The sequence below is a fragment of the Nocardia takedensis NBRC 100417 genome (assembly GCF_000308695.1).
GTDB classification, from domain to species: Bacteria; Actinomycetota; Actinomycetes; order Mycobacteriales; family Mycobacteriaceae; genus Nocardia; species Nocardia takedensis.
The window spans coordinates 1-55,790 of the sequence record NZ_BAGG01000066.1; the positions used below are offsets into that span (position 1 = coordinate 1).

Annotated in this window: 56 protein-coding genes and 1 riboswitch (1 of these 57 running past the window's edge); of the genes, 32 read left to right on the forward strand and 24 right to left on the reverse strand. The window is 69.7% G+C overall.

Annotated elements, in window-relative coordinates; translation table 11 throughout:
* Positions 1-115 precede the first annotated feature (115 nt).
* The 4 genes from ON30_RS14150 to ON30_RS14165 all read left to right on the forward strand — a co-directional run bounded on the left by ON30_RS14150 (position 116) and on the right by ON30_RS14165 (position 4,082).
* Entirely contained in the window at positions 116-514 is a 399-nt protein-coding gene (locus ON30_RS14150; RefSeq protein ID WP_040707418.1) for an MFS transporter, read from the forward strand.
* 13 nt (positions 515-527) lie between these two features.
* Positions 528-2,084 (forward strand): ArnT family glycosyltransferase, encoded by a 1,557-nt coding sequence (locus tag ON30_RS14155; protein ID WP_040707420.1) that lies wholly within the window; start codon positions 528-530, stop codon positions 2,082-2,084.
* A 67-nt stretch (positions 2,085-2,151) separates the two neighbouring features.
* The gene (locus ON30_RS14160; protein WP_051029326.1) at positions 2,152-3,069 is read left to right on the forward strand and encodes a glucosyl-3-phosphoglycerate synthase; all 918 of its coding nucleotides are present in this window, start codon (positions 2,152-2,154) and stop codon (positions 3,067-3,069) included.
* Entirely contained in the window at positions 3,066-4,082 is a 1,017-nt protein-coding gene (locus ON30_RS14165) for an alpha/beta hydrolase (protein WP_040707421.1), read from the forward strand. The genes ON30_RS14160 and ON30_RS14165 overlap by 4 nt, the downstream gene beginning before the upstream one ends.
* A gap of 448 nt (positions 4,083-4,530) precedes the next feature.
* Here the strand turns inward: ON30_RS14165 and ON30_RS14170 are convergent, their stop codons facing one another.
* A complete protein-coding gene (locus ON30_RS14170) occupies positions 4,531-5,742 on the reverse strand; it encodes a PucR family transcriptional regulator (protein WP_157183726.1) in 1,212 nt (403 codons plus the stop codon).
* A gap of 383 nt (positions 5,743-6,125) precedes the next feature.
* Between ON30_RS14170 and ON30_RS14175 the strand changes: the two genes are divergently transcribed.
* Entirely contained in the window at positions 6,126-8,192 is a 2,067-nt protein-coding gene (locus tag ON30_RS14175) for an AMP-binding protein (protein ID WP_040707522.1), read from the forward strand.
* Positions 8,193-8,227: 35 nt separating this feature from the next.
* Here ON30_RS14175 and ON30_RS14180 read toward each other — a convergent pair whose 3' ends face one another.
* A complete protein-coding gene (locus ON30_RS14180) occupies positions 8,228-9,745 on the reverse strand; it encodes a flavin-containing monooxygenase (protein WP_040707423.1) in 1,518 nt (505 codons plus the stop codon).
* A 54-nt stretch (positions 9,746-9,799) separates the two neighbouring features.
* Entirely contained in the window at positions 9,800-10,723 is a 924-nt protein-coding gene (locus tag ON30_RS14185) for a PucR family transcriptional regulator (RefSeq protein ID WP_157183727.1), read from the reverse strand.
* Between the two features lie 158 nt (positions 10,724-10,881).
* Here ON30_RS14185 and ON30_RS14190 point away from each other — a divergent pair, with 158 nt between their 5' ends.
* The 5 genes from ON30_RS14190 (at position 10,882) to tatA (ending at position 17,371) form a co-directional block, all read left to right on the forward strand.
* On the forward strand, positions 10,882-11,547 hold the full coding sequence (locus tag ON30_RS14190) for a TetR/AcrR family transcriptional regulator (RefSeq protein ID WP_040707425.1): 666 nt from the start codon (positions 10,882-10,884) through the stop codon (positions 11,545-11,547).
* A gap of 133 nt (positions 11,548-11,680) precedes the next feature.
* On the forward strand, positions 11,681-13,483 hold the full coding sequence (locus ON30_RS14195) for an AMP-binding protein (protein ID WP_169334914.1): 1,803 nt from the start codon (positions 11,681-11,683) through the stop codon (positions 13,481-13,483).
* Between the two features lie 167 nt (positions 13,484-13,650).
* A complete protein-coding gene (locus tag ON30_RS14200; RefSeq protein ID WP_051029330.1) occupies positions 13,651-14,490 on the forward strand; it encodes a lytic transglycosylase domain-containing protein in 840 nt (279 codons plus the stop codon).
* A gap of 745 nt (positions 14,491-15,235) precedes the next feature.
* On the forward strand, positions 15,236-17,029 hold the full coding sequence (locus tag ON30_RS14205; RefSeq protein WP_040707429.1) for a hydroxysqualene dehydroxylase: 1,794 nt from the start codon (positions 15,236-15,238) through the stop codon (positions 17,027-17,029).
* Between the two features lie 69 nt (positions 17,030-17,098).
* Complete coding sequence (gene tatA / locus ON30_RS14210) at positions 17,099-17,371, forward strand: Sec-independent protein translocase subunit TatA (RefSeq protein WP_051029332.1); 273 nt, start codon at positions 17,099-17,101, stop codon at positions 17,369-17,371.
* Positions 17,372-17,428: 57 nt separating this feature from the next.
* Here the strand turns inward: tatA and ON30_RS14215 are convergent, their stop codons facing one another.
* Positions 17,429-18,043, reverse strand: coding sequence for a TetR/AcrR family transcriptional regulator (locus ON30_RS14215; RefSeq protein ID WP_040707431.1), 615 nt, complete (start codon positions 18,041-18,043; stop codon positions 17,429-17,431).
* Positions 18,044-18,331: 288 nt separating this feature from the next.
* On the opposite strand from ON30_RS14215, the gene ON30_RS14220 reads away from it, so the two are divergent.
* Positions 18,332-18,979, forward strand: coding sequence for a TetR/AcrR family transcriptional regulator (locus tag ON30_RS14220; RefSeq protein WP_051029333.1), 648 nt, complete (start codon positions 18,332-18,334; stop codon positions 18,977-18,979).
* A gap of 113 nt (positions 18,980-19,092) precedes the next feature.
* On the opposite strand, the gene ON30_RS14225 is transcribed toward ON30_RS14220, so the two are convergent.
* The 4 genes from ON30_RS14225 to ON30_RS14240 form a co-directional block, all read right to left on the reverse strand.
* The gene (locus tag ON30_RS14225) at positions 19,093-19,569 is read right to left on the reverse strand and encodes a hypothetical protein (RefSeq protein WP_051029334.1); all 477 of its coding nucleotides are present in this window, start codon (positions 19,567-19,569) and stop codon (positions 19,093-19,095) included.
* Positions 19,570-19,723: 154 nt separating this feature from the next.
* A complete protein-coding gene (locus ON30_RS14230) occupies positions 19,724-20,569 on the reverse strand; it encodes an alpha/beta fold hydrolase (RefSeq protein WP_040707433.1) in 846 nt (281 codons plus the stop codon).
* A gap of 4 nt (positions 20,570-20,573) precedes the next feature.
* Complete coding sequence (locus ON30_RS14235) at positions 20,574-21,074, reverse strand: SRPBCC family protein (protein ID WP_040707533.1); 501 nt, start codon at positions 21,072-21,074, stop codon at positions 20,574-20,576.
* Between the two features lie 32 nt (positions 21,075-21,106).
* On the reverse strand, positions 21,107-22,234 hold the full coding sequence (locus tag ON30_RS14240; protein ID WP_040707435.1) for an NDMA-dependent alcohol dehydrogenase: 1,128 nt from the start codon (positions 22,232-22,234) through the stop codon (positions 21,107-21,109).
* 112 nt (positions 22,235-22,346) lie between these two features.
* On the opposite strand from ON30_RS14240, the gene ON30_RS14245 reads away from it, so the two are divergent.
* Positions 22,347-22,940: a TetR/AcrR family transcriptional regulator gene (locus ON30_RS14245; RefSeq protein WP_040707437.1), complete on the forward strand. Its 594-nt coding sequence runs from the start codon at positions 22,347-22,349 to the stop codon at positions 22,938-22,940.
* A gap of 21 nt (positions 22,941-22,961) precedes the next feature.
* On the opposite strand, the gene ON30_RS14250 is transcribed toward ON30_RS14245, so the two are convergent.
* A complete protein-coding gene (locus tag ON30_RS14250) occupies positions 22,962-23,597 on the reverse strand; it encodes a TetR/AcrR family transcriptional regulator (protein ID WP_040707438.1) in 636 nt (211 codons plus the stop codon).
* 168 nt (positions 23,598-23,765) lie between these two features.
* Here ON30_RS14250 and ON30_RS14255 point away from each other — a divergent pair, with 168 nt between their 5' ends.
* Together ON30_RS14255 and ON30_RS14260 are read left to right on the forward strand one after the other, a co-directional pair.
* Complete coding sequence (locus tag ON30_RS14255; RefSeq protein WP_245554043.1) at positions 23,766-25,154, forward strand: NAD(P)/FAD-dependent oxidoreductase; 1,389 nt, start codon at positions 23,766-23,768, stop codon at positions 25,152-25,154.
* Positions 25,155-25,184: 30 nt separating this feature from the next.
* Positions 25,185-26,948 (forward strand): hydroxysqualene dehydroxylase, encoded by a 1,764-nt coding sequence (locus tag ON30_RS14260; protein ID WP_040707440.1) that lies wholly within the window; start codon positions 25,185-25,187, stop codon positions 26,946-26,948.
* Positions 26,949-27,014: 66 nt separating this feature from the next.
* Here ON30_RS14260 and ON30_RS14265 read toward each other — a convergent pair whose 3' ends face one another.
* The 3 genes from ON30_RS14265 to ON30_RS14275 form a co-directional block, all read right to left on the reverse strand.
* A complete protein-coding gene (locus tag ON30_RS14265) occupies positions 27,015-27,884 on the reverse strand; it encodes an SAM-dependent methyltransferase (protein WP_051029336.1) in 870 nt (289 codons plus the stop codon).
* Between the two features lie 69 nt (positions 27,885-27,953).
* The gene (locus ON30_RS14270) at positions 27,954-28,706 is read right to left on the reverse strand and encodes an SGNH/GDSL hydrolase family protein (RefSeq protein WP_040707442.1); all 753 of its coding nucleotides are present in this window, start codon (positions 28,704-28,706) and stop codon (positions 27,954-27,956) included.
* 141 nt (positions 28,707-28,847) lie between these two features.
* Entirely contained in the window at positions 28,848-30,173 is a 1,326-nt protein-coding gene (locus ON30_RS14275) for a bifunctional o-acetylhomoserine/o-acetylserine sulfhydrylase (protein ID WP_051029337.1), read from the reverse strand.
* Positions 30,174-30,454: 281 nt separating this feature from the next.
* Here ON30_RS14275 and ON30_RS14280 point away from each other — a divergent pair, with 281 nt between their 5' ends.
* From ON30_RS14280 to ON30_RS14295, 4 genes are all read left to right on the forward strand, one after another.
* On the forward strand, positions 30,455-31,153 hold the full coding sequence (locus ON30_RS14280) for a response regulator (RefSeq protein WP_083911394.1): 699 nt from the start codon (positions 30,455-30,457) through the stop codon (positions 31,151-31,153).
* 110 nt (positions 31,154-31,263) lie between these two features.
* A complete protein-coding gene (locus tag ON30_RS14285) occupies positions 31,264-32,250 on the forward strand; it encodes a HAMP domain-containing sensor histidine kinase (protein WP_040707541.1) in 987 nt (328 codons plus the stop codon).
* A gap of 345 nt (positions 32,251-32,595) precedes the next feature.
* Positions 32,596-34,431 (forward strand): DUF4153 domain-containing protein, encoded by a 1,836-nt coding sequence (locus ON30_RS41075; RefSeq protein ID WP_245554044.1) that lies wholly within the window; start codon positions 32,596-32,598, stop codon positions 34,429-34,431.
* A 94-nt stretch (positions 34,432-34,525) separates the two neighbouring features.
* The gene (locus ON30_RS14295; RefSeq protein ID WP_040707444.1) at positions 34,526-34,792 is read left to right on the forward strand and encodes a fumarylacetoacetate hydrolase family protein; all 267 of its coding nucleotides are present in this window, start codon (positions 34,526-34,528) and stop codon (positions 34,790-34,792) included.
* Between the two features lie 42 nt (positions 34,793-34,834).
* Here the strand turns inward: ON30_RS14295 and ON30_RS14300 are convergent, their stop codons facing one another.
* Both ON30_RS14300 and ON30_RS14305 read right to left on the reverse strand, forming a co-directional pair.
* Positions 34,835-35,599: an enoyl-CoA hydratase gene (locus tag ON30_RS14300; RefSeq protein WP_040707446.1), complete on the reverse strand. Its 765-nt coding sequence runs from the start codon at positions 35,597-35,599 to the stop codon at positions 34,835-34,837.
* A gap of 16 nt (positions 35,600-35,615) precedes the next feature.
* Positions 35,616-36,092 (reverse strand): MarR family winged helix-turn-helix transcriptional regulator, encoded by a 477-nt coding sequence (locus tag ON30_RS14305; RefSeq protein WP_040707448.1) that lies wholly within the window; start codon positions 36,090-36,092, stop codon positions 35,616-35,618.
* Between the two features lie 122 nt (positions 36,093-36,214).
* Here ON30_RS14305 and ON30_RS14310 point away from each other — a divergent pair, with 122 nt between their 5' ends.
* A complete protein-coding gene (locus ON30_RS14310; protein ID WP_040707545.1) occupies positions 36,215-36,973 on the forward strand; it encodes a dioxygenase family protein in 759 nt (252 codons plus the stop codon).
* Between the two features lie 31 nt (positions 36,974-37,004).
* Positions 37,005-37,538 (forward strand): DoxX family protein, encoded by a 534-nt coding sequence (locus ON30_RS14315; RefSeq protein ID WP_040707450.1) that lies wholly within the window; start codon positions 37,005-37,007, stop codon positions 37,536-37,538.
* A gap of 1 nt (position 37,539) precedes the next feature.
* Here ON30_RS14315 and ON30_RS14320 read toward each other — a convergent pair whose 3' ends face one another.
* Positions 37,540-37,740, reverse strand: coding sequence for a hypothetical protein (locus tag ON30_RS14320; protein ID WP_040707451.1), 201 nt, complete (start codon positions 37,738-37,740; stop codon positions 37,540-37,542).
* Between ON30_RS14320 and ON30_RS14325 the strand changes: the two genes are divergently transcribed.
* Positions 37,739-39,112, forward strand: coding sequence for an FAD-dependent oxidoreductase (locus ON30_RS14325; protein WP_040707453.1), 1,374 nt, complete (start codon positions 37,739-37,741; stop codon positions 39,110-39,112). The two genes, ON30_RS14320 and ON30_RS14325, sit on opposite strands and share 2 nt — an antisense overlap.
* Positions 39,113-39,169: 57 nt before the next feature.
* Positions 39,170-40,384, forward strand: a complete 1,215-nt coding sequence (locus ON30_RS14330) for an AI-2E family transporter (RefSeq protein ID WP_083911398.1) — start codon at positions 39,170-39,172, stop codon at positions 40,382-40,384.
* Here ON30_RS14330 and ON30_RS14335 read toward each other — a convergent pair.
* The gene (locus ON30_RS14335) at positions 40,374-41,738 is read right to left on the reverse strand and encodes a purine-cytosine permease family protein (protein ID WP_040707455.1); all 1,365 of its coding nucleotides are present in this window, start codon (positions 41,736-41,738) and stop codon (positions 40,374-40,376) included. The two genes, ON30_RS14330 and ON30_RS14335, sit on opposite strands and share 11 nt — an antisense overlap.
* A riboswitch (TPP riboswitch) is annotated at positions 41,734-41,847 on the reverse strand. Its footprint overlaps the gene before it by 5 nt.
* A gap of 170 nt (positions 41,848-42,017) precedes the next feature.
* Here ON30_RS14335 and ON30_RS14340 point away from each other — a divergent pair.
* The 5 genes from ON30_RS14340 (at position 42,018) to ON30_RS14360 (ending at position 45,615) form a co-directional block, all read left to right on the forward strand.
* On the forward strand, positions 42,018-42,851 hold the full coding sequence (locus ON30_RS14340) for a DUF1206 domain-containing protein (protein WP_245554045.1): 834 nt from the start codon (positions 42,018-42,020) through the stop codon (positions 42,849-42,851).
* 217 nt (positions 42,852-43,068) lie between these two features.
* A complete protein-coding gene (locus tag ON30_RS14345; protein WP_040707460.1) occupies positions 43,069-43,413 on the forward strand; it encodes a WXG100 family type VII secretion target in 345 nt (114 codons plus the stop codon).
* Complete coding sequence (locus tag ON30_RS14350; protein WP_040707461.1) at positions 43,403-43,690, forward strand: WXG100 family type VII secretion target; 288 nt, start codon at positions 43,403-43,405, stop codon at positions 43,688-43,690. The genes ON30_RS14345 and ON30_RS14350 overlap by 11 nt, the downstream gene beginning before the upstream one ends.
* 6 nt (positions 43,691-43,696) lie before the next feature.
* Entirely contained in the window at positions 43,697-44,995 is a 1,299-nt protein-coding gene (locus ON30_RS14355; protein WP_040707462.1) for a putative toxin, read from the forward strand.
* On the forward strand, positions 44,992-45,615 hold the full coding sequence (locus ON30_RS14360) for a HEAT repeat domain-containing protein (RefSeq protein ID WP_040707463.1): 624 nt from the start codon (positions 44,992-44,994) through the stop codon (positions 45,613-45,615). The genes ON30_RS14355 and ON30_RS14360 overlap by 4 nt, the downstream gene beginning before the upstream one ends.
* A gap of 16 nt (positions 45,616-45,631) precedes the next feature.
* Here ON30_RS14360 and ON30_RS14365 read toward each other — a convergent pair whose 3' ends face one another.
* The 3 genes from ON30_RS14365 to ON30_RS14375 form a co-directional block, all read right to left on the reverse strand.
* Positions 45,632-46,072 (reverse strand): hypothetical protein, encoded by a 441-nt coding sequence (locus ON30_RS14365; protein WP_157183728.1) that lies wholly within the window; start codon positions 46,070-46,072, stop codon positions 45,632-45,634.
* A 141-nt stretch (positions 46,073-46,213) separates the two neighbouring features.
* Positions 46,214-46,393, reverse strand: coding sequence for a hypothetical protein (locus tag ON30_RS14370; RefSeq protein WP_040707465.1), 180 nt, complete (start codon positions 46,391-46,393; stop codon positions 46,214-46,216).
* Between the two features lie 209 nt (positions 46,394-46,602).
* Entirely contained in the window at positions 46,603-47,541 is a 939-nt protein-coding gene (locus tag ON30_RS14375) for an alpha/beta fold hydrolase (RefSeq protein ID WP_040707466.1), read from the reverse strand.
* 98 nt (positions 47,542-47,639) lie between these two features.
* Between ON30_RS14375 and ON30_RS14380 the strand changes: the two genes are divergently transcribed.
* On the forward strand, positions 47,640-48,605 hold the full coding sequence (locus tag ON30_RS14380) for a helix-turn-helix transcriptional regulator (protein WP_040707467.1): 966 nt from the start codon (positions 47,640-47,642) through the stop codon (positions 48,603-48,605).
* Complete coding sequence (locus ON30_RS14385; RefSeq protein WP_040707469.1) at positions 48,602-49,216, forward strand: YdeI/OmpD-associated family protein; 615 nt, start codon at positions 48,602-48,604, stop codon at positions 49,214-49,216. Before ON30_RS14380 ends, ON30_RS14385 begins: the two co-directional genes overlap by 4 nt.
* Positions 49,217-49,236: 20 nt before the next feature.
* Here the strand turns inward: ON30_RS14385 and ON30_RS14390 are convergent, their stop codons facing one another.
* From ON30_RS14390 to ON30_RS36115, 5 genes are read right to left on the reverse strand one after another with little or no spacing between them, the layout of a single operon-like run.
* Positions 49,237-50,124, reverse strand: coding sequence for a potassium-transporting ATPase subunit C (locus ON30_RS14390; RefSeq protein WP_040707470.1), 888 nt, complete (start codon positions 50,122-50,124; stop codon positions 49,237-49,239).
* 1 nt (position 50,125) lies between these two features.
* Positions 50,126-52,267 carry a potassium-transporting ATPase subunit KdpB gene (gene kdpB / locus ON30_RS14395; protein WP_051029340.1) on the reverse strand — a complete coding sequence of 714 codons (2,142 nt, stop codon included), beginning with the start codon at positions 52,265-52,267 and terminating at the stop codon, positions 50,126-50,128.
* 1 nt (position 52,268) lies between these two features.
* Entirely contained in the window at positions 52,269-53,939 is a 1,671-nt protein-coding gene (gene kdpA / locus ON30_RS14400) for a potassium-transporting ATPase subunit KdpA (RefSeq protein ID WP_040707472.1), read from the reverse strand.
* Positions 53,940-54,026 (reverse strand): potassium-transporting ATPase subunit F, encoded by an 87-nt coding sequence (locus ON30_RS42265; protein WP_051029341.1) that lies wholly within the window; start codon positions 54,024-54,026, stop codon positions 53,940-53,942.
* Positions 54,023-54,121 carry a hypothetical protein gene (locus ON30_RS36115; protein ID WP_051029342.1) on the reverse strand — a complete coding sequence of 33 codons (99 nt, stop codon included), beginning with the start codon at positions 54,119-54,121 and terminating at the stop codon, positions 54,023-54,025. Before ON30_RS36115 ends, ON30_RS42265 begins: the two co-directional genes overlap by 4 nt.
* 188 nt (positions 54,122-54,309) lie before the next feature.
* Here ON30_RS36115 and ON30_RS14410 point away from each other — a divergent pair, with 188 nt between their 5' ends.
* The 3 genes from ON30_RS14410 to ON30_RS14420 form a co-directional block, all read left to right on the forward strand.
* Positions 54,310-54,627 (forward strand): DUF222 domain-containing protein, encoded by a 318-nt coding sequence (locus ON30_RS14410; RefSeq protein WP_245554046.1) that lies wholly within the window; start codon positions 54,310-54,312, stop codon positions 54,625-54,627.
* A gap of 47 nt (positions 54,628-54,674) precedes the next feature.
* Positions 54,675-55,412 carry a leucyl/phenylalanyl-tRNA--protein transferase gene (gene aat, locus ON30_RS14415; protein WP_245554047.1) on the forward strand — a complete coding sequence of 246 codons (738 nt, stop codon included), beginning with the start codon at positions 54,675-54,677 and terminating at the stop codon, positions 55,410-55,412.
* Positions 55,413-55,478: 66 nt separating this feature from the next.
* Positions 55,479-55,790 carry the 5' portion of an SRPBCC family protein gene (locus ON30_RS14420; RefSeq protein ID WP_040707475.1) on the forward strand. 108 nt of this gene lie beyond the right edge of the window, so only the first 312 of its 420 coding nucleotides appear in the window; its start codon is at positions 55,479-55,481; its stop codon lies beyond the right edge, outside the window.

The following is a 55,790-nucleotide window of genomic DNA, read 5'->3' on the forward strand; positions in this document are numbered from 1 at the left end:
GGCCTGATGATCGTGCCGTTCGCGCGTCGGCGCGGCGGCGGGCGCGCTGAGTTCGCCGCTGCTGACCGAACGATGGGGGCCGCGGGGGCTCGCCGTCGGCGCGACGGTCTTCGCGGTGGCGATCGGAGCGGTCGCGCTGCTCATCGACCCCGGCGCGAACCGGGTGGACACCGCCGCGCTCGCGACGCCGGTGGTGCTGGCCGGACTGGGCGCCGGGTGGTTCGCCGCCCCGCTGCCGTCGGTGTTGATCGCCGACATCGCACCGGAGGCGGCAGGGGCGGCCTCCGGCACGGTGCCGACGCTGCAACAGATCGGCAGCGCGCTCGGTCCGGCCGCCTTCGGCGCGGTGCTCTACGCGGGGATCGCCGCGGGCCGCGTCGCGGACCCGGCGACCCGCGCCGCCACCGTGGCGCACACCTATGCCACCGCGTTCACCACCGTGCTGTGGGTCATCGCCTGCCTTGCCGCGGTACTGGCCGCGGTGAGCCTGGCACTGCCCGCGCGCGGGCGCTGAGAACAGGACGGCGATGACGACCGAACAACGCTCCCGACCCGCGCGAGCCCCACGCGCGAGTGCGCCGATTCCCGCCTACGCGTGGCGCGCGGTGGGGCCCGTAGCCTTGGTGGCCGGCCTGTTCGTGCTGGTCCGCGCCCCGCGCTACCCGTACTTCGGCGACGAACTGTATTTCCTGGCCGCCGGGCGCAGGCCCGCGATCACCTACCTCGATCAAGGCCCCTTCGTCCCGCTGCTGGCCCGCCTGTGCGACACCCTCGCCCCGGATTCGCCGCTCGCCCTGCGTCTTCCGGCGGTACTGGCCGGTGTGGCGGCGATCCTGGTGACGGCCGCCCTCGCCCGCGAATTCGGCGGCGGGGGCCGGGCGCAGGCGGTCGCGGCCCTCGCCTACGCCACGAGCCCGTTCTTCGTCTCCCAGACCGCGTCGCTGTCGACCTTCGCCTTCGACGCCACCTGCGCGGCGACCGTGGTGTGGCTGATCGTGCGCTGGACCCGCGCGCGCGAGGATCGCCTGCTCTGGTTCGCGGCGCTGGTCCTGATGCTCGAACTCCAGATCAAGTGGTCCGCACCGCCGTTGCTGTGCGGTCTGGCCCTCGGGGTGGTGGTGTTCGGCCCGCGCGAATTGCCGCGCACACCCGCGCTGTGGGCGTGGACGGGCGCGGTACTGCTGACCGCGCTGCCGGGCTTGACCTGGCAGGCCCGCCGCGGCTGGCCCCAGTGGGCGATGGGCCCGGTGATCTCCGCCGAGCAGCGCGCCGCGACCGGCGGCGGCTTCGGCCTGGCCGTCCAGATCCCGGTGCTGGCCGGTCTGCTCGGCACGTTGCTGGCTCTCTGGGGCTGTTGGGTGCTGGTGCGCGCGAACCACTTCCGTCCTTACCGCTTCCTGCTGGTCGCGCTGGTCGCGCAAGTGGTGTTCGTGTTCGCGACCACCACCCGGCCCTACTTCGTCGCGAACCTGTTCCCGGCATTGTTCGCGGCGGGCGCGGTGGCCGCCGTCGCCGCGACCAGCGGACGGCTGCGCACCCTCGGCGTAAGCGTGGTCGCCCTGGCGAGCGCGGCGATCGCCGTGACGACGGTGCTGATCCTGCCGCGGCCGCTGTCGGAACTGCACACGCCCAGCGCCGACCGGGCCGCGCTCTACGGACGCCTGCGCACCTACGGGACGACCGGCTGGGACCGACTGGTCGAGACCGTCGACGCGGCCCACCGCGGCCTCGCCGAGGCCGACCGCCCCCGCACGGCGATCCTGGCCGACACCTATTGGCAGGCCGCCGCACTCGACCATCTGGCGCGACCCGACTGGCCCGAGGTGTACAGCCCCAACCGCGGATTCGCCGAATTCGGGCCGCCACCCGACCACGCCGAAGTGCTGCTCTACGTCGCCCCGCGCCGGATGGAGCCCACCTTGGGCCGTTTCTTCGGCGAGGTCACCGCCGTCGGCGTGCTCGACGACCCGCTCGGCTTCCCCGGCATCGACCGCGACGTGGTCGTGTTCCGCTGCGAACGCCTCCTGCGCCCGTGGCCGACGACCTGGCCCGAACTGATCCGCTACGAACTCGACGCCGACTGAGTCGCCCCGCGACCGTTCGAGCAGTCCCGCGCCGGGCTTCCGCGCGGGGAAAAGGAAAGGACCGACGATGCCCTACCAGGACCCGCGCGAGCTGGTCGCGGCGAAAGACGGGCGCACGATCTCCGTCGTGCTACCCGCGCTGGACGAACAGGACACGGTGGCCGGGGTGATCGGCTCGATCTCGGCATGGGTCGGCACGCTCGTGGACGAAGTGCTGGTGATCGACTCCGGGTCGCGCGACGCCACCGTGGAACGGGCCCGCGCCGCGGGCGCCACCGTCTACACCCGCGAACAGGCGCTGCCCGCCCTCGGGCCGCGGCCGGGCAAGGGGGAGGTGCTGTGGCGCTCGCTGGCGGTGGCGACCGGCGACATCGTCGTCTTCGTCGACTCGGATCTGGTCGATCCCGATCCCGGACTGGTGCCCGCCTTGGTCGCCCCGCTGTTGAACAGCCCGCGCGTGCGGATGGTCAAGGGCTACTACCGGCGTCCGCTGCCCGCCGAACGGCGCGACACCGGCGGCGGGCGCGTCACCGAACTGGTGGCGCGTCCGCTGTTGACCGCGCTCGCCCCGGCGCTGGCCGAGATCGTGCAGCCCTTGGGCGGGGAGTACGCCGCGACCCGGGAACTGTTGGCCGCCTTGCCGTTCGCGCCCGGCTACGGAGTGGAGATCGGGTTGCTGCTCGACACCTGTGCCCGGCACGGCATCGAGGCCATCGCGCAGGTCGATCTGGGTGTGCGGGTGCACCGAAACCGGCCGACCCACGAACTGGCGGTGATGAGCCGCCAGGTCATCGCGACGATGCTGACCCGCCTGGGCATCGCCGACTCCGGACTCGGGTTGATCCAGTTCCTGCCCGAGGGGGCGAGCTGGCGCCGGGTCCCCAGCACCGTCTCGGTCGCCGACCGGCCGCCGATGAACTCACTGCGCCCCAGGTTGACCGAACCCGTCGCCGCCCGTCCGCTCTCGCGAGGCGGCGTCCGATGACCCGCGGACCGCGCCGAACCCTGCTGCTCGCCGCCGCCTGTGTGCTGCTCGCCGCGCCCACCGCCCACGCGGGCCCGGAACAGACCCTGCCACCTGCCCAGGCCCCCGACGGCTCGACCATCGACAGCGCGGTGCGCACCGACCAGGGCTACCTCGACCTCGAGGTGTACTCGGCGGCCATGGACACCGTGATCCCGGTGAAAGTGCTGCCCGCGCGCGACGATTCGCGTCCCGCGCCCACGCTGTACCTGCTCAACGGCGCGGCGGGCGGGCACGGCGGCTCGAGCTGGTTCGACCGCACCGACGTGCCCGAGTTCTTCGCCGACAAACACGTCAACATCGTCATCCCCATCGGCGGAGCAGGCAGCTACTTCACCGACTGGCTCCGACCCGACCCCGTCCTCGGACGCATGGCCTGGACCACCTTCCTCACCCGCGAACTACCCCCCATCATCGACACCGCACTCCACACCACCAAAGCCAACGCCATCGCCGGCATCTCCATGGCCGCCACCAGCGTCTTCCAACTCGCCATCGCCGCACCCGGCCTCTACCGCGCCATCGGCTCCTACAGCGGCTGCATCCGCACCAGCGACCCCCTCGGCCAAGCCATGGTCGCCGCCGTCGTCGCCCGCTCCCGAGGCGACGCCGCGAACATGTGGGGACCCCCGCAGGACCCCGCCTGGACGGTCAACGACCCCTTCCTCAACGCCGAGAAACTGCGCGGCACAGCGCTCTACATCTCCACCGGCACCGGCCTGCCCGGCCGCTTCGACACCCCCACCAGCCCCGGCATCGACGGCGACCCGAACAAATACCTCGACCGCCTCGCCGTCGGCGGCGGCGTCGAAGCGGTCACCCGCTACTGCGTGCAGACCTTCGGACAGCGTCTGGCGGAGTTGGGAATTCCCGCCACCGTCGTCATCCGCCCCACCGGCACCCACTCCTGGGGCTACTGGCAGGACGAACTCCACGACTCCTGGCCCCTGCTCGCCGCCACCCTCGACCTGTGAGAGTCCCGCCCGTCACCACGTGCGCACGTCCGCCGGACGCGCGATCAAGCCGTAGCGTCGTCGGCCGGCCTCGGATAGGCGGCCCAGGGCGACGCGCCCGTCGGGCATCAGCAGGCGGGGCGGCTGGCGCGCACGGCGTAGCGCCGAGGGATGGGCAATCGACCCGACCGCGCCGGATTTCCATCTCGGCGCGGTCGGATTCGCCCAACCGGTGAAAGTCCGTACCCGCGAAATTCGAGCAGTCGGCCGCCTGGGTCGTCCTGCCCGGTCCGATCACCGACCTCGCGCGGGGTGAAGAAAGCATCCAGGATCAGCGGGCTCTGGGCCGGTTCGCTGTTCATTCCGCCCGCCCGGCACAGTCGATCGGTCGCTTCGGGAAGGTCGACGGGAGTGTCGACAGTAGGGTCAGCGGCAATGGGGGTGTCCGTCGTTCGACGGACCGTGGCGCTCAGCCGGCGGCGGTCCGCTCGGGCAGGGTCTGTTCGCGACGCTGGGAGCGGCGGTAGGCGTGGGCGATCAGGGCGCACTGGAGGTGGAACAGGCCCGATTGTTTGGCGGGGTCGTATCCGGTGAGTTCCTGGATGCGCCGCAGGCGGTAGTCGACGGTGTTGCGGTGCAGTTTCAGCATTCGCGCGGTGTCCTGGCGGCGCAGGTTGTTCTGGATGTAGAGCAGCAGGGTCTGCAACAGGCCGGGGTGGTCCTCGAGCGGGTCGATGGCGGCGGCCAGGCGGTCCATCGCGGGGCCGGGGCGGGTGAGCTGGTATTCCAGTGCCAGGTCGCCGAATTCGTAGAGTCCGGGCCGCATGTGCAGGCGCTGGGCGACGTCGAGCAGTTCGTGTGCGCTGTCGGCGACCTGGCGGATCTGGGTGCGCGCGCCGCAGAGGACCGCGGCGGTGAGCGGGGTCTGCGCGGCGCGGGAGAGGTCTTCGACCAGGCCGGTGAGGGTTTCGCGATCGGCGTCGCAGGCCGGGACCAGTACGGTGCCGCCGTGCACGCCCAGCACGGCCAGCGTGGACAGCGCGTGGTGTTCGGTGAGCGCGCGCTGCACCCGTTCCAGGGTGCCGCGGGCGGTGACTTCGCGGGCCGGATCGGGGCCGTCGACGTGCCGCCGGGGGATCGAGACGGCCAGCACCGCATAGGAATCGGCGAGCGGAGCGCCCTGCGGCACGTCCTGCCCGTCGCCTGCCAGCGCGGAGGCGAGGCGGTGCAGCGGGGTACGAAGGTGTCCGACGCGGCCGTCGACGTCCTGGATGTAGGCGACCGACACCGCGGCGGTCAGTCGCTCGCGGACCTGGAGGAACCGTTTGACGACGGTGGCCATCCGGTGCGGGTCGCGGGTGGCGGTGGAGGTCACGACCCGGTCGAAGGCCTGGTCGCCCGCGCTGCGGACCGCGCGCTGGATGGCCTCGAGCGAAACCCCTTGGCGTGACCAGGCTCTGGTGATGCGGCGCACCTGGTCGAGTTGGGCGGTCATGGTGGCCTCGGGGACCACGGCCCGGTTGACGGTCTCGGTGAGCAGTTCCGCGCACAGGCGCGCGAGCGCCGGGTCGTCGCAGCGCGGCGCGTCGCCGGAGCGCGGGCCGGGTCGGTCGGCGGCGGGGTGGGGTCCGGTCGCGGCGGTGGTGGTCTTCGGGTCGGTGAACTTGGCGATGGCGGACATCGGTGGTGCTCCGTTCGAGTCGCGGATCAGCCAGGGCGGCACTGCGTTCCGGGTTCGATGATGGTTCGCCGCCGCCGGGTGATCCGGCCACGATGATGTGGCTGTAACAATGCATCAATATACGGTGCATCGTCAGTACTGCGCATCAGATTTGGATACATTGTTGCGCACCGCCCCGTATCGAGGCAGTCCGCGCCCGCGAAATCGTGGCCTGTCCGGGACATGCACGGCGCGATCGCGCCGGTGAGCTTGCACTACGGACCGGATCGGGCGGGCTGTGGGCTCTCCAGCGCCCGCGTCGAACTCCGAATCCGCGGCGCGGACCCCGGTAGCGTCTCGCACGGTCGACGGGCAGCGGAGCCGGCCGACGGGGAGTGTGGCTCATGGTTACCGAAATTCTCGACACCACCCACGATGTCGCGGTCGGCCGCCGCGCGGTGTGGCAGGCCCTGAGCGATCCGCACACCTACGTGCGACTGTTCGCGGGCATCGGCGGCTGCGAATACGTCGAACACATCGAGGACTGCCCGGTCCTGATGTTCCGGATCGGTGACGCGGCGCACGGCGTCGCGGACGTGCGGGTGCGGCTCATCATCGGGAAGACCTCCGGCGATCTGGAACTCTACTGCCCGGACCTGGGCAGTCTGGCCGCGATCCGGCTCCGGGACCGCGACGCGGGCACCAGGGTGACCGTCACCGTGTTCGCCCCGGGCCGTGTGCATCCGGTCGTCGCGGCGGGAACCAACGCCGAGGTGATCGCCTGGATCGAGGCCGGTCTGCGCCGGGTGGCCCAACGGTGCCGCGCGGAGCCGACCTCGGTACTCGGCGCGGGCGCCCCGCTGCGGCGACAGGCCGATGTCGTCCGCCGGATGCTCTCGACCGGGATCGTGCGGCCTTCGCGGCCCGACCACGGTCTCAAACAGTTGGCGGCACTGGCGAAATGGGGGCTGAGCCTGGCGGGCGGCTACGCCACCTCCGCGGCCTGCGCACCGGATCGGATCGCGGTGATCGACGCGCGCGGCAGCAGCACGTTCGCCGAGATCCAGCGCCGCACCGACGCGCTGGCCTGCGCCCTGCTGGCGCGCGGACTCGGCGGCGGGCACACCGCCGCGGTGCTGGCGCGCAACCACGCCTCCCTGATCGAGATCATGGCCGCAGCGGGCAAAGCCGGTCTGGACCTGATCCTGCTCAACGCCGGCCTGTCCGGGCGGCAACTCGAGGACATCGCGCAGCGCGAACGACTCTCGGCGCTGATCGCCGACGCCGAATTCGACGACGTGGTGCGCTATCTCCCGCCGGGCACCCGCCGCCTGGCCACCACCGCGCGACCCGCACCGGGGGAGGAGAGCCTCGAGGACCTGATCGCGGACGCGCCGAACGCGGTGCCGCGCAGACGGCGGCCCGGCCGCCTGGTGGTCCTGACCTCGGGCACCAGCGGCAAGCCGAAAGGCGCCCGCCGTCCCGATCCGAAGGGACTGGAACCGGTCGCCGCGGTGCTGTCCCGGATTCCGTTGGCGATGCAGGAGACCATGCTCATCGCCTCGCCGTTGTTCCACACCTGGGGGCTCGGCATGCTGCAACTGAGTACGGCCCTGCGGGCGACGGTGGTGCTCCAGGAGCGCTTCGACGCCGAGAACTGCCTGCACCTGATCGCCGAGCACCGGGTGCGCACGCTGGTGGCGGTGCCGACGATGCTGCGACGCATCCTGGATCTGCCCGAGCGCGTGCGCGCGGCCCACGACCTGTCGAGTCTGCGCGTGGTGGCCTGCGGCGGCGCGCCGCTGTCGGCCTCGACCGTGCTGCGGTTCACCGAGACCTTCGGCGAGATCCTCTACAACGTCTACGGTTCCACCGAGGTCTCCTGGGCGACCGTGGCGACCCCCGAGGATCTGCGCGCCGCGCCCGCGACGGTCGGCCGCCCGCCCGCGGGCACCAGGATCGCGGTGCTGGGCCCGGATCTGCGGCCGGTGCCGGTCGGCGCGACCGGCCGGATCTTCGTGGGCAACCCGATGCTGTTCGACGGCTACGTCAACGCGCGGCCGCCCGTGGAGTCCGACGGCATGCTCGACACCGGCGATCTCGGCTGCCTCGACGTCGCGGGTCGGCTGTTCGTCGACGGCCGCGACGACGAGATGGTCATCTCCGGCGGCGAGAAGTTCTTCCCGCGCCCGGTCGAGGAGGCCCTGGAATATCTCCCGCAGGTGCGCGAGGCCGCCGTGGTCGGTGTCCCCGATCCCGATTTCGGGCAACGTCTGGCCGCTTTCGTGGTGAAAAGTGAAGGCACCGGGTTGGATTCGCAGATGGTGCGCGATTACATCCGGCACCGGCTCGGCCGGGTCGCGGTTCCGCGCGACGTGAACTTCCTGGCGGCGCTGCCGCGCGGGGACACCGGCAAGATCATCAAGCGGTTCCTGACCGCGCCCGATCCGGGAACCGCGCAGACCTCGTGAGTCCCGGGGCGCGCGCGGCGCCCCGGGACGACCGGTCAGTTCTCGACTCGCGTCATCCGCTCGCGCGCGGGCGCGATGCGGTAGAGGGCGGGGTTCAGCGTTCGGGTGCGCCGCCGATAGCTGCGCATCGACTCCGGCCAGTTGTTGGTGTTGGCGGGACCGCGCGAGGTGTCGGCGATGTACCAACTGTGGCAGCCTCCGGTGTTCCACACCGTGTCGGCCAACTGTTCCTGGACGCGTTCGTCGAAGGCGTCGAGCACCTCCGGCCGCAGGTCCAGATAGCCGCCGGTGCGCCGCATGGTGCGCAGCGCGTCGACGATGTAGTTCATCTGGCTCTCCAGCATGTGCACGATCGACCCGGAACCGACATTGGTGTTGGGCCCGTACATGAGGAAGAAGTTCGGGAAGCCGGGCACGCTGAGCCCGAGGTAGGCGCGCGGGCGTTCGTCCCAGGCCGTGACCAGGTCGACTCCGTCGGGGCCGACCACGGTCATCGGCGCGACGAAATCGTGCGAGCGGAACCCGGTGGCCAGCACGATCGTGTCGACCCGGTGCGTCCGTCCGTCCGCGGTGCGCAGGGCCGCGCCCTCGATCCCGGTGATCGGTTCGGTGACCACGCGGGTGTTGTCCCGGTTGAGGGTGTCGTAGTACTCGTTGGAGGTCAGGATGCGGTTGCAGCCGAGTTCGTAGTCGGGGGTCAGCGCCGCGCGCAACGCGGGATCGGCGATCTTGCGCAGGTTCCACCGGCACCACCACCGGATCGGGGCGGCCAGCAGCTTGCGTCCCCGCTCGGACACCAGCATGGGATTGAGGACCATCTCGAACCAGAGGAAGATCATCAGGCGAGGGATTCTGTGCAGCAACGGGATCCGGCGATTGAGCGGGCCGCGCAGCCGGGCGTACTCGGTGTCGGGTTTCGGGCTGATCCAATAGGGCTGGCGCTGGAAGATCGTCAGCGAACCGGCCACCTCGGCCAGGTGCGGCACGAGTTGGATCGCGCTGGCGCCGTTGCCGATGACCGCCACGTCGCGGCCGGACATGTCGTGCTCGTGATCCCAGCGCGCCGAGTGGAACACTGTCCCGGCGAAGTCCGCGAGGCCGGGGATGTTCGGGTAGGACGGCGTCGAGAGCTGCCCGCAGGCCGAGATCAGCACGTCGGCGGTGTAGGTCGCGCCGTCGGCGGCGCTCAGCGTCCACTGCCGCCCGGTGCGGTCGTAGCGCGCGTCGACGATCTCGGTGTCGAAAAGGATGCGTGGCCGCAGGCCAGCGTCGTCGGCGCAGGCACGCAGGTAGCCCAGGATCTCGGGTTGTTCGGCGAAGCGCCGCGACCAGTCGGGTTTGGGCAGGAAAGAATAGGAGTACAGGTGCGAGGGCGCGTCGCACGCCGCCCCCGGGTAGGTGTTGTCGCGCCACACCCCGCCCACGTCGCCGTGCTTCTCGTAGATCCACACGTCGCGAAAACCGGCCTGGCGCAGCCGGATCGCGAGTCCGATGCCGCTGAATCCGCTGCCGACTACGGCGATCGACGGCTGTGCGCCGCTGTTGTCATCCACTTGCACTCCTGTTGTGGCTGTCCCGCACCGCTGCGGGAGGACTGGTCGGCGGCCCTAGGTCGCTGGACGGTCCGCCTCGGTGGCCCGGTAGGTCTGCGCGACCAGCGCCGATTGCAGGTACCACAGCCCGTTGGGCCGGTACGGGTCCAAGCCGGTGAGTTCCTTGACCCGGCGCAACCGGTAGTCGACGGTGTTGCTGTGGATGGTGAGCATCCGCGCGGTGCGCTGGCGGTTGAGGTCGCTGTCGAGATAGCAGCGCAGCGTGTCGACCAGATCCGGGTGCGCGCGCAAAGGCTCCAGCAGCGCCCACAGGTGATCGGTGACGTGGTCGCGCCGGGTGGCCTGGTATTCCAGGGCCAGATCGTCGAGTCGGTAGAGCCGGGGTTCGTAGCGCAGTCGCTGGACGATATCGAGCAGTTCGTGAGCCAGGTCGGTGGCGGGCGGGATGCCGTGAAAGGTGGCCGAGACCGCGGTCGCGGTGACCGGCGTGCCCGCCGCGCGCGTCAGATGGGTCAGCAGGTCCTCCGGAATACGGTCGCCCGCTTCGCCTTCCGGGATCAGCACGGTGCCGCCGCTGCCGCTGAGCAGTGGCAGCGCGCTGTTCTCGCACAGGGCGGCAAAGGTGGCCTCGACCCGTGCGCGGCGCTCCTCGGCCTGGGCGAGCGCGGCCGATTCCGGCAGTGTCCGTGGCGTATTCGCGCCGATGGCGACGGCGAGCACGGAGTAGTACTCGGACAGGGCGATCCCCGCCGAACGGGCGACCGCGGCCGGATTCATCCCGTCGATGAGCATCGCGCTCAGCGTCCGCGCGGCGCCTTCGGGTTCCCCGAGCGCGCCGCGCAGTCGGTGCACGTGAGCGGCGACCTCGGCGGTCGACGGGGTGCGGACCACGGTGCGCGGCGGATGCGGCCGGGGCGCGGGCGTCGGTGGGCGGTGCGCCGAGGCGGCGGCCTCCGTCGAGAACGCTTCACTGCGCAAGGCGAGCCCCTCTCCTGTGCGTGCTGGGTGCGGACAACCCTAGCCGCGATGCAACAGAGCATCAATAGTTGATTCACTGTCGTCACGCGACCAGGTGAAATGCGGAGAATGGGGACGATTTCTTTGACGCAATGAAACAAGCTCGGTATCTTCGGTGCATGGCCAGGGTGCGCGACGAACTCGATGAGAAGATCATGGACGCGGCCCTGGACCGGATCTTGCAGGTCGGCATCCGACGCAGCAGTCTGGACGACATCGCGCGCCGCTGCGGGGTCAACCGCGTCACCATCTACCGCCGCTTCGCCCGCAAGCAGAACCTGGTCGAGGCGGTCCTGGAACGCGAGACCGAGCGTATGCTCGCCGAGGTCACCGCGCTCGCCGCGCGCACCGAGACCGCCGACGCCCAGATCGAGGAGACGGTGCTCTACGTCCTGCGCCGCACCCGCCTGCACGTCCTGGTCGCCCAACTGCTGGCGGTCGCGCCCGAGGAGGTGCTGAGCTTCTTCACCGTGCGCGGTCGCGACGTGGTCACCCTCGGCATCGACTTCACCGGCGAGATCCTGACCACCGCACAGAAACTCGGTCTCATCGCGGGTTACGACGTGCGCCCGGTCGCCGAGATCTTGGCCCGACTGGCCCATTCGGTGATGCTCACCCCGCACGCGGGCATCGACTTCACCGACGAGACCGCGGTACGGACGTTCGTGCGCGAATCCGTCGTTCCGTTGGTCAAATTCGGGCTCGGACCGGCCGACCCGAGCGCCGCGCCCGTGGATCCCGCCCTGCGCGCGGCCCGCCACGCGCCCGCGACCGATTCGGCCTGAGCGGCGCCGGGCCTCGTGCGAATGCCCACGCGGGCCGCCGATCTTCTGTGCATGGTCCAGTCCCGGTTCGCGGCGCGTCCGCGTCCGCCGCGCCCGCGATCCAATGATGTCGACCGGTGCGGAGGTGAATGGCGTGATTTCGGAGGTCATCGAGGTCGCCGAGGAGTATCTGATACCCCGGCACCTGCTCTGGGAGGTCCTGGTCGATCCGGGAATGTATCCGCGGCTGTTCCACGGGGTGGGCGCGTGTGAGCAGGTCGACGTGGTCGACGGGCAACCCCTGCTCGACCTGTCGGTCGGCACCGACGAGAGCGGAATCGGCACGCTGCGTGTGCGATTGACCGTCGGCAGGCGCTACGAGGCGTTCGATCTGCAATGCGCGGAGTCGGGCAGCCTGGTGTCGGTGCGTTTGCGCTCCGATGGTGCGCGGACCGCCGTGATCGTCACCGTGCTCGGCGCGGGCCGGGTGCATCCGTGGATCCGCCGTCGCGGCACCGGTGCGGTGCGGCACTGGCTGCGCGCCTGCCTCGACCAGGTCGCGTCCTTCGCCCGGGGTGAGGCCACCTCGGTCGTCTCCTGCGACCGCCGCCCGCCGCGCCTGCGTCGGATGCTGGCCCGCCACGTCGGTCGAGCGCGCCCGGATATCGTCGTGCGCCAGTGGGCGGGCCTGATCCGCCGCCGCGCGCCGGTCACCGCCCACTATCGCGCCCAGGCCCGGCATTCGCCGAATTACGTCGCGGCGGTGGACGACTGGGGCAGTCTCACCTACGCCGAAATGCACCAGCGCATCCACCTGCTCGCGGGTTCGCTCGGGGCGTGGGGGATCGGACCCGGCAGCGCGGTCGGACTGCTCGCGCGCAACCACCTCGAAGCCGTGCAGGTCATCGGGGCGACGGCGGCGCTCGGCGCGGATCTGGTGCTGCTCGACGCCGGGTACTCGGCCGACCACCTCGCCGAAGTCGTCGCGCGCACCGGAGTCGAGGTCCTGTTCGCCGACGGCGCGCTCGAAATGCAGACCCGCGCGGTCGATCCGGGCGTGCGGCGGGCGAGCACCGACGGGCGCTCGCTGTTCCCGGCCCTGCCGACGGTCGAAGGGCTGGTGCAGTCCGGTCGCTCCGGTCGCCGCCGCCGCTCGCATACCGGCCGGGTCTTCGTGTCGGCCAACGGAACCCAGCGAACGGCATGGCTTCCGCAGCGGCGCGACCTGCGCGGCTTCGCGGATCTGCTGTCCCGGGTGCCGCTGTGCGTGGACGAGGCGATGCTGATCGCGGCCCCGCTCACGCGCGGATGGGGGCTGGCCGCCTTCCAAGCCGCCCTCGCCACCCGCGCGCGCACCGTGCTCACCGAGGATTTCGATCCCGAGGACTGCCTGTGGCTCGTCGCGACCTACCGGATCGGCGTGCTGATCCTGACGCCCCTCATGGTGCGGCGACTGCTGGAACTGCCCATCGAGGCGCTCACCCGCTACGACCTGTCCACCCTGCGGGTGGTGGCCTGCGGCGGCGGTACGCTCGCGCCCGAGTTGGTGCGCCTGTTCCTCGACGCGTTCGGCGAGATCCTCTACAACGTCTACGGCAACGCCGAGGCCGCGTGGATCGCGGTCGCCGACCCGCGCGAGTTGCGGAAGGCGCCCGGGACCGTCGGGCGTCCGCCCACCGGCACCGAGATCGCCGTGCTGGGAACCGATCTCACCCCGGTGCCGATCGGTGCGGTCGGCCGGATCTTCGTCCGCAACCGGATGATGTGCGGGGGTCATCTCGACGATCGGGACGACGTGACGGTCGGCTCACTGCTCGACACCGGCGACTTCGGCTACCTGGACGTGTCCGGTCGGCTGTTCGTCACCGGACGTGTCGCCGCCGCGCCGCGCCCCTACGATCCCGCGTCCGCGGTCCCCGTCGTGGAGCATGCCGAGGCGTCCCGATCGGAGCGTTGACCGAGGCCGTGTCGTGGGCCTCGAGGCATCGTCACAGGGTTCCGCACGGCCGGCCGCGACGGCGTTAATCTCAGGTCATTTCGTGCCCGACGTCGTGGCACCGGGAGGAGTCGGCAGTCGTGGGTCGTCACCGTAAAGCCTCGGGACGCAACGGAGTTCGCGGATCGGTGATCGTACTGACCGGCCTGGTCCCCACCGCGGTCTCGGCCGTCGGGGCGGGCCTGGACAGCGGGGTCCCGAACACCGTGGAGGCCGCGGCGCCGATCGAGCCCACCATCCCGATGGAGTTCGCGACCGTCCCGGTGCAAGCCGCACCGGAACCGTTCGAGCCCCTGCGCATGGCCACCGAATACGTGCCGCCTCCGCCGCCGCCGGAACCGGTCGTGGTCGCGCCCGCCTCCGCCCCCGTCGCCGTGGAGACGCCGACCTGGCGTCATCCCGTCGCCGCCGCGGGCCCCGGCGCGACCGTGCCCGAGGTGGCGGTGGCCGCCTACAGCAACGCCGCGGACATCCTCGCGAAGGACTCCCCGGGCTGCCACCTGCCGTGGACGTTGCTCGGCGGTATCGGCCGGGTCGAATCCGATCACGCCTACGGCGGTTCGGTGGACGAGAACGGCGCCACGCTGCGTCCCATCCACGGGCCGTCGCTGGACGGCAGCACCGCGGGCAACGCGGTGATCGCCGACACCGACGACGGCGCGCTGGACGGCATCGCCGACTACGACCGCGCGGTCGGCCCGATGCAGTTCATCCCCGGGACGTGGCGCGCCTACGCCGCCGACGGCAACGGTGACGGCGCGGCCGACCCCGACAACCTCTTCGACGCCGCGCTGACGGCGGGCCGCTACCTGTGCGCGGGCGGACTCGACCTCGACGACCCCGACCAGCGCACCAAAGCGATTCTGCGCTACAACAACTCGATGGCCTACGTCACCAACGTGCTGGCCTGGGAAGCGGCCTACCGCACGGGCGGCGCACCGTCGTGGTCCGAACTCCCGCCGATCTGACCGGCGCGCACCCGCTTTCCGCCGGCACGCCTCATCTTGCCCGGGATTGCCGCGCGGGTGGGGCGCCGCGGGTCTACCACGGCTGTCCCGGACGGAATTGCGGCCTGCTTCGACGCTATCTCGGAACGATCACGGTCCGCGGCCTGAATTTTCGGAGACGATCGGCCGCATCCTGGGCGCGGAGCGCGTGCGTTTGTGAGGTTGCCATACCGGGGGGATCGCCGGATGAGTCGGTCTCCAGCATCGCCGGAAATCGTTTTCCGAACGGTATCGCGCTCCGTACAGTGAGAAATGTGACGCCATTTCCGCGGTCGGCGTCACCACTCGCTCGGCGGTTTCCGAACCATCAACCAGGGCTCCGGTCGGGGCCGCCGAGCGAGGTCCTGGAGTAGGTCTACGCCGCGCTTTCCGAGCGGCGTCGCGACGATTCCCGACGCGGTAGTCCCGAAGAATTCCCGCGAAACGGCGGCTCCCCCAGTGGGAGCCGCCGTTTCGGCGTTGTGGGGAATTGCGTTCGCGCGGGTGGCGGGGAGTCGTTCGCGCGGCCGGCGCGGCGCTGACCAGTGTGATTGCTCGCTGCGCAGGGTAACGGGCGCCGGACTGTCTGTGAGGAATTCCCGCCGATTCCGACGTCCCTTTGTAACAAAGCCACAGTTCTTGATTCAGCGTTGACCGTATGTATCGGATCTGGATACATTGTTGCCATCCTGACCGGTGGCCTTGAAGTCGATGAGGACGTGATCCTATGGCCGAATCCGAAGTCTCTCGCCGTAGTGTGATGAAAGGCGCGGCAGCGGGCTCCATCGCCCTTGCTGCCGCGAGTGCGACCAGTAGCGGCCTTGTCGGCCTGACCCGCGCCGACGCCGCCGTGACCAAGAAGAAGGTCGCGGTACTCGGCGGCGGCATCGCGGGAATGACCGCGGCCCACGAGTTGGTCGAGCGTGGCTACGACGTCACGATCTACGAAAGGAAGGCTTGGGGCGGCAAGGCCCGCAGTATCGATACACCGATCGCCGGAACCGGCGGTCGCAAACCCCTGCCCGGCGAGCACGGATTCCGGTTCTTCCCCGGTTACTACTACGCCGTCCCGGACACCATGAAGCGCATCCCCTTCCCGGGGAACGAGAACGGTGTGCTCGGCAACCTGACATCCGCGCTGACCCTCACCGCGGCCCAGGACGCGCCCGACATCACCCTGCCCTTCGCGCTCGACTTCGACGCGATCGGCCTGGCCCTGCACCCGCAGAAGGTCATCAAGACCCTGCTCGGCGGCCTGACCTGGATCCCGCGACTGCCCGTCCCGGATCTACTGCTGCTGGTGCGCCGCCTGCTGGTGTTCTTCACCAGCTGCGACGAGCGTCGGATCGGACAGTGGGAGAAGCTGTCGTTCAAGGACTTCGCGCTCATGGACCAGGGGCCGGAGAGCTACGCGGTGATCATCTCCACGGTCACCAGGACCCTGGTCGCGGCCAAGGAGCACAAGGCCAGTACCCGCACCATCTGCAACCAGGCCGAGGCGTTCCTGCTCTCGATCATCAACCGCGCCAACCCGGACGCGCCGTTCCCCGACAACGTGCTCAACGGCCCGACCAACGAGCAGTGGATCGATCCGTGGGTCGCCTACCTGACCGGTAAGGGTGTCAAGATGGAGCTGGGCACCTCCATCACCAAGATCAACGTCAAGGACGGCCGGATCGGGTCGGCCAATGCCAAGGATGCCAGTGGCGCGGACAAGACCATCGAGGCCGACTGGTTCGTGCTGGCCTTCTCGCCCGAGGTGGTCCCGAAGTTCATCACCCCGGAGATGCTGGCGATCGACCCGAAGCTCGACAACATCCGCAAGCTCGAGGTCGACTGGATGAACGGCATCCAGTTCTTCCTCAAGTCCGAGGATCGGATCGGTGCGGGCCACCTCGGCTTCATCGACTCCCCGTGGCGCCTGACCGGCATCCAGCAGAACCAGTTCTGGAAGAAGAAGGTCAAGGACGGCTACGGCGACGGTCAGGTCAAGGACATCTTGTCGCTGTGCATCTCGGACTGGGACGCCCCCGGCCAGAAGATCAAGAAGCCCGCCAAGAAGTGCTCGCCGCAGGAAGTGGCCGAGGAGGTGTGGGATCAGGTCACCCGCACCCAGCGCGGTGAGCCGCAGCTCGCGCGCCTGGGCAACGAGGACCTGCACTCCTGGTTCCTGGATCCGGCCATCCACTGGGATCCGGCCGCGGGCTCGAACACCAACGAGGAGCCGCTGCTGATCAACACCGCGGGGTCCTGGGAGAACCGCGGCGTCGCCAAGACCGCGATCCCCAATCTCGTGCTGGCGGGTGACTACCTGCAGAGCGAGGTCGACCTGGCGACCATGGAAGGCGCGTGCGAGGGCGGCCGCAACGCCGCCAACGCCATCCTGGAGGCGTCGGGGTCGGACGCGACCAAGGCCAAGCTCTGGAAGCACGGGACCATCCGCGAATTCGAGGGCGCGCGCCAACTCGACCGCATCCGCTACCGCGCCGGTCTGAAGAACGTGCTCGACATCAACCAGTGACGCCCGCGGGCCTGGCCCGCTCGCGTCGGCGGCCGGATACCGGCCGACGAATCGGAAAGGAGCTACACCGTGGGAACACTGTCCGTCACACACTGGCTGATCATTCTCGGGGTGGTCGTCATCCTGTTCGGCGCCAAGCGCATGCCGGATGCGGCACGCGGCCTGGGTCGTTCGTTGCGGATCTTCAAGAGCGAGGTCCGCGAGATGCACAACGACGACGAACCGCAGGCCGCGGCGCAGGCTCCGGCCTCGGTGCCGCGGGTCGCGCATCCGGAGAAGTCCGCGATGTCGCCGCGCGTCGTCGATTCGACGGCCCGACAGCATAATTCGGCCGCGGGCTGATCACCGCACCGAAGGCCCCACGGTTCCGCCCCTCGGACCGTGGGGCCTTCGGCTGTCTCAGCGCGGGCCCGGGGGAGTGTGGGGGCCGAGTCCGTTCTTCACCAAGGGGACGATCGCCGTGCGCAGGAACAGTCGGACCCGCTCGGTGTCGGAGAAATCCATGCCGCCCGCGGGGGTCAGCAGCAGCGAATGCGCCAGGCGGGCGACCAGTTCGGCGATCGGTCGCGGATCGTAGCGCGCGATCAGGCCGAGATTCTGCGCGTGGGTGAGCATTCCGGCGATGTAGTCGATGCCGAGGGAGACCCGGGGGCGGCCGTGCACCGTGAACAGGGCCAGTGATTCCTCCGGCGCGGCGCGCAGCAGGTGGGTGACCAGGTCGTGCATCCGCGTCTGTTTCAGGACGTGGAGCATGGTCTCCTCGATCTGCTCGTCGACGTCCTCGACGGTGGTGGCGATGGTCGTGGCCTCGGCCAGCATGCGCAGCGTCTCGCGCGCCAGCAGCGCGTCCACCAGTCGTTCCTTGGCGGTGAAGCGCCGGTGCAGGCCCGCGTGATCGATGCCGATGTCGCGGGCGATGTCTTCCATCGAGCTCTGCCGAATACCCACTCGGAGAAACCGCGCGAGGGCGGCGTCCAGAATTGTGTCGTCGAGTCCGTCGTATCCGGCGGTCATGAACCGAACATACGAATCCGTTCTCAACGTGTCAACAACGGCGATGCGCGATACTCCCATTTCCGGAACCGCTTCGGTGGACACCCTCGCGAATTCTGTCGAATTCCGCACGCGGGACAATTTCTTCTGGTTGGATGCGGGTGACTCCCATTGGTGGGCAGTCTGATTCGAATCCGCCACCGCGTTGCGCCGAGCCAGGCGGAGTCTCCGGGGGGTGCGGGGGCGGCCCCGTCCGTTTTCGCGGAAACGATCTTTGACGCAAAGTTACGGGCTATGTACCGTTGATGCATGGCGCGGGCATACGACGAGCTCGATGAGCAAATACTCGACGCGGCACTCGCCCGTATCCTCCAGGTCGGAATCCGTCGGGCCAGTCTCGACGACATCGCCCGGCGGACCGGGATCAACCGGGTGACGATCTACCGCCGCTTCGCCGGGAAGGACAACGTCGTCGACGCGGTCCTGTCCCGCGAGATCGAACGAATCCTCGGCGAGGTCACCGCGATCGCGCGCGCCGCCCCCGACGTGGACGCCCAGATCGAGGAGACCGTCCTCTACATCCTGCGCCAGACCCGCACCCACCCGCTGGTGGTCCAGCTCATCGAGGTCTCCCCGGAGGAGGCCCTGTCGTTCTACACGGTGCGCGGCGAGGAGATGGTCTCCCAGGGCATCGCCTACATCTCCGGCATCCTGGAATCCGCGCAGCAGAGCGGCGCGATCCCGCACTACGATGTCGGTCCGGTGGCCGAATTGGTGGCCCGCCTCGCCCATTCGCTGCTGCTCACCCCGCGCGCGGGTATCGACTTCGACGACGAGGTGGCCGCGCGGGTGTTCGTGCGCACCGCCGTCGTGCCGATGATGAAATACGGTTTCCCCGCCGCGAGCGCGGCGCCGGTCGCCGCCGACAGCGACGCCGAGGCGCCCCGCGCCCGCTAGCGCGGGGTCCGGACAACGCCGAATCCCCGACCCGCTGGATGCGGGCCGGGGATTCGAGCGTTCACGCCCGGTGCGAACGGCTCACGCGCGGTGATCCGCGCGTCGCGCTCGACTCAGTTGACGTCCTCGGCGGGGTGTTCCGCGCACGCGAGGATCGCGACCTTCTTGGCGTCGGCGTCCTTCTTCGCCTCGGCCTCGTTCGGGTAGGTCTCGACGCTGGCGTCCTCGAAGAAGCAGGCCACCTTCACGTTCGGGTCGACCGGGGGAGCCGGGATGGTCTCCTCGATGTCGGGAACGGGGATCGTGCCGTCCGGATTCGGCGCGGGCTCCGGCTGCGGGGCCGGGGTCGCCGGCGGGGCCGGGGCCTGGCTCGGCGCGGGGGGTTCGGCCGAGGGCGAGGGCGCGGGGGTGGTCTCTGCCGGCGCGGTGCTGGGAGTCGGCGTCGCGGTCGTGGTCGGGGCCACTTCGCTCGTGGTCGGCGCGGGAGCGGGCTCGGTCCCGGACGGTTCGGCCATCGCGCTGGTGGTCGCGAAACTCACCGCGGCGGCGGCGATTCCGGCCATCGCCAGGGTTCGGTAGAACGTCGGCATAGTTCAGGTCCTATCGGTTGGTGTGCACCTCGGGGCAACCGGTCGGTGCAGCCAGCTTATGGCCGCCACCCGCCGATTCGACCTGGTCCTGTGCAACCGACAACCCCGGAGCGGACGTCGATAGGCCATCGGCACAAGCGCCGATCGCCCCGGTTCAGTCGGGGCGCACCGAGTTCCCGATCCGCCGCAGAACATGCGCGGCGAGGACCTCCGGGGCCTGTTCGGGCACCCAGTGGCCGATCCCGTCGAGGGCCTCGAAGGTGTAGTCGCCCGTGACCCGATCCGAGCAGGCCCGTGCCGCCGATTCGGTGACCGCGACATCGGCCGCGCCCCAGACGAAGGTGGTCGGGACCCGCACCGCGGGCACCTGGGGCCAGTCACCGTGCCGGGCGCGGTACCAGTTCAGCGCGGCCGTCATCGCGCCCGGCCGGGACACCACCTCGAGATGCCGTTCGATCAGGTCGGCGGGCACGTCCGTGCCGAAGCCGAGACGCAGGGCGGCGGCGTCCTCGGCCAGCAGCAGGTCCGCGGTCTCGTCCTGTTCGAGCATCGCCATGTAGGCCGAGGTCTCGCGCTGCAGCGGATCGTGGGCGATGGCGTCGGCGAACACCGCCGGATGCGGCACCGAGACCGCGATCAGCGAGCGCACGAGTTCCGGGTGGCGCGCGGCGACGGCCCACGCGACGATCGCGCCCCAGTCGTGGCCGACCAAGTGCACCGGGCCGAGTCCGAGCGCCGCGCACAGGCCGACCACGTCGCCGGTCACCTCCGCCAGGCGATAGTCCGCGACCTCGGCCGGGCGCGCGCCGGGGGAGTAGCCGCGCTGATCCGGGGCCACCGTGCGCGTCCCGGCGGCGTGCAACAGCCGCGTCAGCGGCCGCCAGGACGACGAACTCTGCGGAAAGCCGTGCAGCAGGACGACGGCCGGGCCGTCCTCGGGGCCGCCGACGCGGACGTCGAAGCGCAGGTCGCCCACCGGTACGGTGACCAGGGAGTCCACGGGGCTACCGCCCGGCGACGGGGAAGCGTGCGTCGGTGTAGCGGCGCAGATTCCTCAGGAAGCGCCGGAACATCAGGTTCATCACCGGCGCGGTCGCGAAGGAGGCCCGCCGGGCCACCCCGCCGAGCCGGTTGGCCAGCGTCCAGGTCAGCACGCAGCCTTGCGGCGTCGGTTCGATGAGGTAGTCCTCCAGGAAGGCTTCGAGCGAGGAGGTCGAGCTCTGCTCGAAGCGGAAGGCCATGCGGCGACCGGGTTCCCAGGCCAGGAACCGTTCGGCGCCGACGATGCCGCCGCGCATGTCCACGGTGCGGGTGGTGCCGACGCCGTGCGGTTCGGGGCTGGTCCAGGTGACCTTGGTGATGACACTGGCCCAGTGCGGCCAGGATTCGGCGTCGGCCAGCACCGAGAACGCCTGGTCGGGGGTGATCGCGAGGTCGACGCTGTTGCGGAAGCGGGCGGGCGCGGCGTCGAGGAAGTCCAACTCGACGTGTTCGCAGGGATGCATGGTGGTCACGGGATGTCCTCCGGGCGGTGCGGTCAGCGGTCTTCGTCGGTGAAGCGGATGATGCCCCGGATGTTGTTTCCCTCCAACATGTCCCGGTAGCCGTCGTTGATCTGGTCGAGGCGGTACTGCCGGGTGACCATGTCGTCGAGGTTCAATTTGCCCGCCGTGTACATCGACAGCAGGTGCGGGATGTCGTAGTGCGGGTTGCCGCCGCCGAAGATGGTGCCCTGCAACCGTTTCTGCAACAGGGTCAGCATGGCCAGGTTCAGCGTGGCCTCGTTGTCGACCAGGCTGCCCATCGCGGTCACCACGCAGGTGCCCGCCTTGGCGGTGATGCCGAGCCAGGTGTCGACGTCGGTGCCGCGCGCCTCGCCCACGGTGACGATGACCTTCTTGGCCATACCGCCCGCGGTGATCTCCGCGCAGGCGGCGGTGGCCTCCTCGACGGTGGCGTAGGCGTGCGTCGCGCCGAATTTCAGCGCCTGCTCGCGCTTCCACGGCACCGGGTCGACGGCGAAGATGTAGCGCGCGCCGCAGTGCACCGCGCCTTGCAGCGCGGCGACGCCCAGGCCGCCGATGCCGATGATCGCGACGTCCTCACCGGGCCGGATGTCGGCCGCCTTGGTGGCCGACCCGTAGCCGGTGGTGACGCCGCAGCCGACCAGGCAGGCGACCTCGAACGGGACCGACGGGTCGATCTTGACCACCGAACTCTGGTGCACGACCGCGTACGGGGCGAAGGTGCCCAACAAGGTCATCGGGAACACGTCCTGACCGCGGGCGGTGACGCGGTGCGAGCCGTCGGTGACCGAGGTGCCCGCCAGCAGCAGCGCGCCCAGATCGCACAGGTTGCGCAGGCCGGCCTGACACGAGGGACAGCGCCCGCAGGAGGGGATGAACGAGAGCACGACGTGGTCGCCGACGGCCAGATCCTCGACGTCGGGGCCGAGTTCGACGATGACGCCCGCGCCTTCGTGGCCGCCCAGGACCGGGAAGCCCGCCATGGGGATGCCGCCGGTCATCAGGTGGTGGTCGGAGTGGCACATACCCGCCGCTTCCATCCTGACCTTGACCTCGCGTCGGCGGGGTTCGCCGATCTCGATCTCCTCGATCGACCACGGCTGGTGGAAATCCCAGAGCAGTGCGCCTTGTGTCTTCATCGAATCTGCTTTCTACGCGCGAGCCGGCGGATGAACCGTACAGGTGTCCGGTCGGGTGTCGAGAGTGGCGTCCGCGTTGAATATTACAGGTGTAAAGCCTACTGTAAACCGCATGGCGGAAACAGCGACGGAGGCGGTGTCGAGTCGGCGCGCGATCGCCGGTCGCTCGGCGGAGACGGCCGATCGGCTGCTCGAGGCCGGGCTCGAGGTGCTGCGCGAACGCGGTTACGACCAACTCTCGATGCGCGAGGTGTGCCGTCGCGCGGGTTTGACCCATGCCACCGCCTACGGCTACTTCTCCGCCAAACACCATCTCGTCGCCGAGGCGTTCTGGCGGCGGGTCCGCGTCTGGACCGAGCGGCCCCTGGTCGGCGACACCCCGCGCGCGCGACTCGACGCCGTCTTCGTCGAACTCGGCGACCTGCTCGCGGCCGATCCGGAACTGAGCGTGGCGGCCTCGGCGGCCATCCTCAGCAGCGATCCCGACGTCACGCGTCTGCGCACCCGCATCGGCCGCGCGATCAGCGACCGCCTGCGGCGCGCGGCGGGGGAGTCCTGCACCGACGCCGTACTCGACGCGCTGAACATCGCGGTCAGCGGCGCGATGATCCAGGCGGGCATGAACTACTCCTCCTACGAGGACATGGCCGACCGCCTCACCTCGGTGGCGCACCTGCTGCTCGACGGCGCGGCCGGTCGGCGCTGACCGCGACGTGCGCGGGCGGGATCAGCCGCGCCCGTAGGTGATCAGCACGATCGCCCGGCCCAGCGAACGCGCGAGGCGCTCGTCGTCGACCGGGGAGTCGGCGCCGAACAGGCTGGTGATGGAACGCTCCACCATGCAGGTGAGCACGATCGCGGTGCCGGTGATGTCGCAGTCGGGATCGACCGCGCCGCCGAGTTGTTCGGCCGCCAGGCGCTCGCAGATGATCCGCATGAACGCCTGGACCCGCGTGCGCCAGTACCGACCGACGTCGCGGTCGTAGGCCGAGACCTCGGTCAGCGCCATCAGCAGTGGCCGGTGCGCCCGGAATCCGGCGATCATCCGGCGCATCGCCTCCACGGCGGTGTCCTCGGCGTCGTGGTGCTCGCCGCGCCACCAGGTCTCGGCCGCCTCGAACAGGTCCGCGGTGGCCAGATCGGCCATCCGGATCAGCAGGTGGGACTTGTCCGGGAAATGCCGGTAGAAGGTCGAGCGGGCCACCTCCGAGGCGGCGGCGATGCGTTGGACCGCGAGTTCGGTGAACGGCGTCCCATCGGCCATCAGGTCCTCGAGCGCGCGCAGGACCCGCGCCTCGAATTCGAGTCGCCGCTCGTCGGAGTGGGTGCGGCGGCTCACCGGCACCCGGGTCAGCGACGGCATGGGCGGGTTCCTGACTGGGGCATGGGTCCCATTGTGCACATCGACAATTCATCGATCGGTCCGATTCCGCCGATAGCGACCACTTCGGCGGTGTAGCCTCCTGCCAACGGAATGGGACACAGCGTCCGAGACATAGTGACCGGAGTTTGCGTGATGGGTTCAGTCCCGGTGACCGAGACAGTCGACATCGTGGTGGTCGGCGCGCGCTGCGCGGGCACCGCCACGGCCATCGCGGCCGCGCGCGCCGGACGGCGCGTACTGGCCCTCGACGCGGCCGCGTTCCCGTCCGACGCGCTGTCCACGCACCTGCTGTGGCCCGCGGGCGTCGCCGAACTGCGCGCGCTCGGCGCGCTCGACCGGGTCCTCGCCATCGGCGCGCCCCCGCTGACCACAGCCTCCGCCGCCGGTGCGGGCTACGAGGTCCGCGCTCGGTTCCCCGCCGTGGACGGCGTCGACTTCGCGCTGTGCGTGCGCCGCGTCGGCCTGGACGCGGCACTGGTCACGACCGCCAAGCAGGCGGGTGTCGAGATCAGGCAGAAATGCCGGGTCACCGACCTGGTGTGGGCGGGTGACCGCGTCGTCGGCGTCCGCTACCTGGATCGCGAGCACGGCGAACGCGAGGTGCGCGCCGCCCTCGTGGTCGGCGCCGACGGACGACGCAGCACCGTCGCGCGCGCGGTCGGCGCGATCGACCCTTACCGCAGCGAGGACAGCGGCCGCAGTTGCTATTTCGCCTACTGGACCGATCCGGACCCGACCGAACGCGGGGTGGCGGCGCAATGGCGCGACGGCGCCCTGCTCGGCACCGCCTTTCCGTGCGACGACGGCCTGGTTCTGTGTCTGGTACAGCCGCCGGCGCAAGGCCGCGACGGTCGCTCCAGTGAGGAGATCTACCGGTCCGCCCTCGCCGCCATCCCGCCGTTGACCCGTCGCCTGCGCGACAGCGAGATGGTCGGCCGGGTCCGCGCGGCCACCGACTTGATGTCCTACTTCCGGCGCTCGGCAGGCCCCGGGTGGGCACTACCCGGCGACGCGGGGCATTTCAAGGACCCGGTGACCGCCCAGGGCATCCGGGACGCGCTGCGCTACGGGCGACTGCTCGGCGAAGCCGTCGCCCCCGTGCTCGCGGACCGCGAAGCTCTCGACGCCGCCGTCACGGCGTGGGACAAGCGACGCGAACGCGAATGCCTCGGCATGTACCGCTGGACCAACCGGTTGGCGCGCGGAACGGCGATGGGGCCGTTGGAGATCGAGCTGTACCGGACGGCGACCACCGATCCGGGCCTGGCCGCCGCGACCCTCGAGGTCATGTCCCGCACCCGGTTGCCCACCGGGGTGATGGGACCGCTGGGCCTGACCGCGCTCGCCGGCCGCGCCCTGGTGCGCGCGGGCGACCGCCGCCGCGAAGTCCTGTCCCAGATCGCCGACGAGGTCCGCGATCTGGTCGAGGCGACGCTGTGGCCCGCCTTGACCGTCCTGCGTCCCGACCGCCACGCCCGCCCCCTGACCCGGCCCGAGCCCGCCCCGCTCGACCAAGGCCGGAGAAACGCTTCCTGACCCCAGATTGCACCACCCGGGAGATCCAAGATGAACGACAGTGTTGTCACCCCTACGTCGGCGTCCGTGGACCGTCGAACCGTCCTGCGCGGCGCGATGCTCGCCGGCGCCGCCCTGGCCGCGGCCGCGCCGATCGCGCGATCCCAACCCTCGGGACGGGAGGTGGCGATCTTCGGCGGCGGGATGTCGGGCCTGTCGGCGGCGCACGAACTCAGCGAACGCGGGTACCGCGTGACCGTCTACGAACCGTCCTACCTAGGCGGCAAGGCCCGCAGTCTCGGCGTCCCCGGCACGGGCGTGGGCGGCCGCATGGACCTGCCCGGCGAACACGGCTTCCGCTTCTTCCCCGGCTGCTACCAGTGCGTGCCCGACACCATGTCGCGCATCCCGTTCGGCCGCAACCCGAACGGCGTGCGCGACAACCTGATCCGCGTCGAATCGGCGGTCGTCGGCTTCCGCGACCGGCCGCCGATCTTCGCACCCGTCGGGCTCGAGGGACTGACCATGATGACCCCGCAGTTGCTCCAGTCCTCGATCGTGTCCGGACTCCAGTTCATCCCCGAACTGCCGCCGCTGGAACTGGCCTTCTTCGGCAAGCAGATGACCATGTGGTTCACCAGTTCCGACGAGCGCCGCTTCGGCGAGTTCGAGTACGTCTCCTGGGCGAACATGATGCAGGCGCAAGGCAAATCGCATGCCTACCAGGAGTATCTGGTCTCGGCGCTGACCCGGATCACCGTGGCCGCCAAGCCGAACCTGAGCTCCGCGCGCACCATCGGCACGATCGGCCAAGCGCTGGTGCTCGCGGGATCGGGGCTGTATCCGCAATACCGCGGCGGCGCCGACCAGATCCTCAACGGACCCACCAACGAGGTGTGGATCGACCCGTGGGTGGCCCACCTGCGCGGCCAGGGCGTCGAATTCGTGATGGGCGACCGACTGACCCGCCTGCACCTGGACGGCGGCCGGATCAGCGGCGCGACGGTCTCCGGCGCGGGCGGCACGCGCACGGTGAACGCCGACTGGTACGTGTGCGCGCTCCCGGTCGACAAGGCCGTCGACATCCTGGGCGATGACATCCTCGAAGCCGATCCGAGCCTGGCGGGTATGCGAGAACTGTTGGTGGACTGGATGGTCGGCATCCAGTTCTATCTCACCAGGGCCACCGGACTGCCCGAAGGGCACATCGCCGCGCTCGGCTCGCCGTGGGCGATCACCGGCCTGCGCCAAGCGCCCATGTGGCCGGTCGACTTCCCGGCCCGCTACGGCGACGGCTCGGTCGTGGAGTGTCTGAGCGTGGACATCTCCGACTGGGACACCCCCGGCATCCTGTACGGCAAACCGGCCAAGCAGTGCAGCGCCGAGGAAGTCGCCGCCGAGAGTTGGGCCCAGCTCAAGCGGTGGCTCAACACCTCGACCGACTGGCTGCGCGACGGCGACGTGCACTCCTGGCATCTGGACCCCGGCGTGAGCTGGTCCGGCGGCGTCACCCACAACGAGACCCCGCTGTTGGTGAACACCGTGGGCTCCTACGATCACCGGCCCACCGCGCACTGCGCCATCGAGAACCTGTTCTTCGGCGGCGACCACGTGCGCAACGTCATCGATCTCGCGACGATGGAGGGAGCCAACGAATCCGGGCGCTCGGTGGCCAACGCCGTCATGGACGCGGCGGGCGACTCCGCGGGCCGCGCGGCGATCTTCCCGGCCGTGCAGCCCGCCGAATTCGCCGCGCTGCGCGCGGTGGACCGCGACCGCTACCGCGCCGGACTGCCGCACCTGCTGCACACCTGAGAACGGCACGGAGACAACACATCACGCGACGGGCGTCACCCGACTCGGGTGACGCCGTCGCGGCGATCACGACTTGCGGCCCACCACCGCGTACCCCGCGGCGGGCGGCTTGGGCGCGTCGGCCGGGCGCAGCGGGATCACCGCGGCCCCGTCGGTCGCCTCCTCGCGCTCGGGCGCGGGACCGGTCCCTTCCGGATACCAGCGCCCGATCGGGACGATGCCGGGGGAGACCGGCTCCAACGTCCGGAACATCCGCGCCACCTGGTCGTAGGTGCGGGCCTGCATCGGAATTCCGCTGTGCTCGTAGGCGCGCACCGTCGCCTCGACGGTCTCCGGGTCCAGATCGGTCGTCAGATGGGTCATCACCAGAAACGACCCGGGAGCCAACGGCTCGAGCAGGGTGTCGATGATGTCGTAGATCCGCTCACCCGGCACGAAGTGGCACAGCGCGATCAGGCTCAACGCCACCGGCCGGTCGAAATCCAGCGTCTCGCGCACCCGCTCGTCGTCCAGGATCCGCCGGGGCTCGGCCAGATCCGCCTGCACGTACTCCGTGCGTCCCTGCGGTGTGCCGACCAACAGCGCGCGGGCGTGCGCCAACACGATCGGGTCGTGGTCGACGTAGACCACCCGCGCCTCGGGGACGACCTCCTGGGCGATCTGGTGCAGATTCGGCTCGGTCGGAATGCCGGTGCCGATATCGAGGAACTGGTGGATGCCCTGGTCGGCGACGTAGCGGATCGCCCGATGCATGAAGGCCCGATTCTCCAGCGCCACCTGGCGCACATTGGGAATCGCCTGCTCGATCTTGTCCGCGGCCTCGCGGTCGGCGGCGTAATTGTCCTTGCCGCCCAAGAAGAAATCGTAGATACGGGCGCTGTGGGCCTGATTCTGTTTCAGATCCACGCTCGCGCCGCCATCGGCAGTCGGTGTCACCGTCGTCTCCCTCGTCGTGTCGAGCAGAGTCAACCATCTCCGCCGCCGCGCCCGCAGCCGAACCCCTGGCTAGGCCAGAACCGGGAGCAGATCCGGGCGCTTGGCCTCGCGGTCGACCCGCGCGGCCGGAGAGCCCGTCAGCCAACGCAGTTCGGTGACCATCGACCGGAAACCCGTGCGCGACACCGGCGGCAGCGGGTCGCGCCAACTGCCGTCCGCGCCCGGCAGCGCCAATGCCTGCGCGACCGCGCGCGCCACCAGATCGTGGCCCAGCGGGTTCAGATGCCGTCGATCCTCGGTCCACACCAACGGATGGCGCAGCACCTCGGCCTGTTCCAGGTCGACCAGCACGACACCGTGATCCTCGGCCAGTTCGCGCACTTCGTCGTTGAGACCGTAGAGCCGGGTCGACAGCGGTCGCGCCGCGGCCACCACGTCACCGAGATCCGGCAGCGTGAACGTGACCACCGTCGCGCCCGAGGCGACCAGTCGGATGAGGGTCTCGTCCAGGTCGTCGACCATGGTGGCCAGATCGAAACGCGGACGGCGTAACTCCGCGGCGCCCACCAGCACCGTCACCAGATCCGGGTGCAGCGCCGCGGCCGCGGGGACCTGCCGGGTGCGCACGCGTACCATCCGGTCACCCGCCACCGCCAGATTCGCGTAACGCACATCGGAACCGACCGCGCCCAGCAGTTCGGCGAACCGGTCCGCCCAGCCGCGGTGGCCGCCCGTGCCGTCGGGATCGCCCAACCCGACCGTGTGGCCCGCACCGAGCGCGACATAGCGGGAATACGGTCGCCACCATCGGACCCGGCCCATCGCATTCGCTCCCGCACATCGACACCGCACCCGTGGTGCGACGCCGCCGAACACCGCGCGGCGCTCTCGCCATGGTAGGCGCGGCCCGCGCGGGCGACCACCGGGACGACGGGGCCGCCCGCCCGTCCCGGTGGCCTTCGATCAGCCCGCGGCGGCGGTCAATCCGGCGCGCAGATCGGCGAGGATGTCCTCGATCCCCTCGATGCCGACGGCCAAGCGGACCAGGCCGGGGGTGACGCCCGCGCCCGCCTGCTCCTCCGGGGTCAGCTGCGAATGGGTGGTCGAGGCCGGGTGGATGACCAGCGACCGCACGTCACCGATATTGGCGACGTGGCTGTGCAGGGTCAGCGCCTCCACGAAACGCTTGCCCGCGTCGACGCCGCCCGCCAGCTCGAAACCGATGATCGCGCCCGCGCCGCGCGGAGCCAGCGCCCGCGCGCGCTCGTACCACGGCGACGAGGGCAGACCGGCGTAGGAGACCGTGGTGACGCCTTCCTGCCCGGTCAGGAATTCCGCGACCGCCCGCGCGTTCTGCACGTGCCGCTCGATGCGCAGACTCAACGTCTCCAGGCCCTGGCTGATCAGGAACGCGTTGAACGGCGACACCGCCGAACCGAGGTCGCGCAGCAGTTGCACGCGCGCCTTGAGCGCGTAGGCGGGCGCGCCCAGATCGGCGTACACCGCGCCGTGGTAGCTCGGGTCCGGCTCGGTGAAACCGGGGAAACGCCCACCGCGCCAATCGAATCCGCCGCCGTCGACGATCACGCCCGCGATCGCGGTGCCGTGGCCGCCGAGGTACTTGGTCGCCGAATGCACGACGATGTCGGCGCCGTGGGCCAGCGGCTGGATCAGGTACGGGGTCGCCACGGTGTTGTCGACGATCAGCGGAATGCCCGCGCCGTGCGCCACCTCCGCGATGCCCGGGATGTCGAGGATGTGGTTCTGCGGGTTGGAGATCGTCTCGCCGAAGAACGCCTTGGTCTCCGGGCGGATCGCCGCGCGCCACTGCTCGAGGTCGTCGGGATCCTCCACGAAGGACACCTCGATGCCGAGCTTGGGCAAGGTGTAGCGGAACAGGTTGTAGGTGCCGCCGTAGAGGCGCGGGCTGGTGACGATGTGATCGCCCGCCCCCGCGATGTTCAGGATCGCGAAGGTCTCCGCGGCCTGGCCCGAGGACAGCAGCAGTGCGGCGACGCCGCCCTCGAGCGCGGCGATGCGCTGCTCCACCGCGTCCTGGGTGGGGTTCATGATGCGGGTGTAGATGTTGCCGGGCTCGGCCAGACCGAACAGCGCCGCGGCATGGCCGGTGTCGCGGAAGGTGTAGGAGGTGGTCTGGTAGATCGGCAGCGCGCGGGCGGAGGTGGTGCCGTCCGGCGCCTGGCCGACGTGGATCTGCTTGGTCTCGAAACTCCACGCCTGCGTGGGATCCTGCGGCTGCGCGGGGGAGTCGGCTGCGGCGTCGCTCATTCGGTGGGCTCCTGTGGTCGGTTCGGCAGGTCCGTGGTCATGCCCCGTGAGGCTAGGAACGCGATCCCGGGTAGCGGAACGGTTGCGCTCCGCTCGAGCGTAACTGTGGTCCACGCCTCTGCCCTTACCTCATCTCGCTATGGAGATATTGCGATCTATCTATGCATGGGACTTCGAGAGAGAACGACAGAAGAAAGGCCGAGGAAGGGAAGGGGCCGCCCCACACGGAATCTCCACAAATGGCCCAGGCGGCCTCCACAGCCGCTCGTTAGGGTTCGACCATGGAACACAGCGCACCGGGGAACGGGCAGGCGCGGCGGATTCTCGTGGTGGACGACGAAGTCACCATCGCCGAATCGATCGCCGCGCGCCTGCGCGCGGAAGGGTTCACCGTCGACCTCGCCCACGACGGACCGGCGGCGGTCGCCGCGGTCCGCGCCGACGCACCCGATCTGGTGGTCCTCGACGTCATGCTGCCCGGGTTCGACGGCCTCGAGGTGTGCCGACGCATCCAGGCCGACCGGCCCGTTCCGGTGCTCATGCTCACCGCCCGCACCGACGAGACCGATCAACTCGTCGGACTCGGCGTCGGCGCCGACGACTACCTGACCAAACCGTTCTCGATGCGCGTGCTCGCCGCGCGGGTGCGCGCCCTGCTGCGGCGCGTCGAACGCGCGGCCGATCGCGACGCCGCGCAGATCGTCGTCGGCGACCTGCGCATCGACGTCGACCAGCGCCGGGTGTGGCGCGCCGAGACCGAAGCCCAGCTCACCCCCTTGGAATTCGAGTTGCTGGCCCGCCTGGCCCGCCGACCCCGCGTGGTGCTGCCCCGGGAACGACTGCTCGAGGAGGTGTGGGACTGGGCCGACGCGGCAGGCACCCGCGCCGTGGACAGTCACGTCAAAGCGTTGCGCCGCAAACTCGGCGCGGACCTGATCCGCACCGTGCACGGCGTCGGCTACGCGTTGGAGACACCGTGACCCGCGCGCGGAGCGAACCCGCTCCCGCACCACCCCCGGACGCGCCCACATGGGCCGCGCGGTGGATTCCCCGCGAAGTGCGCGGCCTCGCCGACACCGTCGCCCGGATCATGCCGCGCCCCTTGGACCCGGTCCGCTCGATCAAACTGAAACTCGCCATCCTCATGCTGGTCTCGGGCGGTGTGGCCTTCGGGTTCTTCCGCTTCAAGATCGGGTGGCTGCCACCCAAGACCACCATGGCCGCGGTGGTGATCGCGCTGGTCACCTCGCAGTTCCTCGCCCACGGCATCACCCGCCCGCTGCGCGAGATGACCGCCGCCGCCAAACGCATGGCCCAAGGCGACTACACCCGGCGGGTGCGCGCCACCTCCCGCGACGAAGTCGGCCAACTCGCCGCCGCGTTCAACCAGATGGCCGCCGACCTCGCCGCCGCCGACCAGCAGCGCCGCGACCTCATCGCCAACGTCTCCCACGAACTGCGCACACCCATCACCGCGCTCAACGCCGTCCTGGAAAACCTGGTCGACGGCGTCTCCGAACCCGACCCGCACACCCTGCGCACCGCGCTCGCCCAGACCGAACGCCTCGGACTGCTGGTCTCCGAACTGCTCGACCTGTCCGGCATCGAAGCGGGCGCGTTCCCCCTCGACCGCGAAAAGCTCGCGCTCGGACCCCTGTTGGACGGCGTGGTCGCCGAGGCAGAGGTGATGACGGCCGCGCTCGGCCGCGGCGTGCGTTTCCGCACCGAGGTGCAACCCGGCGACGCGTGCGTGTCCGCCGACCGTGCACGCTTGCACCAAGTGCTGATCAACCTGCTCGACAACGCCGCCCGACACGGCCCCGCCGGCGGCGAAGTCCGCATCACCGCCCGCGCGCACCCCGGCGAAGTGGTCGTGGACGTCGAGGACGACGGCCCCGGCATCCCGCCCGCCGAACGCGCCCAGGTCTTCGACCGCTTCACCCGCGGCGGCCGCACCGACGGCGGCGGCACCGGACTCGGGCTGGCCATCTCCCGCTGGATCGTGCACCTGCACGGCGGCACCATCGCCGTAGCCGATCCGGGCTCCCGCATCCGCGTGGTCCTCCCGGACCCCTGACCGCTCGTCCTCCGACACCCCGACACCCCTGATACTTCGTCGCCCCGTCGCCCCGACACTCTGACAGCCCGTTGCCCCGCCGCCCATGCGCCGGGGTGGTCACCGCTGCCCGCACCGTTCGGTCCGGGCAATTCCCTACAGGAGACACGAATGCCCGAAACCCCCGTCCCACCCGAGGCCGTATCCCCACCGCCGGACGCCGCCCCCGCGCCTCCGCCCCTCGGTGCGCCGAGTGCGGACGTAGAGGCCGCGCCGACCGCGACCGTCGGGGCCGCGACGGTTGGGGCCGCGACGGTTGGGGCCGCGCCGACTGCGACGGTCGGAGCCGTTCCGACCGCGACCATCATGGCCGCGCCGACCGCCGCCGGGGCTGAACCGACCGCCGCCGGGGCCGCGCCGACCGCAACTGTCGCGACCGTGGGGGCCGTTCCGAGTGCGACCGTTCCGGGCTCGCCGGGTGCGACTGTCGCCACCCATGCGGGTGCGCCTGCCTGCCGGCCGCTGTCGGACCCGGCCGCCGCCCGCACCGATCCGGTCTCCGCGCCCGGTCCGCTCCCCCCGACGTATATCGCCCCGCCCCGCGCGACCCCGCGCTGGCGTCGCATTCCATGTCCGCCCGGCGCCCTCCCGGCCGCCGCGGTCTCCGGCGTCGCCGCCGCCGCACTCGTCCAACCGGACCGCCCCGGCATCGGATGGGTCCTGGCGGCGGGTGTCACCGCCGCCGCCGTCTACACCGTCGACCGCCGCGCCCGCACCGCCGCCGCACAGTCCACGACCTCCGATGCGCCCCCGGCGAGTCCTCTCGAGGTCGACGGCTTCACCGCGGGCGAAAAGGGCGGTGCACCGGAGGAGTCCGGCCCGTCGACCGCCGAACCTCCCGCACCCGGCGAGCCGACGGCCACGACCGACCGCCCCGCGAATCCGGACGACTCCGCGCCCTCGGTGGGTGGGCGTGGAGCGGCACCGGGGTTCCGGGTGCCGGACAACGCGGAGCGGATCTGGTGGGTCGCGTCGACTTTCGCGCTGCTCGCGGTGGGGTCGGTGCGGGCGGCGGGTTGGCTGTTCGCGTTGTGCGTGCTCGCGGCGGCGGTGACCGGGTCGCTGGCCGTGGTGGGGCGGCGGTCGATCTGGGGCGCTTGGCACGATGTGATCGCCGTGCCGTTCGCGGTGACCGTGGCGGTGCCGTGGGCGTGCGTCGGGGCTGGGCGGGCGCGCGAGAGCGAACGCGGCAGGCGGATCGGCTGGTCGGTGGTGGTGACGGTCGCGATGCTCGCTGTGTTCGTCCCGCTGCTGGCCGGCGGTGACGCGGCGTTCAGCGCGCTGCTCGAGGAGGTGCTGCCGACGGTGGACGAGCCCGCGGTGGTGCGGTGGATCGCGTTGTTCGTGGTCGCGGGCAGCGGGGCGATCGCGGCGTTGTTCCTGCTGGCCGGTCCGTTGCCGCCAGCGGGTGCGCCGAGGGTGCGGCGGTCGTTGCGGCGCGCGGAGTGGGCGATCCCGGTGGGCGCGTTGACGGTGCTGTTCGCGGTGTTCGTCGCGGTGCAGTTCGTGACGCTGTTCGGCGGCGACGACTACGTGTTGCGCACCATCGACCTCACCTACGCCGAATACGCGCGAGAAGGCTTCTGGCAGTTGGCGACCGTGTCGGTGCTGACGCTGCTGGTGATCCTGGGCGTGCTGCGCTGGGCGAACCGGGAGGACGCGGCGGACCGCGTCTGGCTGCGCGTGCTGACCACCGCCGTGAGCGTGCTGTCACTGGTGATCGTCGCTTCGGCGCTGGGCCGCATGTGGACCTATCAGGAGGCGTACGGGTTCACGGTGATGCGCCTGCTGGTCGGCACCTGCGAGTTGTGGTTGGGCGGTGTCTTCCTGCTGGTGCTGGCGGGTCTGGTGCGTCTGGACGTCACCTGGCTCCCGCGCGCCGCCCTCGGCACGGCCTTCACGACGCTGTTCGCGTTGGCCTGTCTCAACCCCGAGGGCATCGTCGCCGACCGCAACGTCGACCGCTGGTACGAGGGCCGCAGTCTGGACACCTATTATCTCCAGAACCTGTCCCCGGACATCTTCGACGCCCTCGACCGCCTCCCCGACGAGGAGAGTCGAATAGTCCGCAACGCGATCCTGCGCGACCAACCCGAGGATTCCTGGAACTCCTGGAACCTCTCCCGCTCCCGAGCCCGCTGACCCACCCCGACCCCGAACACGATCGTCGGGCAGTAGGGTGCGCGCATGAGTGAGTTCCGTCCCCGGGTTCGTCGCACGCTGGATCGGGTGAACCGTGCGGGATCGGCTCGCGGAGTTGGACGCCTCGGTCCGGATCAACGGGCGCACGATCGCCACGACGAGCACCCGGGGGCCGAAATACGCACTGGCCGAGGCGATCGCGCACGCTTCGGTGAGTGAGCAGCTGTTCCCGGGCGAACTGTTCTGCACCGGCACGCTGCCGGGTGGCAGCGGTATGGAGACGGGTCGGTGGCTCGCCGCGGGCGACACCCTGCGCTTGGAGATCGACGGGATCGGTGTCATCGAACATCCGATCGTCTGAGCGCCGAGCCGAACGCCCACCGGCCCGCCGGCCACGAGGGATTCAGTCGGGGCGGGTGCTGATCTCGGTGCGCTTGGCCGCCAGTCGCGCGGCGAATTCGGTGGAGTCCAGGGAAGCCAGTTGCGGCACGATCTCGATGTCGACCGCTTCGGCGTGGGTGGGGGCGACAGCGGTGCGCCGCATGCTGTGTTTGGTGGTGATCAGCAACTCGCGCGGCGCTTCGCCCGCTCCGGCGGCCAAGTCGAGCGCGGCGGCGAGCAGTGCGTCGTGGTCGCCGTCGACGACGCGGTGCGCGAGTCCGGCGGCGTGGGCGGCGTGCGCGTCGAGGATTTCGCCGAACAGGGTCATGGCGGTGGCGCGCTGCGGTCCGACGGCGCGCTGCAACATCCAGGTCATGCCGCCGCCGGGGTGGATGCCCAGTCGCAGGAACCGCGCGTCGAATCGGGCGCGCGGTCCGGCGATGCGGACGTCGGCGGCCAGCGCGAGATTGAGTCCGGCCCCCACGGCGGTGCCGCCGACGGCGGCGATGGTGGGCAGCTTGCAGCGCGCGACGGCGAGGAATCCGTCGTAGATGGCGCGCAGTCCGGGTTCGCGGGCCGCGCCGAGCGCGCTGAGGTCCGCGCCCGCGCAGAACGCGGGCGGCGTCCCGGTGACGACGACCGCGTGCACCTCGCTGTCGTTCTCGGCGTCGGCGACGGCGGCGGCGAGTTGGTCGGACAGGTCGGGGGTGAGGGCGTTGCGCCGGTCGGGGTCGTGCACGGTGAGGACGACGGTGCGTTCGTGCCGTTCGCTGAGGATCTGCGCCATATCCGGATGGTAGGGGTCAGGCGCGCGGCCGGTGCGCGCTGTCCTGGATGCGCCGCACGACTTCGCCGAGCCCGTCGGCGACGGCGGTGACCTGGTCGGGGGTCAGCGCGTCGATGAACAGGTCGCGGACCTGCGCGACGTGCGCGGGCGCGGCCTGTTCCAGGGCGCGGCGGCCCTGCGGGGTGAGGACCGCGATGACCCCGCGCACGTCGGTGGGGCAGGCTTCGCGCCGCACCAGTCCGGCTTCTTCGAGCCGGCCGATCTGGTAGGTCAGTCCGCTTTTGGAGTTGACCAGCGAGTCGGCGAGTTCGGTCATCCGGATGCGTTGCTCGGGTGCGTCGGCGAGTCGGACGAGGACTTCGTACTGGGTGTGGGAGAGCCCGGAGTCGCGTTTGAGCTGCTGTTCGATCTCGCGGTTGAGCAGCGCCCAGCCCGCGAGCAGGGCTTGCCAGGCGCGCAGCTGTTCGGCGGTCAGCCACTCGGGTTCGCTCATCGATCCAGCCTAGCGAGGTTGTTCGGATTCGAACGACACGCTACGCTCCAACTAGTTCAAATTTGAATGAAATGAATCCTGGACGTCGAGGAGGTGTCGTGACCACGACGCGAACCGACCGGATGCCCGTGCTCTACCTCTCCCACGGCGCGCCTCCGCTGGTCGACGACCCGATCTGGCCCGATCAGCTGAAGGCGTGGTCGGCGGATCTGCCCACTCCCACCGCGATCCTGATGGTCTCCGCGCACTGGGAGGACGCCCCGATCGCCCTCGGCGCGACCGAGACCGTCCCGCTGGTCTACGACTTCTGGGGTTTCCCGGACCACTACTACGCCGTCCGCTACCCGGCGCCGGGCGCGCCCGAACTGGCCCGGGAGGTGCGCGGACTGCTGCGCGGCCGGGGCCTGCGGGTTCAGGACGTCCCCGAGCGCGGCCTGGACCACGGGGCCTACGTCCCGCTGACCCAGATGTATCCGAATGCCGACATCCCGGTCCTCCAGATGTCGTTGCCGACGCTGGACCCGACGGGTCTGCTCGCGGTCGGGCGCGCGCTGGCCCCGCTGCGCGCGGCGGGTGTGCTGATCGTCGGCAGCGGATTCTTCACCCACAACCTGCGGGCGCTCACCGACGACGGGTCCGTGCACCCGGTGATGGCCGATTTCGACGAGTGGGGCGCGCGGGCGCTGGCCGACGGCGACATCGACACCCTGCTGGACTTCGAGCACACCGCTCCCGCCCCGCACCTGGCCCACCCCCGGACCGAGCACTTCGCGCCGCTGTTCGTCGCGATCGGCGCGGGGGAGGCCGATCTCGACATGCAGCGCAGTGTCATCACCGATTTCTGGCACGGTTTATCCAAACGCTCCATCCAGTTCGGCTGATTCCGTTCGACCAACTCGTCAGGAGAGTTCCATGGCAACGACCACCACCACCGCGACGGTCGCCACCCCGGCCGCCGACCAATCCGCCTTGGACCTGGGCCTGCTGATCGCGCGGGTCGCGATCGGGCTGACCATGGCGGGCCACGGCGCGCAGAAACTGTTCGGCTGGTTCGACGGCGGCGGCCTCGACGGCACCGGCCGCTTCTTCGAGAGCAGCGGCTACCCGGCGGGCAAGACGATGGCCGTCATCGCCGGACTCAGCGAATTCCTCGGCGGACTCGGCCTGGCGGTCGGTCTGCTGACCCCGTTGGCCGCGGCCGCGATCCTCGGCGTGATGATCAACGCCATCGCGGTCAAGGGCACCGGGGAGTTCTTCGGCGGCAAGGGCATCGAACTGGACGTGGTGCTGGCGGCCTCGGCGGCCGGTCTGGCGCTGACGGGGCCGGGCCGCATCGCCGTCGACCACCTGCTTCCCGGTCTACGTCACCAGCGCCTGACCTACGGGATTGCCGCCCTGGTCCTGGCCGCCGTCACCGCGGGCGTGGTCCTGCTGATCCGCGGCTGACCTAGGGCGACCACTTCCACACGGGCCTGTCCAGCACCCCCTGATCCCGCACCCGCGTCTCGCCGCCGCGTTTGATCAGTTCGACCAGGGCGACGCCGTCGGTGTCGGCGAGGGTCTCGATGACCTCGTCGGCGTGCGAGGTGGTGTGACACGAACGGGGCGGCCGACATCGGTCGGCGGCGCGACGTAGCGTGCAGGGCATGAGCGAGCGATTGGTGATCGTGGGGGCGGACGCGACCGGGATGTCGGCGGCCTCGCAGGCCCGGCGACTGCGGGCGGCCGACGACCTCGAGATCGTGGTGTTCGAGCGGGGGCGTTTCGCGTCCTATTCGGCCTGCGGCATCCCGTACTGGGTCGGCGGCGACGTCGCCGATCGCGACGACCTGATCGCCCGCACACCGGAAGAACACCGCGCCCGCGCGATCGATCTGCGGATGCGCTCGGAGGTGGTCGAACTCGACGTGGCCGACCGTCGCGTACTCGTAGCGGACCTGGAATCCGGTGCGCGCGAATGGCATTCCTACGACCAGTTGGTGTTGGCCACCGGCGCGGTCCCGATCCGACCCGACCTGCCCGGCATCGACGCCGACGGCGTGCACGGTGTGCAGACCCTGGACGACGGCCAAGCCCTCATCGACACCCTCGAGCGCGCCGAAGGCGGTCGCGCGGTGGTCGTCGGGGCCGGCTACATCGGCGTGGAGATGGCCGAAGCGCTGATCAACCGCGGCTACCGGGTCACCGTCGTGCACCGCGGCGGCGAACCGATGTCGACTCTCGACCCCGACATGGGCGCGCTGGTCGCCGAGGCGATGCGCGCGCTGGGCATCGAGATGGTGTGCGAGGAGGAGGCCGAACGGATCGAGGTCGACGACGAAGGCCGGGCGAGCGCCGTGATCACCGGATGCGGCCGGTATCCGGCCGACGTGGTGGTCCTCGGCATCGGGGTGCGCCCGGAGACGACCCTCGCGCGCGCCGCCGGTCTGCCGGTGGGGGAGTCGGGCGGTCTGCTCACCGACCTGTCCATGCGCGTGCGCGGACACGAGAACATCTGGGCGGGCGGTGACTGCGTGGAGGTGCTCGACCTGGTCTCCGGCCAGGAGCGCCACATCCCGCTGGGCACCCACGCCAACAAGCACGGCCAGGTGATCGGCTCGAACATCGGCGGCGGCTACGGCACCTTCCCGGGCGTGGTCGGCACGGCGGTCAGCAAGGTGTGCGCTCTCGAGGTCGCGCGCACCGGTCTGCGCGAACAGGACGCGCATGCCGTCGGACTGCAATTCGTCACCGTGACCATCGAATCCACCAGTCGCGCGGGCTATTACCCCGAGGCCGCCCCGATGACGGTGAAGATGCTCGCCGAACGCGGCACCGGCCGACTGCTCGGCGTGCAGATCGTCGGGCGCGAGGGCGCGGCCAAACGCGTCGACGTCGCGGCGGTCGCCCTGACCGCCCGCATGACCGTGGAACAGATGACCGCCCTCGACCTCGGTTACGCTCCGCCGTTCTCCCCGGTCTGGGATCCGGTCCTGATCGCGGCCCGCAAAGCCGTCGCGGCGGTCCGGGCCCGCCGTTGACCGGGCGGAGTACCCCGGCGTCGTCGCGTCAATCACGGATGTGCGATGGTCGCCGCGATGCCGGCCGTAGCGGCCGCGCCGTGCGAGACTTGCGGCGTGAGCGGGCCGAACGAAGAACAAGTGGGCGGGAAATCCGGTGGGGCGTCGCCCGACCGCGGTGATGTCATCGGGCGCGGGCTCCTGTGGATGGCGAAGTGGTCGGTGTGCGTCGTCGCCATCGCCGCCGGAGCCTGGGTGCTCGGATTCGTCACCGCGCGACTGTGGGTGGTGATCCTGCCCGTCGCGCTGGCCGTGGTCATCGCGACGGTGCTGTGGCCGCCGACCCGGCTGATGCTGCGGATCGGCCTGCGCCCGGGTCTGGCGGCCTTCATCTCGGTGCTGGGTTTCCTCGGCGTGCTGGCCGGGGTGATCGCGCTGATCGTGCCGTCGGTGGTCGACCAGGCCCCGGATCTGGCCGACAAGGCGGGCGCGGGCGTCCAACAGGTCCGCGACTGGTTGCAGGGGCCGCCGCTGAAGATCCAGGACGACCAGTTGGACTCCGGCGTCGACGCGATCGTGCAGCGGTTGCAGTCCAGCGCCGAACAGATCGCGACCGGTGTGTTCAGCGGCGTCACCACCGCCACCTCGATGCTGATCACCCTGTTCCTGGTGCTGATCCTGGTGTTCTTCTTCATCAAGGACGGGCCGCGGTTCCTGCCGTGGATGCACACCACCCTCGGCAGCCGCAACGGTCGTCACCTCGAGGAGGTGCTCGCCCGGATCTGGGTCACGCTGGGCAGTTTCATCCGCACCCAGGCCCTGGTCAGCCTCATCGACGCGGTGTTCATCGGCGCGGGTCTGGTCATCCTGGGTGTGCCGCTGTGGTCGGTGCTCGCGGTGATCACCTTCCTGGGCGGCTTCATCCCGATGGTCGGCGCGTTCGTCGCGGGCGCGCTCGCGGTGCTGGTCGCCCTGGTGGCCAACGGTTTCACCACCGCGCTGATCGTGCTCGGCATCATCGTGGCCGTGCAGCAGTTGGAAGGCAACGTGCTGCAACCGGTGTTGCAGAGCCGCAGCATGAAACTGCACGCCGCGGTGGTGCTGCTCGCGGTGACGGCGGGCGGGTCGCTCTACGGCATCGTCGGCGCGTTCCTGGCGGTGCCGGTGGTGGCGATCGTGGCGGTGATCGTGCGCTACATCGGCGAACAGATCGACCTGGTGACCGGCACGAACCCTGGCGCCGCCGAGGACGGGGCGAGCGGCGGCGCCGAACCCGAACCGGTCAAGACCTAGCGCGGCGGCGCTCGGCGATCGCGCCGAGCGCCCACGCCACCGCGCCCGCGGCCAGGAACGACAGCAGCGAGGCGCTGGTCCACGGCTGTTTGGTGAAATGCAGCCAGTCCTGCACGCGCACCCAGAAATCGGTCCACACGCCCGCGTCGCCCGGGTTGATGACCTGATACACCGACAGACCGACCAGCCAGGCCGCGATCATGCCCCAGCGTGACGGCGCGTCGGCGTCGGTGTTCCACTCGCCGCGAGCGCGCAGGAAGAAATCGGCGACCAGCACACCGAGCAGCGGCACGAACACCGAGCCGATGAGCCCGAGGAAGCCGAAGTAGTCGTCCATGTCCAACCACAGCGCCAGCAGCGTGATGAACGCGCCCAGGCCGATCGAGAGCACCCGCCGGTCCGCGCGCGGCGCGAGATTCTGGATCGAGACGGCGGTGGAGTAGACGTTGGCGAAGGACTGATCGGCCTCCCGCACCACCAGGATCAGGAAGAAGACCGCGCCGAGGGTGACGGTGAGGAACGGGCCGTATGTGCCTTCACCGGTGGCCAGCGCCAGCGCGAACAGACCGAGGACGTAGGCGAGGATCTGGGTGAGCGCGTACGCGCCGCTGGCCGCCCCGAACGCGCCCTTGGTGCTCTTGGCGTAGCGGGTGTAGTCCGCGGCCACCGGCACCCACGAGATCGACACCGCCAGCGCCGCGTCGGTCGCGATCCAGAACAGATTCCAGTCCGACCCGAACGGCCCGGACCCCTGCGGACCGGGATTCGCGGTCAGATCGGGCAGTCCGGCGCGGAAGAACTGCACGTAGAACCAGATCAGCGCGATCGCGACGCCGATCGTCACGAAACGTCGCAGAATCCGCACCGAGCCCAGCGGCCAGATGGTCAACACGGTGGTCAACACCCCGGCGGCCACGATGTAGAGCCAGCGCGGGCCGCCGCCGAACAGTTCCTCGGCCGCGTTGCCGATCACGATCAACTCGAAAGTGCCCCAGCCGATCAACTGGGCGATGTTGAGCACCGTCGGCACATAACTCGGCTTCGCGCCGAACAGGCCGCGCAACAACATCATCGCGGGTTTGCCGGTGCGCGCGCCCGGAATCGCCGCGAGCCCCAACATGAGTCCGCCGACCACGGTGCCCACGATCATCGCGACGATGCCCGCCGCGATCGAGATCTGCGCCGCGCCTTCGCTGTTCGGCGCGAGCACCGTGTACGCCCCGGAGAAGGCGAACAGGCTCACGCCCAGATTCGCCCAGAACGCGCTCTGATCCCAGAACGACAGGACCCGCGGCGCGGGCTCCTCCAAGGTGAGCGGTGCCTCTTTCCCGCCCGTGCCGACAGTGGACGCCATGACGCTGCCTTCTCCCTACGCCGGCATTACCCGGACAGGTTCGTGCGGTCGGCGCGCTCGGGCGCACCCTCTCAGCCCGGCCGTTGTCCGAGCTCCCGCGGTGATGTACCGGCCGAATCGTACACCCGTACCGACCCGGGGGTGTCGGCTCGCCGTATTCGCCCGAGCAGGCTCCTCGGTGAAGTGGAATCGGGTCGTTTCGGGGGTGTGGGCCCGGGTATCCGCCGAGCATTCGATCCGGTGGAGATGAGGAAAGCGGTCATGGCGAGAACAGGTTCAGTGTCAACTTCTTTCGCGGGTTCGTCGGCGAGCGGCGGTGGTTTCACCGGTGCCGCGGACCGGTTGGTGCGCAACGACGCGTTCGAGAAAGTCGCGCGGGCCGGCTTCGTGATGGCCGGGATCGTGCACATCCTGATCGGCTACATCGCGATCCGGTTGGCCTTCGGCGGTGGCGGCGGGTCCGCGGATCAGTCGGGGGCGATGGCCGAGCTGGCCAAAGAGCCGGGCGGCGGTGTCGCGCTGTGGGTCGGCGCGGTCGCCTTCGTGGTGCTCGGGCTGTGGAAGCTGGTGGAGGGCATCGTCGGCCACAAGCGCGACCGCGGCGAGGACCGCTCGGATCTGTTCCATCGCGCGAAGGCCATCGGTGAGGCCGTGATCTACGCGGTGCTGGCCTACACGGCGTTCTCCTTCGCCAAGGGCAGCGGGTCCTCGGGTCAGCAGCAGAAGGCGGGCGTGACCGCCGAGTTGATGAAGAGCACCGGCGGCAGTCTGCTGCTGGCGCTGATCGGCCTCGGCATCATCGGTGTGGGCGGTTACTACGTCTACAAGGGCGCGACCCAGAAGTTCACCAAGGATCTGGACGCGGCCGGGACCTGGGCGCGTCGGCTGGGCACCGTCGGCTACATCGCCAAGGGGCTCGCGCTGGCCGGTATCGGTGTGCTGGTGATCATCGCGACCACTCGCTCGGAGCCGGACAAGGCCTCGGGTCTGGACGGCGCGCTCAAGACCCTGGGCGCTCAGCCCTACGGCCCGTACCTGCTGGTGATCGCCGCGATCGGCATCATCACCTACGGCGTCTACAACTTCATCCGGGCCAAGCACGCCAAGATGTGATCCTTACCAACACCCGGGCTCGAAACCCCCGTCGCGCGGACTGCGCGGCGGGGGTTTCTTCTGTCCTCAGTGACGTTGTGAGCGTGCATATCTCGTAGGCACCGCCGTTGCGGTCGAGGCGGACTGGCCACTATCATCATCCCGACATCGAGTGTCGCCGAGTCGGCGACGGACGATCCGGTGTGGGGGGACCTCGTCGGGTCGACGGGGGGAGAGCATGACCGAATCCAACGCGCAGACCGGCGCGTTCACCGTCACTCCCGCCGAATTGACCGTGGCCGCCCGAGCCGTGCGAACCCTGCTGGAAGGGCTGACAACCGGATTCGCCGCCCTCGACGCCGATGTCGACACGCTGATCGCCAATTGGCAAGGCCGCCAAGGAACCCGGTTCGCCACCGGCTACGACGAAGTCCGCACCGGCCTGGCCGAACTCCTCGACGCGATGGCCGACACCACCACGGCACTCGACGCGAGCGCGGAACGCTACCTGGAACAGGAGAACGTCAACGCCGCGGCCATCGAATCGGTCGCCTCCTCCCTGGATCTGCCCGATGTCTCATAAGGTCGACCTCGATCTGTTCGATTCGGTCATCGCGCGCATGACGGCATTCGAAGGGTTCTTCGCCGACCAGATCACCGCCTTCGACACCGCGATCGGCAAGCTGCAAGGCGTGTGGGACGGCGAAGCCGCCACCGCGCAACAGCAATCACATCAGCGACTCATGGCCGCCGCCGCCGACATCCGGGACGGAATCCACGACATGCGCACAGCCGCCCGCGCCGCGCACACCAACTACAGCAACGCCATCGCGGCGAACCTCGAGATGTGGCGAGGGTGAGCCGGTGTGACCGAACTGGATGTCGATCCCGAGCTGTTCTACGACCTGGCAGGCGCCTACAGTCGCGCCAGCACCACCGCTTCGGCCGCATTGCGCAAGATGGACGGCGACTTGCGCAGTGCCGTAAAAATGACCGGTGGGGACTCCGGTGGATTGGAGTGGGGCGGCAAGTACCACAAGAGCGGCATCGAGGCCGCAGTCACCGCGGGCATGGCCACCGATGTCATGGTGCGAATGGCCGCGCTCATCCGCCAGAACGGTGTCAACCACGACCAGTCCGAGAACGCAGAAGAATACAACACCCCGGGCGGAGCCCTCCCGCCGTCGGATCCAGGCGGAACGTCTTATACCGCACGGCCTCTGAAGAACCCGGGCGAAGGGTCTCGACCCGAACCATTCGGTTGGGTGGTGGTCATGGGAACTACCGAATGGATCAATGGAAACCCTGATCTGCTGGACACCTTCGCATCGAGTTGGGTGACAGCCGCGAGCGCCTACAGTGCGCTCGATGTGCCGATACGGGCCAAGATGTCCCAACTGCGCGGTTCGACCGCACCCGAGATCGCCGACATCGACAAGACCAACGCCACCGTCCTCGACGGGATAGAGGTCCTCGCCGATGCCATGCGGCAACAGGGGAGCGCTACCAGCGGATACGCTGACGTCCTACGCGCAGCGCAGGAGGGTGCCGAATGGGAGTTGCAGTTGCAGACCGTCGCGCAAGCCATCAACATCATCAACGCGGCGACCATCGGCAAGCCCATCGAGAAGGCGATCCGCAAAGCCGCGGAGCAGGAGATCGAATACAGCCGCAACAAGATCGCGGGAATGCTCCAAGGTCTGGCCGACGCACGTCGAGTCAGCGGGTCAGCGCTGGAAGCGGTATCGGCGACAATCATCAGCAGCGTCAACACAAAATTCAAACCGGTACTCGACCTGCAACTCAAGAACGCTCCGCAGCCCACTAAAGCCGAACGAGCTCGACGGAACAAACTCGAAGGCGCGAAGGCCGAATCTCGCGCCGGTGTGGATCCCACCGTGAAGAAGCCGACGATCCCGTCCACGACCGGAGCACGCAATCGTGCGCCGGATGTCCTCGATGACGCGAACAAGAAGCTCACCGAGGTCAAGAACGTCGATCGTCAGGGCCTGACCGATCAGATCGTCGACGACCTCGCGTACTGTTCGACCAACGGCTACGAATTCGTACTGATCACCGACCACCGCACAATCCTGACCCGCGAGATCCAGGATCTGATCAGCCAAGGAAAGATCAAGCACGTGACCATGGACTTCACGAGTTGACTCCCACCGACGACGCGGCCGCGAACCAGCTACTGGAGGACTACCGCTCGGCCGGCGGTTACGGCGCGACGATCCATGAAATCAGCTCGCGCACCAGCATCAAGCCGCAGGCGATAGCGGTTCTCGCGCAGTGGCTGGTCGAACTGGAATCCCGCTGGCCGGGCTCCGAGACCGAAGGCAGGCAGTCCGCCAGGATCGCACTCGCCCGTGCGTTGGGTTGCAAGGAATCCCGTAAGACGGCCGCGGTACCGGCCCTGATCTCCCAGTTCGACACCGGGAAGCCAATCGGAGCGAACGCGAGATGGGCGGCGGGAAACGCCTTGTACGACATCCCCGCCGAACCTTCCTATTTCGAGGAACTGGCCGCGATCGCCCGGAATCGCGAATTCGGGATGGAGCGACAGATGGTCGTCTTGTGGTTGGGCAAGTCACGTCGTCCGGAGGCTGTCGAGGTGGCGGTATCTCAGTTGGATGACGAGTCGGTCCAGGGTCACGCGCTGGAAGCGCTGTCCAAGCTGCGTGCCCAGGGCGTCCGGGATGTGGTGGAACCGTTCCTCACATCGAAGAACAAGTGGCATCGCCGCAGCGCGGAACGAATTCTGCGCTACGACGAAAGCTGAAGCCCATGCGTCGGTTTCATCGCCAGACGCGGCGTTCGGCGGCGAAGCCCGCCAATTCGTCGACCAGCACCGTACCTTGTTCCCGCCGATACGGCTGAACCACTGTCATCGCCGGGCCTTCGGCATGTTCGAGATACACCTCGATGCCCTCGGACCCGGTGGCGGGAATTCGCACGTCGACCACCAACGCCGCCGCCTTGATCCGCATCCGCATGGACTCGATCACTTCACCGTTGCGCTCGTGCGCCCGCGCAGCGGTCTCCGCCTCGGAGACGATGACCTGCTTGGTCCCGTCGCGCTCGACCACCACGGCGAACGGAAAGAACTCGCCGCCGTCGGCCAACCGTCGCGCGGCCATATCCAGCGCGACATCCAACAGATCGTCGATGTCGGCCTGTGCCGATTCCGACGTCGTCTCGCGCCACGACATGCCTTCTCCCCTCGACAGCAGCACCACGAACAGTACTCACCTCGGCGACTTCGGAACCGGCCGACTCGGTCCGGGGAGTATGGACCCTCGCCTCGGCGACCGGGCGTCTGTCGACGGTCCCGTGGGACAGCCCGAATCCGCGGATGCTGCCGGAACCGCGCGTCGGTGCTACCCGTTGCCCGCGGTGTCCTCGGTCGAGGTGGTCGTCGGTGGTGGGGTCACCGTGACGATTTTCCCTGACAGTGCCGCGGCGATCGCCGGGATGTCGGTGTCGGTGATTCCGGTGGAGATGGTCAGGGGCGAGAGGTGGACTTTGGCTGCTCTGGATCTGCTGGTGCTGGTGCCCATCACCCCCGAAACCGAGCGAGTCCTGCCCGCGGCGGAGATGCTCGGTCTCCGCCGCGCGGTCGATGACGCGGTCCTGGAATTGGCCTACGCCGATCCGCTGCACCTGCTCGCGGACGTTCCGGTGGTCGAGTTGAGCGTTCCGCTGGCGGGATCGGGTCGAGACAGTCGCCACTGTGCTCCGGTGAGCGTCCGAGATTCGGAGTGCGGGATCACCCGGCGTCGTGGCGTGCCAGCCAGTTCAGGATCGTCCGGTTCACCTCGTCCGGCTTCTCCTGTTGGATCCAGTGACCGGCGTCGAGGGTGACCACTTCGACCTCGGGGACGAAGGTAGTCAGGTTCTCGGCGCGCGCCACCGTGTCGCGGGCGCCGTAGATCATCAGGGCGGGCTGCCGGACGATGGGGTCCGCCTCGGCGAGCAGGCGCCAGTTGCGGTCGAGGTTGCGGTACCAGTTGATGCCGCCGGTGAACCCCGAGGACGTGAAGGCGGTGACGAAGACGTCCAATTCGGCTTCGCTCATGAGCGGTTCGCCGAGTGGCCGCTCGGCTCGGGCGAGCGCGATCATGGCCATGCCCGGCGGCGGCTCGGCCGGGGGTTGGTTCTTGCGGAACAGGTTGCGCAGGAACCGGGCGGCGTCGGCGTCGAGGACGGCGTCCGCGACGCCCGGCTGTCGAGTGAAGTGCACGAAGTAGAAGTCGGGACCCAGCGCGGCTTCCATGACTTCCAGCCAAGGAGTTTCTCCGCGTTCGAGGTACGGCAGGCTCAGGTTGATCACCTTGTTCACGCGTTTCGGGTGCAACTGGGCCAGCCCCCAGACGACGAAAGCGCCCCAGTCGTGACCGACGAAGACGGCGTCGTCGTAGCCGTAGTGGTCGAGCAGTGCTACGAGGTCGCCCGACAGGTGGTCGATGTCGTAGTCGGTCACCTCGGCCGGACGGGACGAACGGCCGTAGCCGCGCTGGTTCGGGACGAGGACGTGGTAGCCCGCGTCGACGAGGACCGGCACCTGATGTCGCCACGAGTAGGCGTGTTCGGGCCAGCCGTGACACAGCACGAGGGGTTTGCCGGGGCTACCGGCTTCGAAGACTTCGAGGTCGATTCCGTTGACCGGAATCAGGGTCGGCCGGGGGAAGTCGGCGGCGGGGTGCACGGGCGCTCCTGAGGATCGAGGGTGGATTCGGGGGGACGCCGCGACCATAGGGGACATCGCGGACAGGATCGGTCCTGGATGTCCGGCAGACTGACGGCATGCGGAACGATCCCACCGGTCGAGCGCTCCGGTTGCTCTCGCTGCTGCAGACCCATCGCTTCTGGCGCTGCGGTGAGCTCGCGGCGCGGCTCGAGGTCACCGAGCGGACGGTGCGGCGTGACGTCGACCGTCTGCGCGAACTCGGGTACCCGATCGATTCCACGTCGGGAAAGTACGGCGGATACCGACTGGAGGCGGGCGCGCGGGTGCCACCGCTGCTGGTCGACGACGACGAGGCCGTCGCGGTCGCGGTCGGACTGCGCTACGCGGCCGAGGCCGCCATCGAGGGGATGGCGGAGACGTCGTTGCGCGCGCTGACGAAGATCGAGTCGCTGCTGCCGCACCGTCTGCGCCGACGGGTGTCGGCGGTGCATTCGAGCGTGACGCCGATGCGCAGGATCGTCGACGACGACATCATCGACCCGGAGGCGTTGGGCGCGCTGGCTGCCGCGTGTCGGGACCGCGAGCACGTGCGGTTCGACTACCGGCGCGGCGACGGCGACGACAGGGGGCGACTGGTCCAGCCGCACGGACTCGTCACGGCGGGACGGCGCTGGTATCTGGTCGCGTGGGACCGTGATCGCGAGGGCTGGCGGACCTTCCGGCTGGACCGGGTCCGGGCGGTCCGGCCGGACGGCGGTCGCTTCGAGCCCCGTGCGATCCCGGGCGGCGACGCGGCGGCCTTCGTCGCGGACACCCTCGGCTCGACTTGGCGGCCACGGGAGGCGACCCTGTCCGTGCACGCGAGATTCGCCGAACTCGAAGGTGTGCTCCGGTGGATCGACCACACGCCGATCGAGGTGCGGACGGATCGCTGCCGCGTCCGCGTCCGCGGCGAGGATCTCGGACGTCTCGCCATGACGGTCGCCCGCGTCGCGCTCACCGCGCCGGTCACGGTCGTGGAACCGCCCGAACTCGCGGACATCGTCGGACGTCTCGCCACCCACCTGCAGGAGGACAGATGAGCTCGTCGCACTCGCCGCGTTCGGCCTCCGCCCACGTCGCGACCTGGAAGTTCGACTACCCGATCTTCCACGCCGAGACCCGGGCCCAGTGGCGGTCCTGGCTCGAGCGCAATCACGACGTCACGCGCGGCGTGTGGTTGTGTTCCTGGCGCGCCGACCACCCGCGTTGCCCCTACCCGGAAGCGGTCGAGGAGGCGATCTGCTTCGGATGGATCGACTCCACCACCACCGTCCTGGACGAGCGGCGCGGCTTGCAACTGTTCACGCCGCGCCGCGCCAAGAGCCCGTGGACCCGGCTCAACCGCCGCCGCGCGGCCGATATGGAAGACCGCGGGCTCATGACCGAGGCGGGCCGCGCCGCCATCGCGGCGGCGAAGTCCACCGGGTGGTGGACCATCGCCGACCAGGTCGAAGACCTCGAGGAGCCGGCCGAACTGGCGGCGGCCCTGGATCGGGACCCGCCCGCCCGGGCCGCCTGGGACGGTTTCCCGCCCAGCGCGCGCAAGCAGATGCTGTGGTGGATCGTCAGCGCCGCGCGCGAGGCGACCCGCGCGGACCGGATCGCGCAGATCGTCGCGGCGGCGAGCGAGGGTCGCCGCGCCCGCGGGTGATCCTCGCTCGCGCTGTCCGGTCAGCCGCGCACCGGGTATCGCCGGTCGAGGTCGAGATTGAGTTCGACCACGTTCACGTGTGGTTCGCCCAGGAATCCGAGAAGCCTTCCATCGGTGTGTTTTTCGACCACCTCGCGCACTCGATCGGTGCTGACGCCGCGGGCGGCGGCGATCCGCGGTATCTGGATTTCCGCGTACCGGGGCGAGATGTGGGGGTCCAGGCCACTGCCGCTCGCGGTGACCGCGTCCGCGGGCACCGGTGTGTCGGGGGAGGCGTCGCCGATGACGGGGACGACCAGGCCGGTGGAGTAGTCCGCGCCCGGATCGGCGCACTCGACCCGCACACCGAGATAGGTCGGCAGGAACGGTGTGGTCGGGCACGCCTGGTTGACGCTGACGACCCGCGTCGGATGCGCGATCCGGCCGTCGGCCTCACGCGGGCCGAGGACCGAGAGCACCGCTCCGAGACCGTCTTTCGTGCAGAACGGACGGCTGCCGTCGACCCCCTCACGGTCGCCGATCGCCTTGCTGCGCGAGCACACGGTGGACAGCAGACTCGGCGTGGTGTTCGCCGGGTCGGCGTCGAGCGAATCCACGATGCTCTCCGGGCCGAGATTGCTCGCCGAGGTGGACAGCGGGTCGTAGCCGTCGCCCGCCGCAGATGGACGGCTCTGGAAGTACCGCGGCAAAGCCTCGCCGTCCGCGTCGGTGAACGATTGCCCGATGAGGCTGCTGCCGACCACCCGGCCCTCGGAGGTGAGCAGGGACCCTTCGGCCCGGTCGTGCAGTCCCGGCAGTTGCGCCACGGCGAAAACGGCCAGGGGATAGGCGATTCCGGTCACCGCTGTGAGCACCAGCAGGGCGCGCAGCGCCGCCACGTGTTGACGGACCCATGTGGACATACGCATGTCAGGACATCCCGGGGAGGAGTTGGACGAGCAAATCGATGATCTTGATACCGACGAACGGCGCGACGATGCCGCCGAGACCGTAGATCGTCAGATTGCGACTGAGCAGTTTCGAGGCATTGGACGGCGTGTAGTGCACGCCGCGCAGTGCCAGCGGAATCAGCGCGATGATGACGAGCGCGTTGAAGATCACCGCGGACAGGATCGCCGACTGCGGACTGGCCAAGCGCATGACGTTGAGCAGGTCGAGTCCGGGGAACAAGCCGACGAACAGCGCGGGCAGGATCGCGAAATACTTCGCGATGTCGTTGGCGATCGAGAAGGTGGTCAGCGCGCCGCGGGTGATGAGCAGTTGTTTGCCGATCTCCACGATCTCGATCAGTTTGGTCGGGTCCGAATCCAGGTCGACCATATTGCCCGCTTCTTTGGCCGCCGAGGTGCCGGTGCTCATCGCCACACCGACGTCGGCCTGGGCCAGGGCCGGGGCGTCGTTGGTGCCGTCGCCGGTCATGGCGACCAGTCGTCCGCCGTCCTGCTCCTTCTTGATCAACGCCAGTTTGTCCTCCGGCGTGGCCTCGGCGAGGAAGTCGTCCACCCCGGCCTCGTCGGCGATGGCCTTGGCGGTCAACGGATTGTCGCCGGTGATCATGACGGTGCGGATGCCCATGCGCCGCATCTCGTCGAAACGTTCGCGCATGCCTTGCTTGACGACGTCCTTGAGATGGATGACGCCCAACAGTCGCGCGCGCCCCTGATGCGTCTCCGCGACGACCAGCGGTGTGCCGCCGGAGGCCGAGATCCCGTCGACGATATCGCCGAGCTGTGCGGGCACGTCACCGCCCTGCCCGCGCACCCATTCGGTGACGGCACTGGCCGCGCCCTTGCGCAACTGGTGTCCGTCGGCCAGGTCGACACCCGACATGCGGGTCTGGGCGGTGAACTCCACCCAGGTCGCGCCGGTCAGCTCGCCCGGCGTCCGTTCGCGTTTGCCGTAGACCTGTTTCGCGTACACCACGATGGATCGGCCCTCGGGCGTCTCGTCGGCGAGACTGGACAGTTGCGCGGCATCGGCCACCTCGTCATCCGGAATGCCCGGCAAAGGAACGAATTCCGAGGCTTGCCGGTTGCCGAGGGTGATGGTGCCGGTCTTGTCCAACAGCAGGGTGTTCACATCGCCCGCGGCCTCGACCGCGCGTCCGGACATCGCCAGCACGTTGCGCTGCACCAGCCGGTCCATACCCGCGATGCCGATGGCCGAGAGCAGCGCGCCGATGGTCGTCGGGATCAGGCAGACCAACAGCGACACCATGACGATGCCGGTGATGCCGTGCGCGTCCAGCGCCGAGGTGTCCGGAACGCCGGGATTATTGGACTTGGAGTAGATCGCCAGCGGTTGCAGCGTCACGACCGCGAAGACGAAGATGATCGTCAGCGAGGCCAGCAGGATGTTCAGCGCGATCTCGTTGGGGGTCTTCTGGCGGCTCGCGCCTTCGACCAGCGCGATCATCTTGTCCAGGAAGCTGCGGCCCGGTTCCTGGGTGATCCGCACGACGATGCGATCCGAGAGCACGGTGGTGCCGCCGGTCACCGCGGACCGGTCGCCGCCGGATTCGCGGATGACGGGGGCGGATTCGCCGGTGATGGCCGATTCGTCCACCGAGGCGATGCCTTCCACGACATCGCCGTCGCCCGGGATGACCTGTCCGGCCTCGACGACCACGTGGTCGCCGCGGCGAAGTTCCGGTGCGCCCACGCGCTCCTCGACCACGCGTGCGCCCGGACTCCAGTCGGCGAGTCTGCGCGCGATCGTGTCGGTTTTGGCTTTGCGCAGGGCGTCGGCCTGGGCTTTGCCCCGCCCCTCGGCGACGGCCTCGGCCAGATTCGCGAAAATCACCGTCAGCCACAGCCACACCACGATCGCCCAGGCGAAGAAACCGGGATCGGCGACGGCCAGCACCGTCGACCAGGCCGCGCCGATCTCGACGACGAACATCACCGGATTGCGCCACAGGGTGCGCGGGTCGAGTTTGCGGAGCGCGTCCGGCAGCGCGGTCAGCAGCATCTTCGGGTCGAGCGCGCCGCGGGGGACGTTTCGCCCCCGGTGCTCCCGTTGATTCCCGGTATCGATTACGGCAGTGGACATGTCAGTGGATTCCTTCGGCGAGCGGCCCGAGTGCGAGAGCGGGCAGGAAGGTCAGGGCGACCAGGATCACCGTCACCCCGACGACCATGCCCACGAACTGCGGGCGATGCGTCGGCAGTGTGCCGATCGAGGCGGGGGTGGCGCCCTGCCGGGCCAGCGATCCGGCGAGCGCCAAGACGAAGATGATCGGCAGGAACCGGCCGAAGACCATCGCGAGGCCGAGTGCGGTGTTGAACCACTCGGTGTTGCCGGTGAGCCCGGCGAAGGCCGACCCGTTGTTGTTGGCCGCGGAGGTGAACGCGTAGAGCACTTCCGAGAGCCCGTGCGGACCGGTGTTGAGCATGCTCGCGCGTTGCCCCGGCATGGCCATCGCGACCGCCGTGCCGATCAACACGATCAGCGGGCTGATCAGGAAATAGCACGCCGCGAGTTTGATCTCCCGCGGAGTGATCTTCTTGCCGAGGTATTCCGGTGTGCGCCCGACCATCAGTCCGGCCACGAAGACGGTGATCACCGCGAGGATCAGCATGCCGTAGAGCCCGGAACCGGTGCCTCCCGGCGCCACCTCGCCCAACTGCATGTTGACCATCGTCATCATGCCGCCGAGGCTGGTGTAGGAGTCGTGGAAGGAGTTCACCGCTCCGGTGGAGGTCAACGTCGTCGCACCGGAGAAGGTCGCCGAATCGGCGACGCCGAAACGGGTCTCCACCCCCTCCATGGACGCGCCGATCGCCGTCGGCACGGTCCCGTGATGGGCCAGTTGGAACAGGTTGCTGAGCGAGAGACTGACGATCGCGATGGTGCCCATGACCGCGGCGATCGCGTAGCCCTGCTTCGTACTGCCGACCATGCGCCCGAAGGTGCGCGGCAGCGAGAAGCTGATCACCAGCAGCAGGAAGATCTCGATCCAGTTCGTCCACACGGTCGGGTTCTCGAACGGGTGCGAGGAGTTCGCGTTGTAGAAGCCGCCGCCGTTGGTGCCGAGTTCCTTGATGACCTCCTGGCTCGCCACCGGGCCGCCCGTGAGGGTCTGCTCGGACCCGGTGAGCGTCGAGGCGACCTGGTCGTGCAGGTGGAAGTTCTGCACGACGCCACCGGCCACGAGCACGATCGCGAACACGAACGCGATCGGCAACAGGATACGGATGACGCCACGCACCAGGTCCACCCAGAAGTTGCCCAGGTCGCCCGTGCGGGTGCGCGCGAAGCCGCGCACCAAGGCGACCGCCACCGCCATGCCGACCGCCGCCGACACGAAGTTCTGCACCGCGAGGCCCGCCATCTGCACCAGGTGCCCCTGGGTCGACTCGCCGGAGTAGTTCTGCCAGTTCGTGTTGGTGACGAAACTGATCGCGGTGTTCCACGCCAGGGCCGGTGTCATCTCGGTGCCCGGGTCGTTCAGGTGCAGCGGCAACTTGCCCTGGAGCAACTGGAAGAAGAACAGGAACAGGATGCCGACCGCCGAGAAGGCGAGCACACTGCGGGCGTAGACGCCCCAGGTCTGCTCGACCCCCGGCGAAACGCCGATGGACTTGTAGACGACCCGCTCCACGCGCGAGTGCTTGGTGCCGCTGTAGACCCGGTACATGTAATCGCCCAGCGGCACATGTACCAGAACCAGGGCCAGGATCAGGGAGGCCAGGAAGGCGATCCCCGCTGTCGTCGTGCTCACCTAGAACCTCTCGGGAAACAGCAGGGCCGACACCATGAACAGCGCGACACCGATGGCCAGAACGAGCCCGATGATGTTGGCGATCACAGCTTCTCCACCCCCCGTTGAACCGAGCCGAGCAGCGCGAAGATCGCCACGGTGAGAACCGTGAAAATCACGACAGACATGTCCACAACCTCCATTGGCGCCCGTATCGGGCGCGACAGAGTGAGTCAAGCGGTCCTGCGCGCGGAAATCGGCCGTGTTTACGGGTTCCTATCGCCTCGCCGGCGAGAATTTGACGCCCCGCTTACGACGCGGTGCGGGGATGCGGACGCACCCGGCGCGGCGCTATCGAACATATGTTCTAGATTGCGGTAGGCTGCCTCGCGTGACCACACATTCGACCGCCCCGGCAGCGTTGGCCCCGGCAGCGGGATGGCCGGAACTGGCCGACGTCGACTTGCTCCGCACCCTCGTCGAGGTCGAGCGCCGCAGGCGGCGACTGGACGCCGCGATGCGCGCGGCCGTGGCCGAAGCCGAGCGACGCGGCCTGGCCGCGGAGACCGGCTACCGGGACACCGCGGAACTGTTGACCGATCTGCTGCGGATCAGTCCGCCCGAGGCGCGTCAGCGCATCGAATGCGCCGCGCCGCAAGCCCGTTCCCGTTCCAAGAAGGTGTGGCGGGTGCTCGCGGCGGCGAGCTGAGTCGACTTCGGCGGGCCTCGAGCGGTCGGCTCGGTACTGTCTGTGTGGTGACCGATCCCGGCGACCTGATGCGGATGTTCCTGGCCGACCCCGCGCAGCCTTTTCCGCCCGTCGAGCTCGCCGATCCGTCCGGGTTGATCGCTCTGGGCGGGGATCTGTCGCCGGAACGGCTGCTGAGCGCCTACTCCGCGGGCATCTTCCCTTGGTACAACCCCGGCGAGATCATCCAGTGGTATTGCCCGGACCCGCGCAGCATCCTGCTGCCCACCGACCTGCGGGTGAGCAGATCCCATCGCCGATCCGTCACGCGCGCCGACTACGCGGTGAGCATGGATCGCGCCTTCGCCGAGGTGATGGCGCGGTGCGCCGCACCACGGGCGGGGGAGGACGGAACCTGGATCGGCTCCGACATGATGGACGCCTACCTGCGGTTGCACCAGCTCGGTCACGCGCATTCGGTCGAGGTCTGGCGGGACGGCGAGCTCGTCGGCGGCCTCTACGGCGTCGCCCGCGGTCGGTCCTTCGCGGGTGAGTCGATGTTCTCCCGCGCCCGCGACGCCTCCAAGGTCGCGCTGTACTGGCTGTGCGCGCAACTGACCGCCTGGGATTTCGCCCTCGTCGACTGTCAGGTCACCTCCGACCACCTCGGCGCGCTCGGGGCCGTCGACATCCCCCGCGCGGACTACCTGCGCCTGCACACCCGGGCCGCCGCCCGGCCCGGCCTGCCCGGCCCCTGGCGATTCGAGATCCCGGTCCCCGCCGCGCCCGACCACCTACCGGCGTGAACGAGGCGGGGTCGACACGTGGTCGTGGTCGCTGGGATCGGTGGCCGGCCCCGCCAGGATGAGGGGATGACACCCACGCCGCGCGACCCGCGCTGGAGCGCGCACCGCCACATCCCGGCCCCGCCGGAGGTGGTGTGGCGACTGCTCATCGATCCGACGGCCTGGCCCCGATGGGGTCCGACCGTCAGCGCCGCCACTCTCGACGGCGATCGCCTGACGGCGGGCGCGCGCGGCGCCGTCACCACCGCGGTCGGGATATCGCTGCCGTTCGTCATCACCGACTTCGTCCCCGGACGCCGTTGGGCGTGGACGGTCGCGGGCATCCCGGCGACCACGCACGAAGTCGAGCCGGCCGACGGCGGGTGTCGGGCAACGATG

What these genes read in the sequence shown, in the direction of transcription:
- ON30_RS14380 (WP_040707467.1), top strand. Translation starts at nt 47,640, where the DNA reads ATGCGGAACGATCCCACCGGTCGAGCGCTCCGGTTGCTCTCGCTGCTG.
- ON30_RS14240 (WP_040707435.1), bottom strand. Translation starts at nt 22,234, where the DNA reads ATGAAGACACAAGGCGCACTGCTCTGGGATTTCCACCAGCCGTGGTCG.
- ON30_RS14310 (WP_040707545.1), top strand. Translation starts at nt 36,215, where the DNA reads ATGCCCGTGCTCTACCTCTCCCACGGCGCGCCTCCGCTGGTCGACGAC.
- ON30_RS14370 (WP_040707465.1), bottom strand. Translation starts at nt 46,393, where the DNA reads ATGGGCACCAGCACCAGCAGATCCAGAGCAGCCAAAGTCCACCTCTCG.
- ON30_RS14205 (WP_040707429.1), top strand. Translation starts at nt 15,236, where the DNA reads ATGGCCGAATCCGAAGTCTCTCGCCGTAGTGTGATGAAAGGCGCGGCA.
- ON30_RS14190 (WP_040707425.1), top strand. Translation starts at nt 10,882, where the DNA reads ATGGCCAGGGTGCGCGACGAACTCGATGAGAAGATCATGGACGCGGCC.
- ON30_RS14245 (WP_040707437.1), top strand. Translation starts at nt 22,347, where the DNA reads ATGGCGGAAACAGCGACGGAGGCGGTGTCGAGTCGGCGCGCGATCGCC.
- ON30_RS14320 (WP_040707451.1), bottom strand. Translation starts at nt 37,740, where the DNA reads ATGCCCTGCACGCTACGTCGCGCCGCCGACCGATGTCGGCCGCCCCGT.
- ON30_RS14235 (WP_040707533.1), bottom strand. Translation starts at nt 21,074, where the DNA reads ATGCATCCCTGCGAACACGTCGAGTTGGACTTCCTCGACGCCGCGCCC.
- ON30_RS14345 (WP_040707460.1), top strand. Translation starts at nt 43,069, where the DNA reads ATGACCGAATCCAACGCGCAGACCGGCGCGTTCACCGTCACTCCCGCC.
- ON30_RS14215 (WP_040707431.1), bottom strand. Translation starts at nt 18,043, where the DNA reads ATGACCGCCGGATACGACGGACTCGACGACACAATTCTGGACGCCGCC.
- ON30_RS14325 (WP_040707453.1), top strand. Translation starts at nt 37,739, where the DNA reads ATGAGCGAGCGATTGGTGATCGTGGGGGCGGACGCGACCGGGATGTCG.
- ON30_RS36115 (WP_051029342.1), bottom strand. Translation starts at nt 54,121, where the DNA reads ATGGAGGTTGTGGACATGTCTGTCGTGATTTTCACGGTTCTCACCGTG.
- ON30_RS14280 (WP_083911394.1), top strand. Translation starts at nt 30,455, where the DNA reads ATGGAACACAGCGCACCGGGGAACGGGCAGGCGCGGCGGATTCTCGTG.
- ON30_RS14335 (WP_040707455.1), bottom strand. Translation starts at nt 41,738, where the DNA reads ATGGCGTCCACTGTCGGCACGGGCGGGAAAGAGGCACCGCTCACCTTG.
- kdpB (WP_051029340.1), bottom strand. Translation starts at nt 52,267, where the DNA reads ATGTCCACTGCCGTAATCGATACCGGGAATCAACGGGAGCACCGGGGG.
- ON30_RS14315 (WP_040707450.1), top strand. Translation starts at nt 37,005, where the DNA reads ATGGCAACGACCACCACCACCGCGACGGTCGCCACCCCGGCCGCCGAC.
- ON30_RS14385 (WP_040707469.1), top strand. Translation starts at nt 48,602, where the DNA reads ATGAGCTCGTCGCACTCGCCGCGTTCGGCCTCCGCCCACGTCGCGACC.
- ON30_RS14300 (WP_040707446.1), bottom strand. Translation starts at nt 35,599, where the DNA reads ATGGCGCAGATCCTCAGCGAACGGCACGAACGCACCGTCGTCCTCACC.
- ON30_RS14250 (WP_040707438.1), bottom strand. Translation starts at nt 23,597, where the DNA reads ATGCCGTCGCTGACCCGGGTGCCGGTGAGCCGCCGCACCCACTCCGAC.
- ON30_RS14305 (WP_040707448.1), bottom strand. Translation starts at nt 36,092, where the DNA reads ATGAGCGAACCCGAGTGGCTGACCGCCGAACAGCTGCGCGCCTGGCAA.
- ON30_RS14220 (WP_051029333.1), top strand. Translation starts at nt 18,332, where the DNA reads ATGGCGCGGGCATACGACGAGCTCGATGAGCAAATACTCGACGCGGCA.
- ON30_RS14170 (WP_157183726.1), bottom strand. Translation starts at nt 5,742, where the DNA reads ATGTCCGCCATCGCCAAGTTCACCGACCCGAAGACCACCACCGCCGCG.
- ON30_RS14225 (WP_051029334.1), bottom strand. Translation starts at nt 19,569, where the DNA reads ATGCCGACGTTCTACCGAACCCTGGCGATGGCCGGAATCGCCGCCGCC.
- ON30_RS14330 (WP_083911398.1), top strand. Translation starts at nt 39,170, where the DNA reads ATGCCGGCCGTAGCGGCCGCGCCGTGCGAGACTTGCGGCGTGAGCGGG.
- ON30_RS14275 (WP_051029337.1), bottom strand. Translation starts at nt 30,173, where the DNA reads ATGAGCGACGCCGCAGCCGACTCCCCCGCGCAGCCGCAGGATCCCACG.
- ON30_RS14350 (WP_040707461.1), top strand. Translation starts at nt 43,403, where the DNA reads ATGTCTCATAAGGTCGACCTCGATCTGTTCGATTCGGTCATCGCGCGC.
- ON30_RS41075 (WP_245554044.1), top strand. Translation starts at nt 32,596, where the DNA reads ATGGCCGCGCCGACCGCCGCCGGGGCTGAACCGACCGCCGCCGGGGCC.
- ON30_RS14260 (WP_040707440.1), top strand. Translation starts at nt 25,185, where the DNA reads ATGAACGACAGTGTTGTCACCCCTACGTCGGCGTCCGTGGACCGTCGA.
- ON30_RS14155 (WP_040707420.1), top strand. Translation starts at nt 528, where the DNA reads ATGACGACCGAACAACGCTCCCGACCCGCGCGAGCCCCACGCGCGAGT.
- ON30_RS14175 (WP_040707522.1), top strand. Translation starts at nt 6,126, where the DNA reads ATGGTTACCGAAATTCTCGACACCACCCACGATGTCGCGGTCGGCCGC.
- ON30_RS14285 (WP_040707541.1), top strand. Translation starts at nt 31,264, where the DNA reads ATGCCGCGCCCCTTGGACCCGGTCCGCTCGATCAAACTGAAACTCGCC.
- ON30_RS14390 (WP_040707470.1), bottom strand. Translation starts at nt 50,124, where the DNA reads ATGCGTATGTCCACATGGGTCCGTCAACACGTGGCGGCGCTGCGCGCC.
- ON30_RS14270 (WP_040707442.1), bottom strand. Translation starts at nt 28,706, where the DNA reads ATGGGCCGGGTCCGATGGTGGCGACCGTATTCCCGCTATGTCGCGCTC.
- ON30_RS14160 (WP_051029326.1), top strand. Translation starts at nt 2,152, where the DNA reads ATGCCCTACCAGGACCCGCGCGAGCTGGTCGCGGCGAAAGACGGGCGC.
- ON30_RS14165 (WP_040707421.1), top strand. Translation starts at nt 3,066, where the DNA reads ATGACCCGCGGACCGCGCCGAACCCTGCTGCTCGCCGCCGCCTGTGTG.